This window comes from Opitutia bacterium, from assembly GCA_016217545.1.
In the GTDB taxonomy this organism is placed as follows: domain Bacteria; phylum Verrucomicrobiota; class Verrucomicrobiia; order Opitutales; family Opitutaceae; genus Didemnitutus.
The window spans coordinates 169,817-224,962 of sequence record JACRHT010000011.1 but is presented as its reverse complement, the minus strand read 5'-3'; the positions used below and the strand labels follow the sequence as shown (position 1 = coordinate 224,962).

Here is a 55,146-nt window from a genome sequence, read left to right as displayed (position 1 = left end):
CGCTTGACGGCGGTGTCGGAACGCAATGCAGCCGAGTAACCTATTGGGTTACCCGGCCGGGGACGCGAGGGGCGGGCCGATCAGGCCTCGACCTCGAACTTCAGCGGGATGCTGACCTTGGCGCGGACGGCTTTGCCGGCGACCTTGGCGGGGACGAACGTCCAGGTGCGCACGGCCTCGAGCGCGGGATCGTTGAAGGCCTCGTTCGAGGACTTGGCGATCTGGCAGGCGAGGACTTTGCCGCCTTCGTCGATGACCATGGTGACGACGACCATGCCGGCGACGCCTTCCGAGCGTAGCTTGTGCGGGTATTGCGGCGGCTTCGTCTTCACCGGTTGCGGCGGCGAGTCGAACTTGGTGACAACGTCTGCGACGCTATCGACGGATTGGGCAAACGCTGGGACCGCGATGGCGAAACATGCCAGGGCGATCGAACAGGACAGGGCTCGAATGGTTTTCATCATGAAAAATGCGCGCGGGAAGCGCGCTCCTGCTCTACCAGTCGGCCCAGACGGGCGGAACTTGATGCCGCGGTTCGCCCCAGCACGTCATCTTTCGGCGCCGGTAGATGCGCTAATCGCCGCCGCAGGGCCTTCAGGCGCCGAAAAAGCGCAGAAAATTCGCCTCCACCTGCGCGGACAGGGCATCGAGCGGCACGTCGCGCAATTCGGCCAGGCCGGCGTAGGCGGCGGCGAGATTGGCGGGGTGGTTCACCGTGGTGCCTTCGGGAGCGGGCGGCAGGCGAAAGGCGGCGCGGTCGGTCGGTGGCGGCATCGCGGGCGCATCGGTCTCGACCAGCAGGCGGTCGGCGGGGATGCGTTTGAAGACCTCGCGCTTCGCCGCGTGACGCGGTTCGAGGAAGGCGCCGTTGAACGAGAAATAGGCGCCGTATTCCGCGAACTTGCCGACTAGCTCGGCCGGACCGCCGTAGGCGTGCAGCAGGAAGCCGCGGGTGGGCGTGTTGACGTGGCGGAGCAGGCCCTCGAGCGCGCCGAAGGCTTGCAGACAGTGGATCGTGACGGGGCGGTTTTCGGCGGCGGCGAGGCTGAGCTGCTTGATGAAGACCTCGCCCTGTTCCTCGAGCGGAGCGCGGCGCAGGCCGGCGAGGCGCGGGTCGTCGGGCTTCGCGCTGTCGAGGATCCAACGGTCGAGGCCGATCTCGCCGATCGCGGCGTGGGGTTCGGCGGCGAGGCGCTCCTTGAGACGGTCGAACCAGCCTTCGGCGCGGTTGCCGGCATCCCACGGGTGCAGGCCGTAGCTCGGATAAACCCACGGAAAACGCGCGGCGAGGGCGGCGACGGCGGGCCAGTCGGCTTCGCAGGTGCCGTTCACGACGGCGCGACGCAGGCCGACGGCGCGCAGATCGGCGTCGATGCGCTCGTGGTGCGGCGCAAGCCAGTCGTCGTGAGCGTGGTTGTGGGCGTCGTAGAGCGGCACGGAAGGAAGATAGCGGAGGCGGGTCGGGAAAACAGCTGAATCACACGGGCGACGCTAAAGGCGGTGCGAATGGTGTCGTTTACGAGCGCAACCACGGAAGGAACCTCGTCCATGATGGACAACCTCATCATCGATTTGCCCGAACTCAAACTGCCGCGCGATCTCGCGTGGCGCGTGAAGTTCATCGATGCCGTCGAGGAGCACGCGCGCCGGCTGGGCATCCACGGGCGCTACGAGCCGACGCGGTTCATCGGTTACTATTTCGCCGGGGACTACCCGGTGGTTGTCTCGGGGCATTGGACGGTGACGCTCGACGACGTGCCCCTGCTGCGCCGTGTGCGCGACCTGATCGAGCGGATCACGGACGAGCAGTTCAGCATCCGGAGTGTCTCAGAACACACTTCGCCGGAATTCATGCTGCTGCACGACCGTCTGGACGGTGCGTGCTGGCTGTGGGAATACGCCCATGGCCGCCGCTTCCTCGAGGCCCGCACGCCGGTGACGTCGTTCGGCGGTCTCGAGGAACTCGACGAAGAGGGCAAAGGCCCGCGGCTGCTCGGGCCGTAGTCTCGCCCTCCGCCCGACGGCGGGTCAGGAGCCGCGAGGAGCGGACGAAGCCAATTGCGCCGCGGCGTAGTCGCGGATCCGCGCGCGAACGCTGCGCAGGCCGTTGAGCCGCGTGGGCGAGAGCGTGCGAGCGAGGCCGAGTTCCTCGACCAACGCGGGCTCGGTCGTGACGATTTCCGCCGGCGCGCCGCCGTCGTAGAGATCGCACAGCAACGCCACGACGCCGCGGACGAGCGGGGATTCCGCGTCGCTGCGGAACCAGCAACGGCCGTCGCGCGCTTCGCACACCAGCCAGACGGCGGAGACGCAGCCGCGCACGCGGTGGTCGTCGATGTGCTCGGCGCGCGAGGCGGCGAGGCGCGGGCGGGCGCGATCGACGATCGCGGCGAGACGTTCCTGCGCGTCCTCGATGAGGAGGAAGTCGGCGATCATTTGTTGCTGTCGTTCGGCGACGGTCACGGTGCGGTCAACGTGCGCGGCCGGGGCGCGCGTGGCAAGGCGCGGAGCAAATGGGGTAGGCGCGTGAGCAAGGACCGTGGGTGGCCGGATCGCTGGCGCTCGCCGCCACGGATTGCGCGCGGCTTGCCAGCGCTGGGGCGCGGCGCTTTGTTCGGCGCGGTGAACATCTTCGTGGCGAGTTGGTTTTGGCGCGGACTGCGCGGGCACAGCGTGACCTTTTCGCTGTTGTTCGCGTCGTTCGTGCTCGGGCTTTCGATCAGCGGCGGGGTGAAGCATCTGCTCGCCGCGCTGGGAGTGCACTGGCTCTACGTGCTGATCCTGCCGGTGGTGTTCTTCACGTGGATGAACGCCCGCGAACCGAAGTGGTGGCCGGACGAGGAGCGCCGGCGCACGGTGGCGCGCTCGCTGTTGTTCGGCTCGATCGTGCTCGCGATCGTGATCAACCAGATCCGGCACTGATGAGTGCGAGCGAATCCGGGCGCACGTGGCACGGCCGGCTGGAAAATGCGCTGGCGCACCGCGCGTCGCCGTGGCTGCTGCTGGCCGCGCTCGCGGCGCTCTTCACTTGGGCCTACGCGACGCACGAGCTCAACCCGGGCGACTCGCTGCCGGCGGCGCGGCGCGGGTGGTGGAGCTGGGCGGACCAGACGAAATACATCGAGGCGGCGCAGATGCTGGCGGGTGGTCGGGTGGACGCGCAGGGCTACTATTATCCGCTGGGCTACTCGGCGCTCGCGGCGCCCTTCGCGCGGGTGATGCCAACGCAGCCGTTTTTCTGGCCAAACCTTGCGTGCGTCCTGATTGCGGCGGCGTGCGCGTGGCGGCTGGCGCGACGTTGGCTGTCGCGCGTCGCGACGCTGGCGTGCGCGACGGCGTTCATCGCGCTGCATGCGTCTCTGTTGCGCCTGACGATGGTGGTGCCGTGGAACACACTGCCGACAACGGCCGCGCTGATCGGCGGCATTCTGCTGGTGCTCGCGCGTCGCGACGGCGCGGCGGTGGGCTGGCTGGCGTTGGTGGCGGCGCTGACCTATTGGGTGCGGCCGAGCGATGCGGCGTGCTTTGCGCCGTTGCTCGTATTCGCGGTGCTGCGGCTGCCGAGCTGGGCTGCGCGCGGCGGTTGGGGTGTGGCGGGTGTCGCGCTGATCGGGGCGAGCGCGGGCGCGATGGCGTGGTTGAACGTGCGGACGTTCGGTCATTGGCGGACGCCCTATGAACAAGGGTCGTTCGAGAACATCGGATTCCTTTCGTATCCGATCCTGCACAAGGCCTACGCGCTGCTCGTGGATGGAGAGACGTTCTTCGGCGAATACGGCTCGGCGCTGCTGTGGCGGTATCCGTGGCTGTTCCTCGCGGTGCCGGGCGCGGTTTTCTGGGTGAAGCGCGACGGGGCCGCGGCGGTCGCGTGTCTTGCGACGATCGGGCTGAACTGGTTCCTCTATTTCAACTACAACGACTTCGTCCCGTCGGCGGTGTTTCGCTTCAGCCTGATTCACTACATTTCGTGGGCGTTCGTCCCGTTGGCGATCGCCGCGACGGCGGCGGCAATCTGCGGGTGGCGCGATCGTGGAGTGCGCTGGGCGGGATTGGCGGCGGTCGTGCTGTTCGCGGGGGCGATCGGTTTGAAGCTGAAGGAACGGACACTGCACGTCGCAGTCGCTGCGGGTGAAGTGCGAGCGCTGCCGCCGGCGCGCCCGTTGTGGGTGAAATTTCCCGGCGCCAAGCCCGAGAGCGTCACGGGGTGGAAACTCGATGAGCGGAGTTTGCGCGAAGCCTTCGACTACCAAGTGCCCTACGCCCCCGTGCCGGAGCTGCGGGTGATGTTGAGCGAAAATGCCCGGGGTCTACGGCTCGCTCCCGATGGGGCGAAGGTCACCGCGGCGCCGCTCGTCGGCGACTTCGAATGGAGTTGGTGGCCGCGTTGGCGGCGACTGGCGCCGCCGCGGGACTGAGCCGTTCAGGCGGCGAGGACGGGGACGGGGCAATCGATCGCGGCCGCGATGGCGCGGAAGAGGTCGGCTTCGCGCGGCAGCACGACGCGGTCGGCGCCGATGACTTGAGCGGCGCCGGCGAGGACGCGTTGCTTGATGGGCAACGACGCGCCGGCGAGGCGGTCGAGCGCGGCGTCGAGGTGGGCGAGCGAACAGGCGTCGGCGCCGGTGAGCACGAGCCGGTCGGCGATGAGCGGGAGCTGGCCGACGCCGGCGGCAAAGGCGAGGGACACGCGCGCCGGCTCCGTCGCGCCGGCGCGGGCGAGGGCGGAGAGGACGATCGCGATGTCGCCTGCGAGCGGTTGGAAGGAGCTGAATTGCACGGGCGCGCGCGGCGTGCTGGCGCGGGCGAGCGAGAGCTGGCGCAGGAGCATCTTTTGCAGCGCGAACTCGAAGGCGCTGACTTCCGCGTCGGAATGGACGAGCTCGTCGAGCGTAGTGACGAAGCGGTCCAGCGTGGCGGCGTCGAGCGTGCGCAGCGCGGGCAGGCAGAGTTGGAAAAGCGGGAGTTTCGCGCGCTCGTCGAGGCTCGCGAGCGCGGGAGCGAAGGCCGCGGCCGCGTCGGCGTGGGCGGGCGAGGAATGTTGAGTGATGAGAGCGAGCTGGCGGTCGCGCGTGGCCGGACTGGCGTCGAGGATCAGCGCGTAGACGAGCGGGATGGCGGTCGCGGCGGTGCGCGTGGCGGTGCGGAGTTCGGGCGGGACGGCGTCGAGCAACACGCGGGCTTCGAGGAAGTGTTGCTCAGTCAGCGCACCGATGCTCGCGGTGACCGCAGCGGGTGCGAAGGGCGCGTGGGCGGGTGCGGGGGACTCGCCTTCGCGGACGACCTCGCGCACGAGCGGCGGCGGCGTGGCGCGCGGGGAGGCGGCGGTGTGGCGCGCCGTCGGCGCGGGACCGGCGAGGCCGGCGGAGGCGAAGGATTCGGCGGCGACGTCGACGACTTCGGGCGACTCGAAAAGCTGGCCGTCCCAGCGCGGGTCGATGGCGCGGAGGCGTTCGGCGAGCGGCGGGTGCGTGGCCCAGAGTCCGCCGAAGAACGAGGTGAAGCCTTGCGCGAAAAAGAAGTGGCCGATCTCGGAGGCGTGTTTGGCGGTGAGGTTGGAGCCGATGGCGTAGCCGCCGATTTTTTTCAGGGCGCCGGAGAGGCCGGCGGGGTTGCGCGTGAATTGCACGGCGGAGGCGTCGGCGAGGAATTCGCGTTGGCGTGACACGGCGGCTTGGATGAGCCGGCCGAAGAAGTAGCCGACGTAGCCGATGAGCAGAAGCGCTACGCCGACGGCGAGGATGGCGGCCATGCCGCCGCCTTTCTTGTCGCCGCTGCTGCGCACGCGGCCGCGGCCGAGGCCTTCGAGGATGCCGCGACCGAGCAGGCCAATGACGAGGATGCCGAAGACGATGGCGGCGAGCTTCACGTTGAGCCGCATGTCGCCGTTCAGAATGTGGCTGAACTCGTGGCCGACGACGCCCTGCAGCTCGTCGCGCGTGAGTTTTTCCAAGGTGCCGCGCGTGACGGCGACGACGGCGTCGGACGTGGTGAGGCCGGCGGCGAAGGCGTTGATCGCGGGCTCCTCGTCGAGCACGTAGACGGCGGGCACGGGCGTGCCGGAGGCGATGGCCATCTCCTCGACGACGTTGAGCAGGCGGCGTTCGTGGAGGTTGGTCGTGTGCGGATCGATGCGGCGGCCGCCGACGAGTTCGGCGACGGCGGAGCCGCCCGCGCGCATTTGCGACCATTTATAGAGCGAGGCGAGGCTGACGACGGCAAGTGTCGCGACGGCGACGCCGGTGAAGATGGTCGGGTCCCAGTAAACGAAAGGCGTGCGCTCGGAGTCGTAGCGCGAGGGGCGTTCGCGGCTGGCGTTCAGGCCGACGATCGCGACGGCGGCGACGTAGCTCGCGGCGATGGTGCCGAGCACGGCGAGCGCGAACAGGATGACGAGCCGGTTGGTGCGGCGTTTCGCGCGGGCTTGGGCTTCGAAGAAATCCATCGCTGACTAGCCGGGCGGAGTAATTTTGCCTGAGTAACCGCCGTCAGCGCGACCATCGGAACGGTCGATGGCGTCGACGATGTCGGCGAGTTCGCGCGGCGAGATCACTCCTTTTGCCAGCAGCAGGCGCGTAACGGCGGCGAGGTAGAGTTTCAGCTCGGTGTTTTCGCGGGCGAGTTCGTCGACGGAGCGCGCGGCGTGGTCGCAGGCGCGTGAGGCACGCTCCGTTTCGCTCGCCAGCTCGCGCATCGCGCGCTGCGTGTCCTGGATGTCCATCTGCTGCCCGACATTGCCGAGCAGAAACATGCGTCCCCAGCCCATGGTCGGCGTTAGTTGATCCAGCGGATGGTGAATGGATAGCGGTAAGCGATGCCGTCAGAGGCTTTCACTGCCGCGATAATGCCGAGAATCAAGGAACCGAAACCCATCGCGATGATCAGGGCGACGCCGAGTCCGAGGAGGAAAATTAGCGGAATGCAGCAGAGGCAGTAGAGCAGGAGGGAGAGGTGAAAGTTCAGCGCTTCCTTTGCGTTGCCGGCCGCGTAAGGAGATTCGTGGCGGTAGGCCAGATAGACGGCGAGAGGCAGCACCAGGCCGATGCCGACGGAAAACACGGAGATGTGGCAGAGGATGCTCCAGATTTTTTCGTTACCGCTGGGCATGCTTAAGGGAGGAACGGCGGAGACAGACTGCATGGAGGTAGTCGAGTTCGAGTTAGGAGAACTTCACTTGCGGCGCGGCGCGTTCGGCGGCGTTGTCGACCTGGAAGAGTTGGGCTTCGGCGAAGTTGAACATGCCGGCGAGGATGTTCGTCGGGAAGCTCTCGCGGCTCGTGTTGTAGCTCGTGACCGCGTCGTTGTAGGCCTGGCGGGCGAAGGAGATTTTGTTCTCGGTCGAGGTGAGCTCCTCGGTGAGCTGCATCATGTTCTGGTTGGCCTTGAGGTCGGGGTATTGCTCGGAGACGACCATCAGGCGGGACATCGCGCCGGCGAGGCCGGACTCGGCGCCGAGGAGGTTCTTCATTGCGCCGGCGTCGGCGGGATTGGCGGCGGCGGTTTGCGCGGCGGCGTAGGCGACGTTGCGGGCCTTGATGACGGCTTCGAGCGTCTCGCGCTCGTGTTTCAGGTAGCCCTTGGCCGTTTCGACGAGGTTCGGGATGAGGTCGTAGCGGCGCTTGAGCTGGACGTCGATTTGGGCGAACGCGTTTTTGAAGCGGTTGCGGAGTGTGACGAGCGAGTTGTAGGAACCCGCGACCCAGAAGGCCAACACGGCGGCGAGGCCGAGGAGAACGAGAAGAGCGATAATCATGGTAGTGGCGGTGGACTTAGACGCGCGCAGCCTTGCCAAAGGCGGAGGCGGGCGCGAGTGGATTCCCGCTACAGGAATCGAGCTTGTTTCGAGCGGCGCGGTGGCGCGCGATCAGGCGCGGCGCTCGGCCAGCGTGCGGGCGAGCGTGTGCGCGAGCACGTCGAGCGTGACGGGTTTCACGAGTTGCTCGTCGGCGCCGCAGGCGATGCTTGCCGCGCGGGCGCCGGCGCCGGCGTGTCCGGTCAACATGATGATCGCGGGGCGCGGGCGATGGCCTTCGCGACGGATGGCGGCGCAGACCTCGTGTCCGTCGAGGCCGGGCATCTCGACATCGAGCAGCACGAGGTCGTGGTCGCCGACGCGCCAGCGTGCGAGCGCGTCGGAGCCGTCGTCGGCAACGTCGGGCGAGTAGCCAAGGCGTCGGAGTTGTTGGAGCGCGACGCGTCGGTTCACCAAGTTGTCATCGGCGAAGAGCACGCGCGCCGGATGGCGCTGCGCAAACGACGTGTCGAGCGGTCCGGTGGCTGCCTCGGCGACCGGGCGCGCGAGCACGGTTGCGGTGAAGGTCGAGCCGCGGCCGGGTGCGCTCTCGACGTGGATTCGGCCGCCGAGGAGAGCGGCGAGGCGCTGGCTGATGGCGAGGCCGAGGCCGGTGCCGCCGTAGCGACGCGTGGTGGAGGCGTGGGCTTGCGAAAAATCCTGGAACAGGTGCGCGAGTTCCTCCGGCCGGAGGCCGATGCCGGTGTCGCTGACGGCGAACGAGAGTTGATAGTGTTCGTCATCCGTCCGCTGCGCCGAAGCCCGCACGGTGACGGTGCCACGCGCGGTGAATTTCACGGCGTTGGAAAGGAGGTTCACGAGGATCTGCGTGAGCCGCGTGACATCGCCGCTGACTTCGGCCGGGAGATCCGGCGCGACCGCGAGTTCGAGGCTGAGGCCTTTGGACTGGGCGGTGGAGCGCACGAGGCGCAGCGCGTGCTCCAGACATTCGCGGATGTTGAAGGGCGCTTCCTCGAGTTCGAGTTTGCCGGCTTCGATTTTGGCGAGGTCGAGGATGTCGCCGACGAGGCGCAGGAGGAGTTCGCCGCTTGCGCGGATGGTGAAGACGGCCTCGTGCTGCTCGGACGTGAGTGGCGTGCGTGCGAGCAGATCGGTCATCCCGACCACGGCGTTCATCGGCGTGCGGATCTCGTGACTCATGGTCGCGAGGAAACGGCTTTTCGCGTCGGTCGCGGCGAGGGCGGAAACGCGGGCAGTCTCGAGCGCGTGTTGCGTGGCGTGGAGTTCGGCGATGGTGGCGGATTGGGCGTGAACCAGACGGCGCAACTCGAGGGCGTTGACGACGTGGCGGCGCAGGACCCGGAGCGCGCGGGCCTGCGACTCGGTCAGGAGGCGTGGCTGGCGGTCGAGGACGCAAAGCGTGCCGAGGGCAAAGCCGTCCGGCGTGACCAGCGGCGCGCCGGCGTAGAAGCGGATCTGCGGCGGACCGGTGACGTTGTCGAAGTGGCGGAAAACAGGATCCGCGTCGGCGTGGTTGACCACGAAGAGGTCGTCGCCGTGCGGCGCGACGATGGCGTGGGCGCAGAACGAAATCTCGCGCGGAGTTGCGGCCTCGGGGAAACCGACGCGGGCCTTGAACCATTGCCGCGCCTCGTCGACGAAGGTGATGGAGGCCAGCGGAGCGCCGCAGATCTCGGCGGCGAGCGCGACGAGGTCCTCGTATTCGCGCTCGGGCGCGGTGTCGAGGATGGCGTAGGAGCGCAACGCGGCGAGCCGCTGCGCTTCGTTGGCGGGCAGAGGTGAAACCATGGGAGCGTGGAACCCAGGAACGGCGGTAGTGGAGCGGGAGAACGCGGGGCGCGCAAACGCGGGTTCACCCTAGCGCGGCCCGGGACGGTGTCTTGGGTGGCGGCCGGGCCGAATGGGGCCGCGGACGGAGGCTTGCCAGTGTCCGGCGCCAAACGCACGATGCCCCGCCCATGAGAAAAATTGTGCGTGTCGCTGCGATGCTGGTGCTGCTGACGCCCGTGATGCGTGCGCAGTTGGCGAGCCCGAGTCCGCTCGCGGCGGAGCGCACGAACGCCGCCACCGCGCCGGGCGAATGGATCGTGGCGGAAGGCCGCGCGAACCGGGCGTTGCAGGCGGGATTTCCCGCGACCGCGGCGCAGCTTTATCGGGACATCCTCGGCGATCCGGCGCTGGCGGCCGAGGCGCGTCCACGCGTCGCGCTGGCGCTCGTCACGGCGCTGCTCGACAGCGGCGATCTCGCGGCGGCGGAGACGGAGCTGAAGGCTTACAACGGCGCGAGCGACAGCGCTTATCGGTTGCGCGCGGGCCTGCTCGCGGCGCACGCGCGGCGGCGGGACGCGGCGCGCAATGAACTCAAGGAGGTCAATGCCGACCACCTGACGAGCGCGGAACGCGGGTGGTGGTTGTTTTTGCAGGCGCAGATTGCGGATTTGGACAACGACATCGCGCGCGCGAATTCGCTCTACGATCAGGCGATCCAAGCGGCGGTGTCGGACCAGCAGCGCGCGCGTTTCACGCTGGGTCAGGCGCAGGCGCAGTTGCGGGTGGCGCCGCCCGACGAGGCGCGACTCGCCACTATGCGCAACAACGTCGAGCAGTTGCAGGGCACGCGGCCGGGCTACGTTTATGTGCGGACCTATGCGACGGCGTTGCACGCTTTGAACCGCGATGCGGAGGCGAAGGCGGCGTTGCAGCGCGCGCTGTCGGTGCTGCCGGCGACGGAGCGGGAAACGGCGGACCAGTTCCGCCTGATGCTCGGCTTGATCGCGGGCGAAGGCACGGCCGAGGGCCGGCGCGCGCTGGTGCAGCTGGTGCGCGGCGCCGTGAAGCCCGAGACGCAGCGCACCGCCCTGTATTTGCTCGCGCGCGGCTCGCGCACGCCGGCGGATCGCGAGGAACTGCGCCGGATGTTGAGCGAGTTGATCGCGGCACCGACGCTGCATCCGATCATCGAGGATCTCCGGCTGGTGCGCGCGCAGATCGCCCTGCAGGACCGCCAATACAACGCGGCGGAAGAGGACGCGCGGTTGCTGCTCGAATTTTTCCCGGGCTCGCCGCTGAAACCCGCGGCGCTCGGCGTGCGTTTGTCGGTCGCGTGGGATTTGCGGCTCTATCGCGCGGCGGCGGATCTCGCCTCGCAATTGCGCGCGCTCGTGCCGGAGGGGCGCGAGAAGTCGGAACTCGGCGTGCTCGTGGCCGAGGCGTATTTCCGCGCGGGCGACTACAAGAACGCCGCCGATGCCTACGAAGCGATGTTGCGCGATGTGCACGCGGCGCCGCAGGTGGTGCCGGCGGGCGTGCTGATTTTTCAGCGCGTGTTGTCGGACATCCGCGCCGAGCGCATCGAGGCGGCGGCGACTTTGCTCGATGAGATGGCGGGCAACCCGAACTTCGACGTCGAGAATCGCTGGCAGGCCGAGTGGAACCTGATCCGCGAAATGCAGGCGCGCGGGCAAAACGCACCGGCGCAGGCGCGCGTGGAGAAATTGCTCGCGGGCGGCACGGCGAACGTGCCCGGCGAGCTGCGCGTGCGGCTGCTGTGGTTGCGAGCGAAGCTGTCCTATGACAACGGCGCGCAGCAGGCGGCCGCGACGCAGGTCGACGAATTGATCGCGGCGGCGGCGGGCGCGCAACTCGAGCCGGCGCTGAAGAACGAGGTCACGAGCACGGCGCTGTTGTTGAAAGCGCAGGCGTTGCTCGACCTCGGACGCGACGCGGATGGCGCGGCGCTGCTCGACAAGTTGCGGGCGGATTTCCGCGATTCGAAGGCTGCGCTCTATTCCTACATCGTGCAGGCGTCGCGGCAGGCGCGGCGTGGCGAACTCGCGCGGGCGCAGAAGACGCTCGTCGACATGGTGGACGCGAACAAGACGAGCGAGTTCGCGCCGTTCGCACTCTACGAGGCGGCGCTGTATGCGGAGCAGCAAGGGCTCGATCGCAATTTGCAGGACGCGCACAAGCTGATGGAGCGGTTGTCGAACGACTACAAGAACAGCGAACTGGTCTTCTACGCGCGCCTGAAACAGGGCGACCTGTTGCGGAAATTGAATGACTTCGGCTCGGCGCGCTTGGTCTATGAGGATTTGATCAACAACCGCGGCCAGCATCCGGACGTGTTGCTGGCGCAGCTGGCGCTGGCGGATAGCCTGTTCGCGCAAGGCGCCAACAACGTCACGAACTACGAGAGCGCGGCGGCGCTGTATGAGCGCTTGCGGGATTTGCCGACGGCGTCGGCGGACCTGCGCGTCGAGGCGGGTTACAAGTGGGGTTTCGCGCTGTCGCGCCGCGGTCGCGTGCCCGAGGCGCAAGTCGTGTTGTGGGGCGTCGTGGACGCGTTCCTGATGGATGCGGCGCAGGCGGCGAAGCTCGGCGCGAACGGTCGCTGGTGGATGGCGAAGACGCTGCTCGAGCTCGGGCAATTGCTCGAAGATACGGGCAAGCTCGACGAGGCGCAGCGCGCCTACCAGTTGATCCTGGACAACAAGCTCGGCGGCTCGGCGCAGGCCGCGGCGAAGCTCGCGCGGTTCCGCGCGCCGGCGGAGGCGGCGAAGCCATGAGCGAGGTTTCGCATGGACGGAGCGGAGGCGCGGCGCATGATGCGCGCGGAATTTCATGACGGCATTCAGCTACGGTATTTTTGCGCAAGGCGGCCCGGTGATGTGGCTGCTGCTCCTGCTCGGCCTCGCCGGGCTGGTGATTTTCATGGAGCGCGCGTTGTTCCTGCATCGCGGGCAGATTCGCTCCACGGAGTTTCTCAACGGCATCAAGAATCTGTTGCAGAAGGGCCGTTTGATGGAGGCGCTGACGCTGTGCGAGGAGACTCCGGGCCCGATCGCGGCGGTCGTGAAGGCGGGTTTGCGGCACGCGGGCGATGACGAGCAGGGGATGCGCTTCGCGGTGCAAGAGGCGGCGTTGACGGAGATCCCGATCCTTGAGCGGCGCATCGGCACGCTGGCGGCGATCGCGCAGGTGGCGCCGTTGCTCGGTTTGCTCGGCACGTTGCTCGGGATGATCAAGACGTTCTGGTTGTTCAGGAACGGCGGCAACTACGCGACGCCGTCGGTGCTGTCGGGCGGGATGATGGAGGCGCTGTTGACGGCGGCGGCGGGTCTGGCGATCGCGATCCCGGTGCATTTGGGGCGTCATTTTCTCAGCGGGCGCGTGCGTGCGCTCGTGCACGACATGGAGTGGGTCGGCAACGAACTGATGCGGTATTTGCTGCGCGAGCACCGTGCGACGAACGCGGGCGGAGATGCGGTGGCGGCGGAAAAGAAATGATCACGCAACCGCTCGACCTCGCTTCGAAGCTGCGGCCACCGCCGCGGGATTTCGACGTGTTCTTCTGGGCGAACGCGGCGTTGATCGTGTTGTTCTTCTCGCTGGCCGGTTCGCAGTTCGTGCTCGCGCCAGGCGTGCCGGTCGGAGTGGGGCAGGGCGCGGAGGAACAGGCTTTGGTGCTGCCGGAGATGAGTTCGACCACGGTGGGCGCGGCGTCGGTGGTGGTGAGCTATCGTCGCGACGAAATGATCTTGTTCGAGGGCGGCATCTACGAGTTCGGCAACTTCCGGGCGGTGCTCGAGGCCTACGCGAAGAAGCATCCGGGCGCCTCGTTGCTGGTGCGCGTGGACAAGCAGGTGTCGATGCAGGGATTCCTCGCGCTGTGCGACCTCGCGCGCGCGGCGGGTTTCGCGAACGTGTTGGTGGCGGCGGAGCCGGCGGCGGGCGATGCGCCGCGTTTCGTGCCGGCGGTCCGCTGAAATGAGTGCGACGTCGAATACGCGACGGGTGCTGAGTGCGGCGCTGGTGATCGTGCTCGCGGGCGCGGCTTGGGGGATCTGGTCGCAACGCACGATGGTGAAGCCGGACGAAGCGACGCCGAAGCCGGTGCCGCCGTTTGTGCGGCTGTCGGGCGCGGGCCGGGCGGCGGGCGATCGGGTTTTGCAGGAGCGCTCCGAGTTTTTCGACCCGACGCCCCTGTTCCTGCCCACGGCGCGCAACGCGGGGCAGGGTGGGCTGCCGACGAAGCTCGTCGCGCAGCCGGGGCAGGTGTTCTTGGATTTTCCGCCCAAGCCGGGAATCGGCCAGGCGACGCTGCCGCCCTACGGAACGGACGTGGTTTCCGCGCCGGAGGGTTTGGCCGATGTCATGGCCCGGGCAAACGAAGCGCCGTTTGCGGGGCTCGGCGAGATCGGCCAGGCCACCAAGCGCGTGGAGGCGAGGGCGGCGTTTATCGAGATTAAATCGATGCAGGGGAACGTCATACTGACATCGGCAGTGACCGCCGCTGCGGTCCCCCGAACGGATTTCGCGCCGATGGAGTTTTTGGCGAACCTGGGGTCGGCCGGGTTGGTGGGCGATCCGTTACTTGTGTCGGGTTCGGGCGTGGAGGAGGTCGATAATTTCTTCCGGGACTACTTGACCAAGACCTTTCGCTTGGGCGAGAAGTTGGCGCCGGGTGCGTATCGCGTCGTGATTGGGCCCTAGAATTTTCCGCGAAAGCGCAAGATTCTAGTTGACGGCTAATTTTGAGAATCATTCCCTAGCCGTTCTCTTTGTTTTTTGCCTTCGCTTTGGTGCGCCCAGATAGCTCAGTTGGTAGAGCACCCCCTTGGTAAGGGGGAGGTCGACGGTTCAAATCCGTTTCTGGGCTCCAGGGCGCACGTCGGGCGACTGCCGACGTTAATCAAGGTCAACAACTTCAACCACCCAAACATCCCTCCACATGGCTAAAGGAACATTCGAACGCAAGAAGCCGCACGTCAACGTTGGCACGATCGGCCACATCGACCACGGCAAGACGACCACGACGGCCGCCATTCTGGCCGTGCAGGCCCGCAAGGGCCTGGCCGAGGTCAAAGCTTACTCCGACATCGCGAAGGGCGGCACCGTCCGCGACGCGACCAAGACCGTCACGATCTCCGTGGCCCACGTGGAATACGAGACCGCCAAGCGCCACTACGCGCACGTCGACTGCCCGGGACACGCGGACTTCGTCAAGAACATGATCACCGGCGCCGCCCAGATGGACGGCGCGATCCTCGTCGTCAGCGCCGCTGACGGCCCGATGCCGCAGACCAAGGAGCACGTCCTCCTCGCCCGCCAAGTCGGCGTGCCGAAGATCGTCGTCTTCCTGAACAAGGTCGACCTCATCGAAGACCCTGACCTCCTCGAGCTCGTCGAAGAGGAAATCCGCGACCTCCTCACCAAGTATCAGTTCGACGGCAAGGGCACCAAGATCGTCCGTGGCTCCGCCACCGCCGGTCTCGCTGGCACGCCCGAGGGCGAGAAGGCCTTCGCCGAACTCATGGACGCGATCGACACCGAGATCGCCGAGCCGGTTCGCGAAATGGACAAGCCCTTCCTGATGTCCGTTGAAGACGTCTTCTCGATCACCGGCCGCGGCACTGTCGCGACGGGCCGTATCGAGCGCGGTATCGTCAAGCTCAACGAAAACGTCGAGATCGTCGGCCTCAAGGACACCGTCACCACGGTCGTCACCGGCATCGAAATGTTCCGCAAGCTCCTCGATCAGGGCCAGGCGGGCGACAACGTCGGCATCCTCCTCCGTGGTATCGACAAGGACGGCATCGAGCGCGGTCAGGTCATCGCGGCTCCGAAGTCCATCACCCCGCACAAGAAGGCGAAGGCCGAAATCTACGTCCTCTCGAAGGACGAGGGTGGCCGCCATACGCCGTTCTTCGACGGCTATCGTCCGCAGTTCTACTTCCGCACGACGGACGTGACCGGCGTCGCGCACCTCCCGAAGGGCGTCGAGATGGTCATGCCGGGCGACAACATCACGATCGACATCGAGCTCATCGCTCCGATCGCGATGGAGAAGTTCCAGCGCTTCGCGATCCGCGAAGGTGGCCGCACCATCGGTGCCGGTCGCGTGACCGAGATCGTCGAATAATAGCTCAAATCATTCCGACTTCACGCGCCGGGGCTCCTTTTCGGGGCTCCGGCTGCGTCGTCTAAAAGAAATAACCACAGGCGTGTAGCTCAATTGGTAGAGTAGCGGTCTCCAAAACCGTTGGTTGGGGGTTCGATTCCCTCCGCGCCTGCCACTTTCCGCACCGTTCAGCGACTCACATGGCCAACCCGTTCCGCAGCGCCCGCATTTTCTTCAGCGAACTCGTCGCTGAACTCCAGAAGGCCAGCTGGCCGACTCGCGAAGAGCTCAAGGACTCGACGATCGTCGTGATCGTCGCCTGCCTGCTCCTCGGCTTGTTCACCAGCATCAGCGACTTCGCCCTTTACCAAGTGGTCGACCTGTTCACCCGCTGGGTGAGCTGATCGCCGCGCCGCCCCGCCATGTCCCAGACCTCAACGCCCACCGCCCAGTGGTTCGCGGTTCACACTCTCTCCGGTCAGGAGCAGAAGGTGAAAACCTACATCGAGAAATTCAAGAAGGCCGAAGAGCTCGAAGACTTCGTCCATGAGGTCCTCCTGCCCACGGAAGTCGTCTCCGAGGTGAAGGGCGGCAAGAAGTCCACCAAGACCCGCAAGCTCTATCCGGGCTACGTCTTCGTGAACATGAAGCTCTACGAAGAGGGCAAGGTCATCATCAAGCCCTTCTATTTCGTGAAGGACGCGGCCGGCGTCATCGGCTTCGTTGGCGGCGAGCATCCCGCTCCGCTCCGCCAATCTGAAATCGACGAGATCAAGGCCCGCGTCGAGGCCGCCTCCGGCAAGGAAATCCCGAAGGTCTCCTTCGAAGTCGGCGAGGAAGTGAAGATCACCGACGGTGCCTTCGCCAACCTCAACGGCCGCGTCGACGAGATCGACCCCGCTCGCGGCAAGCTCAAGATTTCCGTTTCCATTTTCGGACGGTTTACGCCCGTCGAACTCGAATACTGGCAGGTCCAGCGCGCCTCTGAAAGCTGATCCGCCGCCCACCATAAACCCGCCACTACTCAGCATCCCTTAACATGGCCAAAAAGATTCAAGGCTACGTTCGTCTCCAGCTCCCCGCTGGCGCTGCCAACCCGGCTCCGCCGGTCGGTCCCGCGCTCGGCGCCCAGGGCGTCAACATCATGGCGTTCTGCAAGGAGTTCAACGCGAAGACCAAGGACCAGAATGGCATGATCATCCCCGTGGTGATCACCGTCTTCTCGGACAAATCCTTCACGTTCATCTGCAAGTCGCCGCCGGCTTCCGTCCTCCTCAAGAAGGCCGCGGGCGTCGCTTCCGGCTCGGCCAAGCCCAACCAGGACAAGGTTGGAAAGGTCACCAAGAAGCAGATCCTCGAGATCATCAAAATCAAGAAGGCCGACCTCAACGCCAACTCCGAGGAAGCCGCGATCCGCATGATCGCCGGCACCGCGAAGAACATGGGCATCGAGGTCACCGACTAAGTTTCACCCACCAACCGCTCACCGCGGGAGCCCCGATTCGTCGGGGCGTTCGCACCGCAAGGAGTCGCAAATGGAAAAGCACAGCAAAAGATACAACAGCGCCATCAAGGTCGCTGACCTCACGAAGGAATATCCGCTCAACGAAGCCGTTGAGATTCTTTCGAAGTTCCCGAAGGCCAAGTTCGATGAGACCATCGAGCTGTCCTTCCGCCTCGGCGTCGATCCGGCGCAGGGCGACCAGATGGTGCGCGGCACCACGCCGCTCCCGAACGGTTCCGGCAAGAAGATCCGCGTGATCGTCTTCACCGACGACGCCGAGAAGGCGCTCGCCGCCGGTGCCGATCATGCCGGCCTCGCCGAGCTGATGGCCAAGATCAATTCCGGCTGGCTCGACTTCGACGTCGCCATCGCGACCACCGAAGCCATGAAGCAGGTCCGCACGCTCGCCCGCGTGCTCGGCCCCAAGGGCCTCATGCCGAACCCGAAGTCCGGCACCGTCACCGACGACATCGCCGCCGGCATCAAGGCCGTGAAGGCCGGTCGCGTCGAGTTCAAGGTCGACAAGACCGCCAACATCGGCGTCGGCGTCGGCAAGCGCTCGTTCACGACGCAGCAGATCTCCGAGAACGTCGCCGCGGTCCTCGAGGCCGTCGGCAAGGCCAAGCCGGCCGCGTTCAAGGGCCACTACATCAAGTCCGTCACCCTCTCGTCCTCGATGTCGCCCGGCGTGAAGATCGCCTCGACCGAGTTCAGCAAATTCTAAGGAGCATCGTAACCCATGAGAGCCGAAAAGAAATTCCTCATCGACGAGGTCACGACGCACCTGAAGAAGTCTGACTACGTCATCCTCACCAACTTCACGAAACTGACCGTCGCCGACACCGCCGAGCTGCGCAAGCGCCTCGCCCCGGAGAAGGCCGAGTTCCACGTCGTGAAGAACAGCTCGTTCCGCGTCGCGGCCAAGGCCTTCGGCCTGCCCGAGGTGGACAAGTCCCTCAGCGGCCAGACGGCCGTCGTCGTCGGCGGCAAGAATCCCGCCGGCGTCGCAAAGGTCCTCAAGAAGTTCGTCGAGGAGAAGCAGAAGCTCGAAGTGAAGGTCGGCATCCTCGATAAGAAGATGATGACCGCCGCCGAGCTGTCGAAGCTGGCCGAGCTGCCCTCGTTCGAGGCGCTCCGTTCCATGCTCCTCGGCCTGTTCACGCAACAGGGAGCCGCGTTCGTTCGCGTGCTCAACGAGAAGGTCAAGAAGGAGACTCCCGCAGCCTAACCCATTTTCGCGTCGCGCCGCCACTCCTTCGGCGGTGCGCGCGGAATCCAAAAACTCCCAACGGAGTTCAGCTAGGGGATACGTCTCTTAAACGCGCGGCATTCCCGCCGCCGCTAGCACTCCCAGGAAGATTACCATGAGCAACATCACCAAAGACCAAGTCATCGATTGGCTGTCCGCGCAGCCGATCCTCGAGCTCGCCGCGCTCGTCAAAGACCTCGAGGCCAAGTGGGGCGTTTCCGCCGCCGCTGCCGTCGCTGCCGCTCCCGCCGCTGGCGGTGGCGCCGCTGCCCCGGCCGCAGAAGAGAAGACCGAGTTCAACGTCGTCCTCACTGAGGCCGGCGCCAACAAGATCGGCGTCATTAAGGAAGTCCGTGCGATCACGGGCCTCGGCCTCAAGGAGGCCAAGGACCTCGTCGAGGGCGCTCCGAAGCCGGTCAAGGAAGGCGTCAACAAGGCCGAAGCCGAAGAGATCAAGAAGAAGCTCGAGGCCGCTGGCGCGAAGGTCGAACTCAAGTAACCACTTGGTTCGCACCCACGCATTCAGTTCCAATTCCCGAGCACAGGTCGCGCAAGTCGCGGCCTGTGCTTCGGCATTTTCCCTGTTCTTTCCTGACGTGACGAGGTCCTCGCATCCGCATGTCCCAACTGCCGGTTCCGCAGCCTTCAGTGGCGCGAACTGAGTTTGCCCTTTTCTTCAATCCACCCACCGGGAGCACCCATGGCCGACCGCACTCAACACGAACGCGTCAACTTCGGAAAACTTCGCGAAGTCATCCAGCCGCCGAACCTCATCGAGCTGCAAATCAGCTCTTACCTCGAGTATCTCCAAAAGGACGTGCCCGAGAAGCAGCGCAAGCCCGTCGGCCTCGAAGCCGTTTTCAAGGAGGTCTTCCCGATCACCTCGTATGACGAGCGCCTCACGCTCGAATATGTCTCCTACACGATCGGCGAGCCCAAGAGCTCCGAGATCGAGTGCCTCCGCGAAGGCACCACCTACGCCGTCCCGCTCTACGTGAAGCTCCGCCTCCGCGAAGAGGACTTCATCAAGGACGAGGAAATCTTCATGGGCGACATCCCGATGGTGACCGAGCGCGGCTCGTTCATCATCAACGGCGCCGAGCGCGTCGTCGTCTCCCAGCTCCACCGTTCGCCTGGCATCTGCTTCGAAGTCGCCACGCACCCGAACGGCAAGCTGCTCCACTCGTTCCGCATCATCCCGGACCGCGGCACTTGGCTCGAAGTGCAGTTCGACAACAACGACCTGCTCTACGTCTACCTCGACCGCCGCCGCCGCCGCCGGAAATTCCTCATCACGACGCTGCTCCGCGCCATCGGCTACAGCAACGACCTCGACATCCTGAACCTCTTCTACGAAGTCCAGGACCTGAAGGTGAACAAGGCCCTCGACATGGAAAACGTGTCGACCCTCGTGCTCGTCGAAGACGTCATCGATGCCCAGAAGGGCGTCGTTCTCGCTCGCGCGTTCGAGCCGCTCACGAAGCAGATCGTCCGCACCTTCGAGAAGCACGACATCAAGTCGATGCGCGTCATCGACACGACCGCCGACGAGGGCGCGATCATCCGCGCGCTCAAGAAGGACCCGACCCGCAACGAAGAGGAAGCGCTCAAGGAAATCTACAAGAAGCTGCGCCCGGGCGAGCCGCCGACCACGGCGAACGCCAAGGCCCTGCTCAAGCGCCTGTTCTTCGACCCGAAGCGCTACGACCTCGGCCGCGTCGGCCGCTACAAGATCAACCAGAAGCTCGACCTGAAGGTCGACCTCGAGGTCCGCATTCTCGAAAGCGCCGACGTCGTCGCCGCCACGAAGTATCTCGTCCGCCTCAAGAAGAACGACGGCGTCGTTGACGACATCGACCACCTCGGTTCGCGCCGCGTGCGCACCGTCGGTGAGCTCCTCGCCAACCAATGCCGCGTCGGCCTTTCCCGCACCGAGCGTTTGGTGCGCGAGCGCATGACGCTCTACGATCAATCCGTCGACTCGATCACGCCGCAGAAGCTGATCAACCCGAAGGCGCTGACGACCGTGATCCGCGATTTCTTCGCGCGCAGCCAGCTGTCGCAGTTCATGGACCAGATCAACCCGCTCGCCGAGCTGACGCACAAGCGCCGCTTGTCCGCGCTCGGACCTGGCGGTCTGAATCGTGAACGTGCCGGCTTCGAAGTCCGCGACGTTCACCCGTCGCACTACGGCCGCATCTGCCCGATCGAAACGCCCGAAGGTCCGAACATCGGTCTGATCAATTCGCTCTCGACCTACGCGCGTGTGAACGAATTCGGCTTCATCGAGGCCCCGTATCGCGTCGCCGACAAGGAAAAGGGCCGCGTCACCGACAAGGTTGTCTACCTCACCGCCGACCAGGAAGAGGGCAAGGTCATCGCCCAAGCCAACGCCGAGGTCGACGAGAAGGGTAACTTCATCGGCAAGGTCACCGCGCGCCGTGACGGCGAGTTCCTCGAAGTCACCGCGGACGAAGTCGACCTGATGGACGTCTCGCCCAAGCAAGTCGTCTCCGTCGCCGCCGGTCTGATCCCCTTCCTCGAGCACGACGACGCCAACCGCGCGTTGATGGGCTCGAACATGCAACGCCAAGGCGTGCCGCTGCTGCAGACCGAAGCGCCGTTCGTCGGCACCGGTCTCGAAGGCCGCCTCGCCTCGGACTCCAAGACCGTCGTGGTCGCGGAAGCCAACGGCGTCGTCGCGTCCGTCGACGCGAAGCAGATCATCGTCACCGAGTCCGGCGAACTGCCGCGCAACCCGAAGACCGATCCGAAGAACGGCACCTACGTTTACGAGCTGCGCAAATTCATGCGCTCGAACGCGGGCACCTGCTTCACCCAGAAGCCCATCGTCAAGAAGGGCCAGAAAGTGAAGAAGGGCCAGTGCATCGCCGACGGTCCCTCGACCGACCACGGCGAGCTCGCCCTCGGCCGCAACGTGCTCGTCGCGTTCATGCCTTGGAACGGTTACAACTTCGAAGACGCCATCCTCATCTCCGAAAAGGTGCTGAAGGAAGACATCTTCACCTCGATCCACGTCCAGGAATTCGAAGTCACCGCGCGTGACACGAAGCTCGGGCCCGAGGAAATCACCCGCGACATCCCGAACGTCGGCGAAGAGGCCCTCAAGAACCTCGATCACAACGGCGTCATCCGCGTCGGTGCCGAGGTCAAGCCGGGCGACATCCTCGTCGGCAAGATCACGCCGAAGTCCGAAACCGAACTCGCGCCGGAAGAGAAACTCCTCCGCGCCATCTTCGGTGAGAAGGCCGCGGACGTGAAGGACACCTCGCTCATCGTCCCGTCGGGCGTGAACGGCATCATCATGGACGTGAAGATCAACACTTCGCGCCTCGATGCCGAGGGTTCCAAACTCTCGCCTTCTGATCGCCGCCGTCAGGTGAAGCAGATCCAGGAAGACTACAAGACGCAGATGGACAAGCTGCGCGAGCAGCTCACCGAGGCGCTGTCCAACATCCTCCTCGGCGAAAAGATCCCGCTCGACGTCATCAACGGCCAGACCGGCGAAATCATCATCCCGGCCAACCGCAAGATCACGAAGACCCTCCTCCGCAAGCTCGCCGCCGTCGCGAAGCACATCGAGATCGATCCGTCCCCGGTTCGCATCAAGATCATGGAGATCATCGGCTCGTTCCAGTCGAAGTTCGACGAGCTCGAGGGCGACCGTGAGCGCAAGATCGCGTCGATCGAACAAGGCGACGCGGAAGGCGCCGGCGTTATCAAGCAGGTCAAGGTCTACATCGCCACGAAGCAAAAGCTCGAGGTCGGTGACAAAATGGCCGGCCGCCACGGTAACAAGGGCGTCGTCGCCAAGATCGTCCCCGAAGAAGACATGCCGTTCCTCCCGGACGGCACTCCGGTGCAAATCTGCTTGAACCCCCTCGGCGTGCCTTCGCGCATGAACGTCGGTCAGGTTCTCGAGACGCACCTCGGTTGGGCCTGTTCGAAGCTCGGCCTCAAGGTCGCCACGCCCGTGTTCGACGGTATCTCGGAAAAGAAAGTCCGCGAATACCTCAAGCAGGCGAACGACGTTGAGAAGGAGCAGAGCGGCGTCATCACCGTCACCACCGCCGGCAAGGCCACGCTGTTCGACGGCCGCACCGGTGAGAAGATCGATCAGCAAGTCGTCGTGGGCTTCATCTACATGATGAAGCTGAACCACCTTGTCTCGCACAAGATTCACGCGCGCGCGGTCGGTCCTTACTCGCTCGTCACGCAGCAGCCGTTGGGCGGCAAAGCCCAATACGGCGGCCAGCGCTTCGGCGAAATGGAAGTGTGGGCGCTCGAAGCCTACGGCGCGGCGCACACGCTCCAGGAAATCCTCACCGTCAAGTCCGACGACGTGAACGGCCGCACCAAGATCTACGAATCGCTCGTCAAGGGCGACAACACCCTGCAGGCCGGCACGCCGGAATCCTTCAACGTCCTCGTGAAGGAAATGCAGGCTCTCGGCCTCGACATCAAACTCGGCAAGCGCACCACGCTTTCCGAAGCCCTCGGTGGCAACCGCTAAACTTAACTACTGGGAGCATCACGCAAAATGAGCACCGAACAAGCCCGCGAAGAAGTCCGTCAGGTCCTCGGATCCGACGAGAATCCCTTCGACTCCGTTTCCATCACCGTCGCCGCGCCGGAGACCATCCGCGCGTGGTCGAAAGGTGAGGTCAAGAATCCCGAGACGATCAACTACCGCACGTTCAAGCCCGAGCCGGGTGGTCTTTTCTGCCAAAAGATCTTCGGCCCGGTGCGCGACTACGAGTGCGCCTGCGGAAAATACAAGCGCATCAAATACAAGGACGTCATCTGCGATCGTTGCGGCGTCGAAGTCACCATCGCCCGCGTCCGCCGCGAGCGCATGGGCCACATCGAGCTCGCCGTTCCGGTGGCGCACATCTGGTTCCTCAAGAGCATGCCGAGCCGCCTCGGCCTCCTGCTCGACATGACCGCCCGCTCGCTCGAGCGCGTCATCTACTACGAGAACTACATGGTTACCAATCCGGGCAAGACGCCGCTTGAACTCAAGCAGCTCCTGACCGAGACGGAATACCAGCAGGCCGTCGACGAATACGGCGCCGATGCGTTCGTCGCCAAGATGGGCGCCGAGGCCGTCCGCGACGTCCTCACGCAGATCGACATGGAGGCCGTCGTCGCCGAACTGCACGAGACGATGCGTGCCACGCGCTCGAAGCAGATCAAGAAGAAGCTCTCCAAGCGCCTCAAGGTCATCGGCGGCTTCATCTCCTCGAAGTCCCGTCCCGAGTGGATGGTTCTCGAAGTCCTCCCCGTCATTCCGCCGGACCTGCGCCCGCTCGTTCCGCTCGAAGGCGGCCGCTTCGCGACGTCCGACCTCAACGACCTCTATCGCCGCGTCATCAACCGCAATAATCGCCTGCGGAACCTGATGCAGCTGAAGACGCCCGACGTCATCATTCACAACGAAAAGCGCATGCTCCAGGAAGCTGTAGACGCGCTCTTCGACAACGGCCGCCACGGCCGCCCGGTGACGGGCGCCGGCAACCGTGCGTTGAAGTCGCTCTCCGACATGCTCAAGGGCAAGCAGGGCCGCTTCCGTCAGAACTTGCTCGGCAAGCGCGTCGACTACTCCGGCCGCTCCGTCATCGTCATCGGTCCCGAGCTCAAGCTCAACCAATGCGGTCTGCCGAAGAAGATGGCGCTCGTCCTCTTCGAGCCGTTCATCATCCGCCGCCTCAAGGAACTCGGCTTCGTGCACACCGTTCGCGGTGCGCGCAAGATGATCGAGAAAAAGTCCCCTGAAGTCTGGGACATCCTCGAGGAAGTCACGAAGGGCCATCCGGTGCTGCTCAATCGCGCACCGACGCTCCACCGCCTCTCCATCCAGGCGTTCGAGCCCGTCCTCATCGAAGGCTCCGCCATCCGCGTCCACCCGCTCGTCTGCACCGCCTACAACGCGGACTTCGACGGTGACCAGATGGCCGTGCACGTCCCGCTTTCCCTCGAGGCCATCCTCGAGTGCAAGCTGCTCATGATGTCCTCGGGCAACATCTTCTCGCCCTCGAGCGGCAAGCCGATCCTCACGCCGTCGCAGGACATCGTCCTCGGCGCGTATTACCTGACGATCGAGCCGCGCACCAAGCCCGCCAAGGGCGTCCGCGTGCCGCTCATGTCCGGCCTGCAGGAAGTTCTCTACGCCAAGGCCGACGGCGCCTACAAGATGCACGACTGGGTCGAAGTTCCGAATCCGGACTTCGGCAAGGACACCGTCTTCGGCAACAAGGAACGCAAGGTCCTCCGCACGACGGTCGGCCGCGTGATCTTCAACCAGATCTGGCCCGCCGGTCTCGGCTTCATCAACTTCCCCGTGCCGAAGGGCAAGCTGGGCGACCTCATTCTGAACACCTACAAGGTCGCGGGTCCCACCGTCACCGTCGAAACGCTCGACAAGCTGAAGGAGCTCGGTTTCACGACCGCGTTCAACGCCGGCATCTCGATCGGCATCGACGACATGATCATTCCTGAGAACAAAAAGGAAATCGTGTCCGACGCCCGCAAGAAAGTCGACGAGGTCGAGTCCCAATACAAGAAGGGCATCATCACCTCCGGCGAGCGCTACAACAAGATCATCGACATCTGGACCGGCGCCACCGACCGCATCGCGAAGTCCGTCTTCGCGAAGCTCGAAGGCAACGACGGCCGCCCCGAGGTCAACCCGGTCTACATCATGATGGACTCGGGCGCCCGCGGTAACAAACAGCAGGTGCGCCAGCTCTGCGGTCTCCGCGGCCTCATGGCCAAGCCCTCCGGCGAAATCATCGAGCGCCCGATTCTGTCTTCGTTCCGCGAAGGCCTCACCGTTCTCGAATACTTCATCTCGACGCACGGCGCCCGCAAGGGTCTCGCCGACACCGCGCTCAAGACGGCCGACGCCGGTTACATGACCCGCAAACTCTGCGACGTCGCCATGGACTGCGTCATCACCGAGGAAGATTGCGGTTCGCGCGACGGCATCTGGAAGAAGGCGATCTTCGAAGGCGACACGATGCTCGTGTCCCTCGCCGAGCGCATCACCGGCCGCTGCTCCGCCGACGACATCTACAATCCGCTCGACCCGACGAAAATTCTCGTCGGTTCCGGCGAGCTCATCACGGAAGAACTCGGCCGCCAGATCGAGGACTCCGGTATCGAGCGCGTGAAGGTCATGTCGCCGCTCACCTCGACGAGCGAGCACGGCATCGATGCGAAGTCTTACGGCATCAATCCCGCCGCCAACAAGGTGGCGAAGATCGGCGACTCCGTCGGCATCATCGCCGCCCAGTCGATCGGCGAGCCCGGCACGCAGCTCACCATGCGCACGTTCCACATCGGTGGCGTCGCCTCGGCCGGTTCCAAGAACCCCGAGATCAAGGTGCGCAACACCGGTATCCTCAAGTATCGCGGCCTCCGCCTCGTGCAGATGGAAGGTGCAGCCATCGTCCTCAACAAGACCGGCTCCATCCAGATCATCGACGACAACGATCGCGAACTCGAAGCCTACCCGATCGTGGTCGGCACCGTCCTTTCCGTCGGCGACGGCGAGAAGGTGACGAAGGGCCAGACCATCGCGCAGTGGGACCCGTATAACATTCCGGTTCTCTCCGAGCGCACCGGCACGCTGCACTTCAAGGACATGATCCCGGGCGTCACGGTCAAACGTGAGCTCGACGAGTCCACCGGCCGCATTGCGACCGTCGTCATCGAGCACAAGGAAGACCTCAACCCGCAGATCGAAATCCGTGACGAGAGCGGCAAGCCGCTCGCCGCCTACGCGATTCCGACCGGCGCCCAGGTCGTCGTGAACGAAGGTGACATCATCCAGGCCGGCGCGCTCCTCGCGAAGACGCCGCGTCAGGCGTCGACCACGAAGGACATCACCGGCGGTCTCCCGCGCGTCGCCGAGCTCTTCGAAGCTCGTCGTCCGAAGGAAGCGGCCGAGATGGCCCGCATCGACGGTGTCGTCTCGTTCGAAGGCTCGATCCGCGGCAAGCGCAAGCTCGTTGTCCGCAACGAGGAAGCCGGCGCCGAGGAAGAGCACCTGATCCCGCACGGCAAGCACATCATCGTGCAGCCGGGCGACGTCGTCCACAAGGGCCAGCACCTCACCGAAGGCTCCGCCGATCCGCACGAGATCCTCGACATCCTCGGGCCGACCGCGCTCTACGAGTTCCTCATCGGCCAAGTGCAGGAAGTCTACCGTCTCCAAGGCGTGTCGATTAACGACAAGCACATCGAGGTCATCATCCGCCAGATGCTCCGCAAGGTCCGCATCACGGATCCGGGTGACAGCGAGTTCTTCTGGGGCGAGCAGATCGATCGCACGACGTTCCTCCGCGAGAACAAGCGCCTTGATGTCGCCGGCGGCAAGCCCGCCGAGGCCGAGCCGATCCTCCTTGGCATCACCAAGGCCTCGCTCGAGACCGAGTCGTTTATCTCCGCCGCCTCGTTCCAAGAGACGACCCGCGTCCTCACCGACGCCTCGACTCTCGGCAAGGTCGACGGCCTGAAGGGCTTCAAGGAAAACGTCATCATGGGTCACCTCATCCCCGCGGGCACCGGCCTCCCGGCTTACAAGAAGCTGAAGGTCACGCTCCCGCTCGGCGGCGAGATCCCGATGGACGAAGCTCCGCGCGCGGCCGCCACGGTCGAAGCGAGCTAAGCTCGACGACGAAGTTCACTCTCGAAGCCGCGGAGCGATCCGCGGCTTTTTCTTTTCGCCCGCCGAAAGAGGCGTGCGGCTTACAAACAAGAGGGCAGGGGAGTGCCGAATTTCGCCTTGTTTTTCACTCTGAAAGTGGGACCCTGCGAATCCCTCCCGCCAAAACTCGGAAGTAGAGCCTAGCTCCTTCCGAGTTACACCCGGCCCTCACGGGCCGGGTGTTTTTTTTGTTCACCGGCTTTGCTCGATGCGCATCCGCGAAGCTCGGGGAGCGAAGGCGGATCTTTAGCGGCTCGCTCCGACTTCGGGGCGCTTTCTTGATGCCGGCCGCGAAAGCCAGACTGATTCTGTGAATAACTTGGGGAGAAAAGTGAAACTTCGCGCTTGAAGTGCGTCATGCGAACGTGGTTCGCTCACCCTCCATTTTCGTCACAAAACAGCATTCGCAGCAAAACTGTGGGTGCACCTGACGCCCGCGGTTTCAGGGTTCCCCTCTGAAATTCGCGTTTTTCAGCACAGCGCGAAAAAGTGCTTGCCGGGATTTTTCGTCCCGGTAGGTTCCGCGCTCTTTTTCCTCTTTTACCTACCTAACTTCCTCCAATGCCCACCATCAACCAACTCGTGAGAAAAGGACGCCGCAAGGTCCGCGCGAAGTCCAAGGCCCCGGCTCTCCAGGGTAATCCCTTCCGCCGTGGCGTCTGCGTGCAGGTCATGACCCGCACGCCGAAGAAGCCGAACTCGGCCATCCGTAAGGTCGCCAAGGTTCGCCTCACGAACGGCACGGAAGTCATCTCCTACATACCGGACGAAGGTCACTCGCTCCAAGAGCACTCCATCGTCCTCGTGCGCGGCGGCCGTGTGAAGGACCTCCCCGGCGTTCGCTACCACATCGTCCGCGGCACCCTCGACGCCACCGGTGTCGAGAAGCGCCGTCGTTCCCGTTCCAAATACGGCGTCAAGCGCCCGAAGGCCGCCAAGTAATCACGTTCTTTCTTTTTCAACATGTCTCGTCGTCGCAGAGCTACTCACCGCCCCACCGTTCCGGACGTCCGCTACAACAGCGCGCTCGTCACTCACCTGATCAACGTGATCATGAAGAGCGGCAAGAAGACCGTCGCGGAACGCATCGTTTACGGCGCCTTTGAGCGCGTGAGCGAGAAGCTGCAAAAGGGCGACCCGGTCGACCTCCTCATGGGCGCGATGGAAAACGCCCGCCCGAAGCTCGAGGTCAAGAGCCGCCGCGTCGGTGGCGCCACCTACCAAGTGCCGGTCGAGATTTCGTTCGAGCGCCAGGAGTCGCTCGCGCTCCGCTGGATCGTCGACGCCGCCACTTCCCGCAAGGGCATCGCCATGCGCGAGGCTCTCGCCGCCGAAATCATCGATGCCTACAACAATACGGGCACCGTCGTGAAGAAGAAGGAAGACACCCACAAGATGGCCCAGGCCAACCGCGCCTTCGCTCACCTCCGCTGGTAAGGTTTCCACGCAATGTCTTCTCCGATCAACATCACCGTCGTCACCGACAAGGCCAAGGTTTCTGCGGCCAACGCCAAAGACCGTCCGTTCCCGCTCGAGTGGACGCGCAACATCGGCATCGCTGCCCACATCGATGCCGGCAAGACCACGACGACCGAGCGCATTCTTTTCTACTCCGGCGCCGTCCACAAGATGGGCGAAGTCCACGAAGGCACCACGGTGACCGACTGGATGGAGCAGGAGCGCGAGCGCGGCATCACGATCACCGCCGCCGCCATTTCCTGCGCTTGGAACGCCTCCTTCGGTCCATGGAAGGGCATCAAGCAGCGCATTAACATCATCGACACGCCCGGACACGTCGACTTCACCGCCGAAGTCGAGCGCTCCATGCGCGTGCTCGACGGCGCCGTCGCGGTGTTCTGCGCGGTCGCCGGCGTGCAGCCGCAATCCGAGACCGTCTGGCGCCAAGCCAACAAATACGGCGTTCCGCGCGTCGCGTTCGTCAACAAGATGGACCGCACCGGTGCCAACTTCTTCCGCGCCGTCGACGAGATGCGCGAGAAGCTCAAGGCCAACGCGCACCCGCTCTACATCCCGATCGGCCAGGAAGAGAACTTCAACGGCCTGATCGACCTCGTCCAGAACGTCGCCTACATTTTCGACGAGACGAAGGATCCGCTCGGCATGAACCCGGTCACCGCGCCGATTCCCGCCGAATACGCCGCGCAGGCGAAGGAATACCGCGAGAAGCTCATCGAAGCCGTCTCCGACTTCGACGACGTCATCGCGAACAAGTATCTCGAAGGCCAGGAAATCACCACCGACGAATTCATTCTCGCCGTCCGCAAGGCCACGGTTTCGATGAAGTTCACCGGCGTGATTCCCGGTTCCGCCTTCAAGAAAAAGGGCGTGCAGCGCCTGCTCGACTGCGTCGTCAACTATCTCCCGAACCCGATCGACGTTCCGGCCATGAAGGGCCAGGACAGCTCGGGCAACCCGGTCGAGGCGATCGTCGACGACAAGGCGAAGCTCGCCGGCCTCGCGTTCAAGCTCTGGACCGACCCGTTCGTCGGCAAGCTCGTGTTCTACCGCGTCTACACCGGCGTGGTGAAGCGCGGCATGCCGCTCTACAATCCCCGCACGCGCCGCTCCGAACGCGTCTCCCGTCTCGTGCTCATGCGCGCGATGGACCGCGAGGAAATCGATCTGGCCTACGCGGGCGACATTTGCGCCCTCGTCGGCGTCAAGGACGTCATCACCGGCGACACGCTGTGCGATGAGGACTTTGACATCCGCCTCGAGCCGCCGTCCTTCCCCGAGCCCGTCATCGCGATGTCGATCGAGCCGAACTCGAAGGGCGACCAGGAAAAGCTCGGCGTCGCGCTCCAGCGCCTCGTCGCCGAGGACCCGACTCTCCGCGTCAAGACCGACCAGGACACCGGCCAGACGATTCTCGCCGGCATGGGCGAGCTCCACCTCGAAATCATCGTCGACCGCATGAAGCGCGAGTTCAAGGTCGAGGCGACCGTGGGCAAGCCGCAGATCGCTTACCGCGAGACCGTCACCGGCTCGGCGGAAGGCGTCGGCAAGTTCATCCGTCAGTCCGGCGGCAAGGGCCAATACGGCCACGTCGTCGTCAAGATCGAGCCGAACGAAAAGGGCAAGGGCATCGAAGTCGTCAACGAGATCGTCGGCGGCGTCATCCCGAAGGAATTCATCAAGCCCGCCACCGACGGCATCATGGAAGGTGCGAACAACGGCGTCGTCGCCGGCTACCCGGTCGTCGATGCGATCATCCGCATCATCGACGGTTCGTTCCACGAAGTCGACTCGTCGGAACTCGCGTTCAAGATGGCCGGCATCTTCGCCTTCAAGGAAGCGATGAAGGTCGCCAAGCCGATCCTTCTCGAGCCGATCATGGGCGTCGAAGTCACCACGCCGGAAGACTACCAAGGCGACCTGATGGGCGACATCAATCGCCGCCGCGGTCAGATCCAAGGCATGGAGAACAAGAACGGCGCCTGCATCATCGCGGCCCACGTTCCGCTCGAAATGCTCTTCGGTTACGTGACGGACATTCGCTCCCTCTCGAAGGGCCGCGCTTCCGCCTCGATCACGCCGTCGCACTTCGCTCAGGTTCCGAACAACCTCTTGGCCAAGATCGTCGAGACCTCCTCGAAGGCCCCGGCCCGCACCTAAACCCACGTTCTTTATCCGCCATGAAAGGCCAACGCATTCGCATCAAACTCCAAGGCTTCGATTACCGTGTGATCGACCAGTCCGCCCTGGAAATCGTCGAAACCGCCAAGCGCTCCGGCGCGCGCGTCTCGGGCCCGATCCCGCTGCCCACCCGCATCGAGAAACTGTCCGTCAACCGCTCGCCGCACGTCGACAAGAAGTCGATGGAACAGTTCGAGAGCCGCACCCACAAGCGCCTCATCGACATCCTCGAGCCCACCGCGCAGACGGTCGACGAACTCAAGAAACTCAACCTGCCGTCCGGCGTCGACATCACGATCAACGTCTAACGCTCAACTTTCAGACAGTCACTTTAGCAGCCACCGGTGGCTCCAATCGCCGGATTGCTAATGTAGGTCTAAACCAAACGGAAACCCTCCACCTACCACTTAGCCTATGATCACTACTCTATTAGGCAAAAAACTCGGGATGACCCAGGTCTACGACGCACAGAACGTGCTCGTGCCGGTCACCGTCGTGGAAGCCGGCCCCTGCCCGGTTGTCCAAGTCAAGACCGTCGAGACCGACGGTTATAACGCCGTCCAGCTCGGCTTCGGCGCCCTCAAGGCGAAGAACGCGAGCAAGGCCGAAGCCGCCCACGCCAAGAAGGCCGGCCTCGAAACCACCCCGCGCCTGATCAACGAGGTTCGCCTCGCTGCCGCCCCGACCGTGAAGGCCGGTGACGTTGTCACCGTCACCGCGTTCACCGAAGGCCAGACGATCGATGTCATCGGCATCTCCAAGGGCAAAGGCTTCCAAGGCGTCGTGAAGAAGCATGGTGCCGCCGGCGGTCCCGCCGCGCACGGCTCCATGTTCCACCGCCGCATCGGTTCGATCGGTATGCGTCAAACGCCCGGTCGCTCGTGGAAGAACCAGTCGATGCCCGGTCACATGGGCTCGCAGCGCCGCACGGTGCAGAACCTCAGCGTCGTCAAGATCATCGCCGACAAGAATCTTATCCTTGTCCGCGGTGCGATCCCGGGCGCCAACGGTGACGACGTCATCATCCGCGCCGGCAAGAAGGCCAAGAAAGCCTAAGGAGACTGAACCAACATGAAGCTCAAAGTTTACAGCTCCGACGCCAGCAAGACCTCCGAACAGGAGTTCAACGTCCCGACCTTCGAAGGCGACAAGGGCGTGCAGGCCGTCAAGGAAGTCGTCGTCGCTCACCGCGCCAACGCCCGTCAGGGCACCCGCTCCACCAAGACCCGCGGCGAAGTCCGCGGCGGTGGCAAGAAGCCGTGGAACCAGAAGGGTTCCGGTCGCGCCCGCGCCGGCTCGTCCCGCTCGCCGCTCTGGAGCGGTGGTGGTGTCGTGTTCGGCCCGAAGCCCCGCGACTTCTCGAAGAAGATCAATAACAAGGTCAAGGCCCTCGCCTTCGCCCGCGCTCTCTTCGACCGCGCCGTTGCCGGCGAAGTCGACGTCATCGAGGCCTTCACGCCCGCGCAGCCGAAGACCAAGCTCATGGGCAAGGTCGTCCGCACGATCGCGCCGAAGGGCTCCGTGCTCCTTGTCGACGCCCCGTTCACCGCCGAGGCCTCGCGCGCCGCGCGCAACCTCGACCGCGTCTCCACCACGGAAGCCGCGAAGCTCAACACTCTCGATCTCGTGCAATACTCGAAGATCGTCGTCTCCACCAAAGCGCTCGAGGCCATCATCGCCCGCGCCAACGGAGGTCAGTCATGATCAGCGCCGATAAAGTTCTCAAAAACATGCGCCTGACGGAGAAGGCTTCCAAGCTCTCCTCCAACTACGGCCAATACACGTTCGAGGTCTATCCCTCCGCCACGAAACACACCGTGCGCGAAGCCGTCGAGGCGACCTTCAAGGTCACCGTCACGCGCGTGAACATCCAAAACATCAAGGGCAAGCCGAAGCGCTCGCGCACGGGCCGCCCGACGAAGAAGTCCGACAGCAAGCGCGCCATCGTCACCCTCAAGCAGGGCGACAAGATCGAGCTCGTCTGAGGAACCACCCGCCATGGCTATCAAAACTTTCCGTCCTCTCACCGCCGCGCTCCGCTTCACCGAGCTGAACCGCCCGGAGGGAATCTCCAAGAAGCGCCCCGAGCGCTCGCTCATCGAGTCGAAGAACAAGACCGGCGGCCGCAACACCTACGGCCGCATCACGTCGCGTCGTCGCGGCGGCGGTCACAAGAAGCTCTACCGCATCATCGACTTCAAGCGCGCCAAGCTCGACATGCCCGCGAAGGTCCAGGCGATCGAATACGATCCCAACCGCTCCGCGCTGCTCGCGCTCCTCGCTTACACCGACGGCACGAAGGCCTACATCATCGCTCCCAAGGGCCTCAAGGTCGGCGACTCGATCTACAGCGCGCTGAAGACCGAGACCAACGACTACCGCCCGGGCAACAGCTTCCCGCTGTCCGTCATCCCCGCCGCCACGAAGGTGCACGCCGTTGAGCTGCTCCCCGGACACGGCGCCCAGCTCGCCCGCTCGGCCGGCACGTCCGTCGAACTCGTCGCCGTCGAGAACGGCATGGCGCAGCTCAAGATGGCTTCCGGCGAGACCCGCCTCGTGAACGCCAACTGCCGCGCCACGATCGGCGAGGTCGGCAACGAAGACCACAGCAAGCGCAAGCTCGGCAAGGCCGGCCGCAATCGCTGGCTCGGTCGCCGTCCGCGCGTCCGCGGTATGGCGATGAACCCGATCGATCACCCCAACGGTGGCGGTCAAGGCAAGTCCAAGGGTGGTGGCGGTCGCCAGCACCTCGTGTCGCCGTGGGGCCAGCTCGCGAAGGGTTTCCCGACGCGCCGCCGCTCCAAGCCGTCCAACTCCCTCATCCTTACCCGCAAGAACGGCCGTCCGCCGCGCGGCAAGAAGTAAACCACCTTAACGACTACCCAACATGGCTCGTTCCATCAAAAAAGGTTTCTTCGTCGACTACCACCTGCTCGAGAAAATCGAGAAGGCGGCCAAGTCCAGCGGTGCGCGCAAGCCCATCCAGACCTGGAGCCGGCGCTCGACCATCACGCCCGACTTCGTCGGCCACACCTTCAACGTTCATAACGGCAAGGCCTTCATCGCGGTGTATGTCACCGAGAACATGGTCGGCCACAAGCTCGGCGAGTTCGCCCCCACGCGCATCTTCAAGGCGCACGGCGGCATGACCCGCAAGGAAATCTAACCTGCGCGCGTAGCCGAAACCCGAACCCGATCCGAAAATGGAAATTCAAGCTCTCACCAAAAACGCGCGCATGTCGCCGAAAAAGGTGCGCGAGGTCGCCAACGAAATCCAGGGCCGCTCCGTGCCCGAGGCCACCGACCTCCTCGCCCTCATCCCGCGCAAGTCCGCCCGCCTCCTCGCCAAGACGCTCAAGAGCGCCGTCGCGAACGCGGAGAACAACCACAACCTCTCCGCCGACAAGCTCGTCGTCCACCGCGCCCTCGTCGAGTGCGGCCCGGTCCTGAAGCGCTTCAAGGCCGGCGCCCGCGGCTCCGCCAAGCCGCGCGTCAAGCGCATGTCGCACCTCCGCATCGTCCTCTCGGACAGCAAAGCCTAACCCACCATCGTTATGGGACAAAAAACCAATCCTACCGGTTTCCGCCTCGCCGTCCGCCGCAACTGGCAATCCCGCTGGTTCGCCCGCAAGAAGGACTTCGCCAAGCTCCTCCACGAAGACCAAGTCATCCGTGAGACGCTCATGGAGAAACTGAAGCAGGCCTCCGTGCCCCGCATCTTCATCGAGCGCGCCGGCAACCGCGTCCGCGTCAAGATCTTCACCGCCCGCCCTGGCATCGTCATCGGCAAGAAGGGCCAGGAAGTCGAAAACATGAAGGTCCAGCTCGGTAAGATTACCGGCAAGGAAGTCCTGCTCGACATCCAGGAAGTCAAGAAGCCCGAGATCGAGGCCCAGCTCGTCGCCGAGAACGTCGCCCTCCAGCTCGAGCGCCGCGTCGCTTTCCGCCGCGCGATCAAGAAGTCCGTGCAGATGGCCATGAGCCTCGGCGCCGACGGCATCAAGATCCAGTGCTCGGGCCGCCTCGGTGGCGCCGACATCGCGCGCCGCGAATGGCAGCGCCAGGGCCGCATCCCGCTCCACACCCTCCGCGAGAACATCGACTACGGATTCGCCGAAGCCCGCACCGTCTGGGGCAAGATCGGCGTGAAGTGCTGGATCTGCAAAAAGGACGAATCCAATTAACGAAACAGCGATAAGCCCTAAGCTTAAAGCTTAACGCCTACCGCTTAAAGCTACTCAAAGCCATGTCCGCTCTCCAACCTTCCCGCACCAAATATCGCAAATCGATGAAGGGCTCCCGCGCTGGCAATGCCAAGCGCGGCAACACGCTCGCCTTCGGTGAATTTGGCCTACAGTCCCTCTCCCGCGGTCCCATGACCGGTCGCCAGATCGAGGCCGCTCGCGTCACCATCGCTCGCCACTTGAAGCGCAAGGGCAAGCTCTGGATCCGCGTGTTCCCCCACAAGCCCGTCACCAAGAAGCCCGCCGAAGTGCGCATGGGTCAAGGTAAGGGCCCGGTGGAATACTACACCGCCACCATCAAGCCCGGCGCCGTCCTCTTCGAACTCGCCGGCGTTCCCGCCACCATCGCGAAGGAGGCCTTCCGCCTCGCCGACGCCAAGCTGCCCTTCCGCTGCCGCTTCATCGTGCGCGAAGGCGTGGCCGTCTAACCACAGGAAAACGTCACCATGACTTCCAAGGAAATCCGCGAACTCTCGCCCGCCGAGATCACCACCAAGCTCCGCGCCACCCGCGACGAGCTCCTCCAGCTCCGCCTGCGCAAGCACACCGGCCAGGTCGAGAAGCCGCACACGATCCGCGTCCTCCGCAAGGACATCGCGCGCCTCGAGACCATCCTCACCGAGAAGAAATCCAAGAAGACCGCCGCTGCCTAAGGCGCGCGTAACCGCACAAGACCATGTCTACTCACGCACGTCACGCCGCCCGCAAGACCGAGATCGGTTTTGTCACCTCCAAGATGGGCGACAAATCCGTCAAGGTCACCGTCCCTTACAAGACGCCGCACCCGCTTTACGGCAAAGTCATCAACCGCAAGACCGTCCTTCACGTCCACGACGAGAAGAACGAGTCCAAGGTCGGTGACAAGGTCGAGGTCATGGAGACCCGCCCGATGAGCCGCCTCAAGCGCTGGCGCATCGTCCGCGTCGTCGAAGCCGTCGTCCAGCCGATCGGCGCCGCCGTCACCGAGACCGACGTCGCTGCCGTCGTCCCGACCAAGACCAAAAAAGCCAACGAGTCCGCCGCCGCGGCCCCGAAAGCCTAACCGCACGAGGAGAACACCACCATGATCCAGATGCGTTCCATTCTCGACATCGCCGACAACACCGGCGCGCGCCGCGCGTCCATGATCGGCCGTATCGGTCAAAACACCCGCTACGCGCACGTCGGCGACATCATCACCGTCAACATCAAGGAGAGCAGCACCGACGCCACGGTTAAGAAGGGTGAAGTCCACAAGGCCGTCATCGTTCGCACCAAGGCGGCGCTCCGTCGCGCCGACGGCAGCTATCTCCGCTTCGACAGCAACGCGATCGTCATCATCGGCGAAGACGGCAACCCGAAGGGCACCCGCATCTTCGGCCCCGTCGCCCGCGAGCTCCGCGCGAAGAACTACATGAAGATCATCTCCCTCGCCCCGGAGGTCCTCTGACCATGCAAAAATTCCATATCAAGAAGAACGACCAGGTCGTCGTCATCTCCGGCTCCCACAAGGGCAAGACCGGCAAAGTCCTCGAAGTCCTCGCGGCCAAGAACCGCGCGGTCGTCGAAGGCGTCGCGATGATCAAGAAGCACCTGAAGAAGTCTCAGGAAAACCCGCAGGGCAAAATCGCCGAGCGCGAAGGTTCGATCCACGTCTCGAACCTCATGCTCCAGTCCCGCTTCGACGCCTCGAAGAAGCGCGCCAAGAAAACCGAAGCCAAGAAGGCCTAACGCCTCTCACCTAATTCGCCCGCTTGGAAACCGGGCACCCGAAAATGAGCAAAGATAACGTCCCGCCTCTCAAGAAAACCTACTTCGAGCAAGTCGTGCCCGCCCTCATGGCGTCGCGCAGCTACAAGAACAAGCACCAGGTTCCCAAGCTCGAGAAGATCGTCCTCAACACCGGCATCGGCGCCGACGCCGATAAGAACCAGATCGCCGACACCGCGCGCGACATGGGCCTCATCGCCGGTCAGAAGCCGATCCTCAACAAATCACGCAAGGCCATCGCCAACTTCAAGCTGAAGCAGGGCCAGGTCGTCGGCTGCAGCGTCACCCTCCGCGGCGACAGCATGTGGCACTTCCTCATGCGCCTCCTCGCGGTCGCGCTGCCCACCATCCGCGACTTCCGCGGCGTGCCCAACAAGCTCGACGGCCAGGGCAACTACAACATCGGCATCACCGATTTCACCATCTTCCCCGAGATCACCGTCGAAAGCGCCAAGCGCCACATGGGTCTCGACATCACCCTCGTGACCTCGGCCCACACCGACGAGGAAGCTCGCGAGCTCCTCAAGCTTCTCGGCATGCCGTTCCGCCGCACCGAGCAGGCTGCCGCCGCCAAACCCGCCTAACCTTCCCGCACCATGCCGAAGACCTCCTCCATCGAGCGCAACAAGAAGCGCATCAAGCTCGCCGACAAGTTCGCCGCCAAGCGCGCCGAGCTGAAGGCGATCCTCTCGAATCCCGCCACCACCGACGAGGAATTCTACGCCGCCCAGAAGAAGCTCCAGAAGCTTCCCCGCAACTCCGCCAAGGAGCGCATCCGCAACCGCTGCTCCATGAGCGGCCGTCCGCGCGGCTTCAACCGCAAGTTCGGCGTGTCCCGCCTGACCTTCCGCGAGCTCGCCCTCGCCGGCAAGATCCCCGGCGTCACCAAGTCCTCCTGGTAAACCCTTTGGCCCACGGGGGTCGGATATGACCCGCGCGGCCCAGTCCAACAACATCCAACCATGACCGATCCGATCAGTGATTTCCTGACCCGCCTCCGCAATGCGTCGAAGGCCGGCCAGTCCCAGTGCGTCGCCCCGCACTCCAAGATGAAGGAGAGTCTCGCGACGATCCTCAAAGCCGAAGGCTTCGTCCGCGAAGTCACCACCGGCACCGACGACCGTGGCCACAAGACCCTCGTCGTCGCCCTCAAATACGTCGACAACACCCCGGTCATCACCGGCATCAAGCGTGAGTCGACCCCGGGCCGTCGCGTCTACTTCAGCTACACCGACCTCCCGCGCGTCCTCAACGGCCTCGGCATGGCCATCGTCTCGACGTCCAAGGGCCTCATGAAGGACCAGGACGCCCGCCGCAACAAGCTCGGTGGCGAGCTCGTCTGCACCGTCTGGTAAGGAGCACCCGCACCATGAGCAGAATTGGCAAACAACCCGTTCAGATCCTCGACAAGGTCAAGGTCGACATCAAAGGCACCACGGTGTCCGTCGACGGCCCCAAGGGCAAAGTCTCGAAAACCTTCGCGCCCGTCGTGAAGATCGAGAAGAAGGACAACACCATCGTTGTCTCGCCCACCGAGGAAACCCGTTTCTCCCGCGCCATGTATGGCACCGCCCGCTCGGTCATCGCCGGTATGGTGAAGGGCGCCGCCGTCGGCTACGCGAAGGAACTCGAGATCCAAGGCGTCGGCTTCAAGGCCGCGCTCAAGGGCAAGCAGCTCGACCTCTCGCTCGGCTACTCGCACCAGATCCTCCACGACATCCCCGAGGGCATCAAGGTCACCGTCACCGACGGCACGAAGCTCAAGGTCGAAGGCGCTGACAAACAGCTCGTCGGCCAAGTCACTTCCGAGATCCGCGCCTACTACCCGCCCGAGCCTTACAAGGGCAAGGGTGTCCGCCTCGTCGGCGAGTTCGCCGAGCGCGTCCGCCGCAAGGAAGGCAAGACCGTCGCCTAACGCCACCACCCGAAAGGCAGCATAACCATGTCCAATACGATTCAGAAAGCCGCGCTCCTTCAGAAGCGCAAGTGGCGCATCCGCAAGACGGTCACCGGCACCGCCGCCCGTCCGCGCCTCTCCGTCAAATTCTCCGGCAAGCACATCTACGCGCAGGCCATCGACGACGCCGCCGGCAAGACCCTCGTGTTCCTCTCCACGCTCGACGCCGACGTGAAGAAGCAGAACGCCAAGGGCAACGTCTCCGGCGCCAAGCTCGTCGGCACCGCCTTCGCCGCCAAGGCCAAGGCCGCCGGCATCAACGCCGTGGTGTTCGACCGCAACGGTCGCCGCTACCACGGCCGCGTCAAAACCTTCGCCGACGCCGCGCGCGAAGGTGGCCTCCAATTCTAAACACCGCCCATGGCTAACAACAACAGGTCCTATTCCGCCAATCAGAATGCCGAGAACGACTCCGGCATGATTGAGAAGGTCGTCTACATCAACCGCTGCGCCAAGGTGGTGAAGGGTGGTCGTCGCTTCAGCTTCTCCGCTCTCGCCGTCGTCGGCGACGGCAAGGGCAACGTCGGCATCGGCTACGGCAAGGCGAACGAAGTTCCCGACGCCATCAAGAAGTCGACCGAAGCCGCCAAGAAGCGCCTCTACCCGGTCAAGCTCCGCGGTGATACCATCCCGCACGAAGTCCTCGGCCAATATGACGGCGGCAAGGTGTTCCTCCGCCCCGCGACCCCCGGCACCGGCCTCATCGCCGGCGGCGGCGTCCGCGCCGTCCTCGAAGCCGCGGGCGTCAAGAACGTCCTCACGAAGTCGATGGGTTCCAAGAACCACATCGCCGTCGTGCACGCCACGTTCAACGGCCTCCGCAAGCTCCGCATGGCGGAAGACTTCAAGGCCGCGCGCGCCTGATTGAAAAATTAATCCGAGTCGCCCTTCGCCGGAGTAGGCGAGGGGCGGCGACCCAAACTTAGGAATCCAAGAAAATGCGTCTCCACACTCTCAAGAACGTCAAAGGTGCCACCCACCGTCGCAAGCGCGTCGGTTGCGGCGAAGGCGGCGGCCACGGCAAAACGTCCGGCAAGGGCGGCAAGGGCCAGACCGCGCGCTCCGGCGGCTCGATCCGTCCCGGCTTCGAAGGCGGCCAGATGCCCCTTTACCGCAAGCTCCCGCACCGCGGCTTCAACAACTACAACTTCCGCACGAGCTACGCCGTCGTGAACGTCGGCGATCTCGCGAAGCTCGACGCCTCGGTCACCGAGGTGAACGTTGAAGCGCTCGTGAAGGCCGGCTTGATCCGCGCCGACGGCGCGCTGCTCAAGGTCCTCGGCGACGGTGAAATCACCCGCGCGCTGAAGGTCACCGCGACGAAGTTCACCGGCTCCGCCAAGGAAAAGATCGAGAAAGCCGGCGGCCAGGCGATCGTCGCCTGAGCGCTGCATCGCATCTCAAGATGGCGGACCGTGGAACTCCCCGAGTTACCCGGTCCGCTTTCTGCGTCTAGTTTGTAGCCCCAGTTTTTCCCAACAGACATGTTTTCCGCCTTCACGAACTCGATGAAGATTCCCGAGCTCCGCTCGCGAATCCTCTACACGCTGTCGCTGCTCTTCGTGGCGCGCGTCGGCGCCCACATCCCGCTGCCGGGTCTCGACCCGCAGCCGCTCCTGAAGTTCTTCGAGGAGCAGACCGCCAACGGTGGCGGCGCCCTCGTGGGGCTCTACAACATGTTCACGGGCGGCGCGCTCCTCAAGGGCGCCGTCTGCGCGCTCGGCATCATGCCCTACATCAGCGCGTCCATCATCTTCCAGCTGATGACCGCGGTGGTCCCGCAGCTCAGCCGCCTCCAACAGGAAGGCGACGTCGGCCGCCAGAAGCTCACGCAATACACCCGCTACCTCACCGTGGCGATCTGCGTGATCCAAGGTGTGCTGCTCATCCTCGCGCTCGAGAATCCAGCCCGCCTGTTCCAAGGCTACGACATCAACCACTACGGTTCGATCGTCCTCGTGAACAAGGGCTGGTTCCTCGTCACGTCGACGGTCTTCATGACCGCCGGCACGCTCCTCATGATGTGGCTCGGTGAGCAGATCACCCAGCGCGGCATCGGCAACGGCGTCTCGCTCCTGATCACGGTCGGCATTCTCGCCGACATCCCGGGCGCGGCGATGTCCACCTACCAGCTGTTCTTCGCCCCGGTTGGCACCGCCAGCCTCGGTCTGCCGCAGGCGGTCATGATGATCGCTTTGTTCCTCATCGTCACGATGGGCATCATCGCCGTCACGCAGGGCCAGCGTAAGATTCCGGTCCAATACGCGAAGCGCGTCGTCGGCCAGAAGGTCTACGGCGGCCAGAGCTCGTTCCTCCCGCTCAAGGTGAACTACTCGGGCGTCATGCCCGTCATCTTCGCGAGCGCCATCCTGCTGTTCCCGACGCAGATTTTCTCCCAGCTCGGCGCCGCGTTCGACATCAAGATCCTCATCGAGATGGCCAACGCGCTCACCCGCGGCCACTGGAGCTACTACGTCTTCGACGCGCTCCTGATCCTCTTCTTCAGCTATTTCTGGGTGTCCGTGATGTTCAAGCCGATCCAGGTCGCCGATGATCTGAAGAAATACGGCGGCTACATCCCCGGCGTCCGCCCCGGCGAACCGACCGCGAGCTTCCTCGATTTCGTGATGACCCGCCTCACGCTCGCGGGCGCGATCTTCCTCACGATCATCGCGATCATCCCGGACGGCCTGCTGAACTTCTTCAAGGTTCCGCCCCGCGTCGCCTACTTCTTCGGCGGCACCGGCATGCTCATCACCGTCGGCGTCATCCTCGACACGATGCGCCAGATCGAGACGTTCCTCCTGCAACGCCACTACGACGGCTTCCTCAAGAAGGGTCGCATCCGTGGTCGCAGCACCTCGGCGCAAATGGCGCTGGGCGAGGCCGCCTCGGACAAGACGGTCATGCAGCTCGTCGCGGTCATGGTGGTCATCCTGCTCGTCGGTCTCGGCGCGTGGGCGATCCGCCGCTTCGCTCTTTAATCTCTTTACTTCGGTGAAAAGGGCTGAACACTCCAGCGCCTTTTCCGCCCTCGCGTCCGCGAAGGCGAAGGTAGTTCTCCTCGGTCCAATCGATTCGCTTCCCGCGGATTTCCTGAACCAGGCCCGTTCTTTCTCAATTGAGCACGTCTCTCCTGCTTCTCTCGTGCAACAGGAGATTTCGCGACGCACGGCGCTCGGCCAAAAAGCCGCAGCCTCGCTCGCCCGCTCCGGCTCCGGCCTGAGCGACGACCTCACCCTCGCGGTCCTCCGCAAGTGGTTTTGGGCGCGCAAACCCGATGCGGGATTCCTCCTCGAAGGCTTCCCGGCTACGCTGCTCCAAGCAAAAGTGTTCGACGAGTGGGTCGAAGCCCGCGGTGAAACGCTCACCGCCGTCCTCGACTCCGACTCCGCGTCTGCGGAGGTCGCAACACACTACCGCACGCAAGGGCTCCTCACGGGAGCCGCTCGCATCGCCGCCTGATGTCCATTCCCATTAAAAACGCGGAGGGCATCCGTCGGATGCGCGAAGCCTGCAGCATCGCCGCCACCGTTTTGGCGAAGATGAAAGAGCAGGTCCGGCCCGGTATCACCACATACGACTTGGATCAGATCGGTCGCGAAATCATCGCGTCGTTCGGCGCTCGCAGCGCCTGTTACGGCTACCAGCTGCACGCGAGCCGCTATCCCGCCTACACCTGCCTTTCGGTCAACGAAGAGGTCGTCCACGGCATCGGCTCGCTCAAGCGCATCCTGCGCCAAGGCGACATCATCTCGCTCGACGTCGTGGTCGAATACAACGGCTACATCGGCGACAACGCCACCACCGTTCCCGTCGGCCCGATCGCCCCGCGTGTCGCGGAGCTCCTCAAAATCACCGAGGAAGCCCTCGCCATCGGCATCGCGCAGGCCCAGGTCGGCAATCGCATCGGCGACATCTCGCACGCCGTGCAGACCTACGTCGAAGCCGCCGGCTTCAGCGTCGTCCGCGAAATGGTCGGTCATGGGGTGGGGCAGTCGATGCACGAAGAGCCGCAGATCCCGAACTTCGGCCGGAAAAACTCCGGCGAGAAGATCAAGCCCGGCATGACCCTCGCGATCGAACCCATGGTGAACATGGGCCGTTACGCGGTCCGCACGCTGAGCGATCACTGGACGGTCGTCACCGCCGACGGCCAACCCTCCGCACACTTCGAACACACCGTGCTCACGACCGATTCCGGCCCCGAGATCCTCACGATCCCGAAGGCCACCTAAACAAGCCACTTTTCTCAAACCGCAACTCCCTGCCTCGCCGTAGCTCGCCAGAGCGAAGGCGGGTCAACAACCAACTCTCAACTAAACCAAACATGCCTCGTCTCCTCGGCGTTGAACTCCCCGCCAAAAAGAAGATCGGATTCTCCCTCCGATACATCTACGGCATTGGCCCTGCCCGTGCCGACCTGATCATCGAGACCGCCGGTCTCGACGCCAACATGCGCGCCTCGGATCTCACCGAGGAGCAGCTGAACAAGATCCTCCACATCATCACCGACAACAAGTGGGTGGTGGAGGGCGATCTCCGCCGCGAAATCGCGGGTAATCTCAAGCGCCTCCAGGCGATCAATTGCTACCGTGGCATCCGCCACCGTCGCGGCCTCCCGGTCCGCGGCCAGCGCACCAGCACCAACGCCCGCACCCGCAAGGGCCCGCGCAAGACCGTTGGCGTCACGAAGGCCAAGGAAGCTTAATCTTAAAAACCCATCTCCATGTCCGAAGAGAAATCCGCTCCGAAGAAGGAAAAGGCGCCCAAGAAGGACGCCGCTGCTGGCGCCGCTGCGCCCGCCGCTGAAAAGCCCGCGAAGGCCCCCAAGGCCCCGAAGGCCGACGCTGCCGCCGAAGGCGCTGCGCCCGCCGCTCCGGTCGAGCCCGCGAAGCCCGTCGAACTCGTCGGCGGCGTTCCGAAGGCCCCGTCCGCCGAAGACCTCCTCAAGGAAGAGCTTGGCGCCGTCAAGGTCCGCAAGGCCAAGGGCTCCAAGAACGTCACCTCCGGCATCGCCAACGTCACCGCGACGTTCAACAACACGATCGTCTCGATCACCGACGCCAAGGGCAACGTGATCTCCTGGTCGTCCGCCGGTAAGTGCAATTTCCGCGGCTCCCGCAAGTCCACCGCCTACGCCGCGCAGGTCGTCGCCCAAGACGCCGCCCGCAACGCCATGGCGCACGGCCTCAAGGAAGTTCAGATCCGCGTCAGCGGTCCCGGCCTCGGTCGCGACTCCGCCATCCGCGGTCTCCAAGCCATCGGCCTGGAAATCTCCTCCATCATCGACGTCACCCCGGTGCCGCACAATGGCTGCCGCCCGCGCAAGCGCCGTCGCGTCTAACCTCAACTTCTAAGGAACTCCTACCATGGCCCGTTATACCGGACCCACCACCCGCGTCAGCCGCCGCTTCGGCACCTACGTCCTCGGTTCCGCCAAGGTTCTCGAGCGCCGCAACTTCCCGCCCGGCCAGCACGGCCCGAAGTCCCGCCGCAAGCTCTCCGAATACGCCGTCGGCCTCGCCGAGAAGCAGAAGCTCCGCTTCATCTACGGTCTCCTCGAGCGCCAATTCCGCCGCGTCTTCGCGGTCGCGAAGAAAGAGCGCGGCGTCACCGGCGAGCGCTTCCTGCAGCTCCTCGAGACCCGCCTCGACAGCGTCGTCTACCTCCTCGGCTTCGCCAAGAGCCGCGCCCAGGCGCGCCAGCTCGTCAACCACGGCCACGTGAAGGTCAACGGCCGCAAGGTCGACATCGCCAGCTACACGCTCAACGCCGGCGACACCATCGAGATCAAGGCCTCGAACAACTCCCGCCAGATCGTCACCCGCTCCGTCGAAGAGAGCCGCGCGCGCGTGGTTCCCGGCTGGCTGACGCGCAACGACGAGGCGCTTTCCGCGGTTGTCAATCGCCTCCCGACGCGCGATGAGATGGATCCGTCCATCAACGAGCAGCTCATCGTCGAGTTCTACTCGCGCTTCTGAGCCCGCAGGGCTCATCTCGCCTTAGCCCATCCGGGCGAAGGCGGATCGAGCCCAGCCTCCACTTCCGAAAGCACTCCAACTTCTCCATCTCCAACCAGAGATAAATCACATGCCCAAGCGTCTCGGAAAATTCGAACTCCCCTCCAAGCTCACGAAAGTCGAGGAGGGCGCCACCAACACTTACGCCAAGTTCATCGCCGAGCCCTTCGAAGCCGGCTACGGCCACACCGTCGGCAACTCGCTGCGCCGCGTGCTCCTCTCGTCCATCGAGGGCAGCGCCATCAGCTCGATCAAGATCGACGGCGTGAATCATGAGTTCCAGTCCATCGACGGCGTCGTCGAGGACGTCACCGACATCGTCCTTAACCTGAAGAAAATCCTCATCGTCTCCGAAAAGCGCGAGGCGATGAAGCTGCTCCTCAAGGTCAACAAGGAAGGCCCCGTCGCCGCCGCCGACATCCAGCTCGACGCCGGCGTCAAGATCATCAACCCCGACCAGGTCATCTGCACCCTCGACACGAAGCGCGCCTTCGAAGCCGAGATCGAGATCAAGACCGGTCGTGGCTACTGCCCCGGCGAAGAGAACAAGAAGGAAGACCAAGCCATCGGCGTCATCCCGATCGACTCGCTCTTCTCGCCTGTTCGCCTCGTCCGTTACGCGGTCGAAAACACCCGCGTCGGCCAGATCACCGATTACGACAAGCTCGTCCTCGAAGTCTGGACGGACGGCCGCATCACGCCGGACGACTCCCTCAAGCAGTCCGCCTCGATCCTCAAGCACCACCTCGACGTGTTTGATCGCGTCTCGCAGGAGAGCTACGAGTTCGAGTCGCAGGCCGCCGAGGTCTCCGAAGAGCAGAACAAGCTCCGCAAGCTGCTCAACATGTCCGTCAACGAGATCGAGCTCTCGGTCCGTGCGGCGAACTGCTTGAACAACGCGAACATCACCACGGTCGGCGAACTCGCCATGAAGACCGAGCAGGAGATGCTCAAGTATCGCAACTTCGGCAAGAAGTCGCTCAACGAAATCAAGGAGAAGCTCGAAGCCCTCGGCCTTTCGCTCGGCATGAAGTTCGACGAGCGCCTCCTCGAGACCAAGAAGGAACTCTAAGCCGATCCGCTTTCCGCCGAAGACTCGCGGCCCACCGCCGCGAGTCTTTGTGTCGAAGGCGCCTAAAACTTAATCCCGGCTCTCGCGCCGTCCGCTGCCGCCCAACGCTGCGACCGGATTGCCGATCGGGAGCCGATAACCAAACCAGACAATGCGTCACAATAAACACCACGCCTCCCTCGGCGTCACCCGCGAGCACCGCGCCGCCATGCTTTCCAACATGGGCGCCTCGCTCATCAAGCATGGTCGCATCGAGACCACCCTCACGAAGGCCAAGGCCCTGCGCCCCTTCATCGAGAAGGTGATCACGAAGGCCAAGAAGGCCGCCGCGCTCCCGAAGGAAAACGGCAAGCTCTCCGCTTCCGCCATCCACCTGCGCCGCCTCGCGCTGAAGGACATTCGCGATGAAGGCGCCATCACGGTGCTCTTCAACGAGAAGGTCGCCCAGTTCGAGAAGCGCACCGGCGGTTACACCCGCATCTACAAGCTCGCTCCCCGCCGCATCAGCGACGCCGCCGAAATGGCGCTGATCGAGTTCGTCGGTGCCGACGACCAAGGCTACAAGAAGTCCAAGGGCGCCAAGAAGGCGAAGAAGACCAAGGCCGCCGCTCCGGCTGCCGAGACCGCTCCCGCCGCCGAAGCCGCCAAGGCCTAAGCTCGCGAAAAGCTAAAATACTCTCAACGCGCCGCGCTCTCCCGAGCCGGCGCGTTTTTCTTTGGCGAGGCATTTCCGGTGGCGGCCATCGACGGCCGCGCTGAAGCCCCGTCATCGCGCTTGCCGCGGCCGTCGTTTCCGAAGTGCGCTTGCGGCGCAGTGTGGCGATTGCTGTTCCGCCGCGTGTCCGCGCTGGCGCGCGCAACAATCTCTCTCGTCACGTGGCAAGCGGTCGCGTAATAGCGACGGGTCCATCTTCGTTGTCATGAGCCGACGTCCTCTTCTCCTTCTTGCCTCGTTGATCGTCGCTGCCGTGGTTTTCGGCGGCGAACTTTCCGCCCAGTCGCTCCGGGATTTTTCCACGCTCGACGCCTGGATCGCGAAAGCGCCGGGCATGGACCTGAAGTTGTCCCGCGTCGACACGCCTCACGGCGCGGCGATGCGCTTCGATTACGACTTCCAGATCTCCGGCAATTTTGCCCTCGTGCACCAGGATTGCGACGTGCCGGTGCCGGGCAATTTCGAGCTCAGCTTCTGGCTCAAGGCGGATTCGCCGGACAACAACATCGAGATCAAGTTGGAGGACGTCACCGGCAACACCTATTGGTATCGCCGGGATTCGTATCGTTGGCCGAAGGAGTGGACGCACGTCGTCCTGCGCAAACGGCTCATCGCTTTCGCATGGGGGCCGAAATCCTCGGCCGAACTCACCCAGCTCAAGTCGATCGAGTTCGTCGTCTCCGCGAGTGGCGCCGGCAAGAAAGGCGTCATTCAGCTCGCGGGCCTCGCGATCACTCCGCTGGGCGACTACGGCAAATTCAGCGATCCGATCACCGAGGTAACGAGCAACGTTCCCTCGACCGGTCGCGATGACTGGCGGACGGCCGGCCCCGTCTCCGAGGCCGACGTGGATCTCCACTTCGCCAAGCCCGTCGAGTTTGGCGGCCTCGAGATCGAGTGGCAGCCGTCCTCGGCGCCGGCCTCCTACGACGTCCTCACCTCGCTCGACGGCGCTGATTGGAAGCTCGCGCGGACCGTCGAGCAGCCGAGCCGCAAAATCGATCTCGTGTTCACTCCCGACGCGGAAGCACGCGTGATTCGTCTCCGCGCGAGGGCCCACGCGGCGGCGATCGGACTCAAGCGAGCGAAGCTACTTCCTCCCGAATTGGCCAACACCGGGGCAGGTTTGCTGAAGGCTTCCGCGCAATCCTCACCTCCGGGATACTACCACCGCCATCTGCTGAAGCAGCAGGCGTATTGGACGTTGGTCGGCTACAGCGGCGGCAAAGAAAAGGCGCTGATCTGCGAGGACGGCCAAATCGAATTGGCCAAGGGCAAGCCGAGCATCGATCCGTTCGTCGTGGTGGATGGCAAAGTCTACCACTGGGCGAACACCGAGGAGACGCAGGGCCTGTTGGACGACTACCTGCCGCTGCCGTGGGTCGAGCGCTCCGGCCCGGTCGGCCTGCGTGTCTCCAGTTTCGCCACCAAGGACGCCGGAGGCACGGTGTATGCCTGCTACACGCTCACGAATCGCGAGCCGACCGCGAAGCAGGCCAAGCTGGTCCTCGCCCTCCGGCCCATTCAGGTCAACCCGGAGTGGCAGCACAGCGGCATCCAGTCCGAAATCAGAAACCTGACCGTGACGCCGAACGCTCTGTCCTTCGGCGCGGATCAGAAGATTTCTCTGCTCACTCCCGCCGATCAAGTCGGCGCGACGACCTTTGCGGACGGCGAAATGGGACGGCGGCTGCAATTCGGCGATTTGCCGACCAGCGCCGCCGCGGAGGACTCCGCAGGCCTCGCGTCCGGTTTTGCCGCATACGACGTCACCCTCGCGCCCGGTGAATCCAAGAGCTTTTGGTGGCGCTACAGTGTGAGCGGCCCGTCCGACGCGGGCGCGAAGACCGTCGCCGAAGCCGTCGCCCTCGAGCGCAAAGTCGCCGACGAGTGGCGCAGCGCTTTGGCGTCGGTGAAAATCCAACTCCCCGAGAGCGAGCAGCGGCTGGTGAATCTCATCCGCTCGAACATCGCCTACATCATGATCAACCGGGACGGCGTGCGTCTTCAGCCCGGCAGCCGGAACTACAACCGCTCCTGGATCCGCGACGGCGCGTTGATGAGTGCGGCGATGATGCACTTCGGCGTGATGGAGCCCGCGCGCGAATTCATCGAGTGGTATACGCCGTTTGTCCGCGCGGACGGCTACGTGCCGGCGATCATCGAAAACGACCAACCGTTGCCCATTTTGGAGTGCGACTCGTTCGGCCAATACATCTATCTCGTCGCGGAATACTGGAAATTCAGCCGCGACGAGGCGTTCGCCGCGCGCTACTTCCCGGTCGTCAAGCGCGTCGCCGACTACATCGAGAAATTGCACCGCGAAGGGCAGGAGGCGTATCGCGGCGCGACCGGCAAGGAAGCGCTGTATTACGGCCTGTTGCCACCGTCGATCAGCCACGAAGGCTACGGCTCGCCCGTCCATTCCTATTGGGACAATTACTTCGCGATTCTCGGCCTGAAGGAAGCCGCCGAGCTGGCCGTGGCGGTCGGGCAACCCGACGAGGCGGCGCGTTATCGGGCGGTCGCGACCGATCTCCGCCGCGACGTCGTGAACTCGATCGTGGCCACCGCCAAGTTCTACCAGATCGACGAAATCGCCAGTTGCCCCGACTACGGCGAGGGCGACCCGAGCGGCGTGTCGATCCTCGTGAATCCGTGCAACGAGATGTCCTTCATGCCGCGCGAACTCTTGAAGAACACGTTCGATGCCTACTACGCCCGTTGCCAGGCGCGCGCGGACGGCACGACGAAGTGGAGCGGCTACACGCCCTACGAATTCCGCAATATCGGCGTGTTCGCCCGCTACGGCGACAAGGAGCGCGCGATGTGGCTGATGCGTTGGTTCGCCAAGGACACGCGTCCACCGGGTTGGAATCACTGGGCCGAAGTCGTCTTCAACGACCTTCGCGCGCCCGTCTACATCGGCGACATGCCGCACACCTGGTGCGCCGCCGAGTTCGTGCGCGAGATTCGCGACTACTTCACCTACGAGGAGGACTTGGACAAATCGCTGGTGTTCTGCTCCGGCGTGCCGGCGGAATGGCTGCACGGCCGCGGCATCGAAGTGCAGGACCTGCCCACCGCCTACGGCCGCATCAGCTTGAAAGCCTCGACCGTCGGCGCGGCCGATGTCTACCAAGTCACCGGCAACGTGCACGCCCCGGGCGGCATCTGGCTGGTGGCGGCTCGGAGCGCGCAGCCCAAATCCGTCACCGTCAACGGCGCGTCCGTCGCGCCCGCGACGCGGATCAAGCTGCCGACGCTGCCGGCAAAGGTGGAGTTCGGCTATTGATCGCCGGCCGTCGTCGCTGCGATGCGCGGTGCTTTGCGCTCGCGGAAACACTGCGTCAGCTGCGGAGCGCGGGTGACTCGACGCGCTCGATCGGCCGGCTTTGACCTTGGCGAGAGACGCGTTCCGTTTCATTGGTGTTCGCGATGACGCCTCCCAGCTTCACCCTCGACATCCTGCTCTACGGACTGTGCGTCATCGGACTCTTCCTCGCGCTCTGGTTCTACTACGATCGGCGTGACCGCGCGCTCTACGACGCCGGCCGGCGCAAGATCTCGTTCCACTGCGTCCGCTGCAATCACCTCTACACGCAGCCCGCGGGAACGGACACCGCGCCGTGCCCGAAATGCGGACACGAGAACGTCCGCCTGAAATTTTGACGCGGTTGTTCGAGAAGTGCCCGCAATCGCCTTCCTGCCTGCGACGGGGCGAGGAATGATCCAAGCGCTCCCGCGCGACCGGCACAGCGCCCCGTCGTGACACGCGCGCCCTGATTTTTTCGTTTCTTTCGCGGGGAAACTTTCCCAGCTTCCCGCATGGCGCAGACAATTGCCGTTCTCGATTTCGGCTCCCAACTCACGCAGGTCATCGCCCGTCGCATCCGCGAGTGCGAGGTCTACTCGAAGATCTACCACTTCTCCACGCCCGCCGCCAAACTCCGCGAAGACGGCGTCGTCGGCATCATCCTCTCGGGTGGCCCGCAAAGCGTCTACGCGAAGACCGCGCCGCATCCGGATCCTGAAATCTTCAAGCTCGGCGTGCCCGTCCTCGGCATTTGCTACGGGGTGCAACTCATGGGCCACTTCCTCGGCGGCAAGGTCGAGCTCTCCAAAGCCCGCGAATACGGCCACGGCCACCTGACGATCCAGAAACCCGGCAAACTCTTCAAAGGCCTGCCGCGCAAGCTGCGCATCTGGAATTCCCACGGCGACAAACTCATCAAGCTCCCGCCGGGCTTCGCCGCCATCGGCACCTCCGAAAACTCGCCGTTCTCCGCCATCGAGGACGCGAAGCGGAAGTTCTACGGCATCCAGTTTCACCCGGAGGTTTTCCACACCGAGCGCGGCGTGGACATGATCCGCAACTTCCTCGTCGGCGTCTGCGGCGCGAAGCAGGACTGGACCACCAAGGACTTCATCGCCCATGCCGTCGCGGACATCCGCGCCAAAGTGGGGAAGGGCCGCGTCCTCCTCGGTCTCTCCGGCGGCGTCGACTCGTCCGTCGCGGCCGCGCTGCTGCACAAGGCCATCGGCAAACAGCTCACGTGCGTCTTCGTCGACAACGGCCTCCTCCGCAAGGGCGAGCGCGACTACGTCCGCGAACTCTACGGCAAGCACTTCAACATCGACCTGCGCGTTGTGGACGCCTCCGCGCTGTTCCTCAAGCGCCTCAAGGGCGTCACCGAGCCCGAGACGAAGCGCAAGATCATCGGCCGCACCTTCGTCGAAGTCTTCGAGAAAACCCTCAAGGACATCGGCCGCACCGCCGAATTCCTCGGCCAGGGCACGCTCTATCCGGACGTCATCGAGTCCGTCTCGATCCAGGGCAACCCGGCCTCGCTGATCAAAACGCACCACAACGTCGGCGGCCTGCCCGAGCGCATGAAGCTCAAGCTCATCGAGCCGCTCCGCGAACTCTTCAAAGACGAGGTCCGCAAGGTCGGCGCCGCGCTCGGCCTCCCGCGCGAGGTTGTCTGGCGCCAACCGTTCCCCGGCCCGGGCCTCGGCGTCCGCGTGATGGGCGACATCACCGCCGACAAACTCGAAATCCTCCGCAACGCTGACGCCGTGCTCCAAGAGGAGATGATGGCCTCCGGCTATTACTGGAAGGTCTGGCAGTCCTTCGCGGTCTTCCTCCCGGTCAAGACCGTCGGCGTCTTCGGCGACGAGCGCACCTACGACTACGTCATTGCGCTCCGCATCGTCGAGAGCACCGACGCCATGACCGCCGACTGGGCCAAACTCCCGCACGAGCTGATCCAGAAAATCTCCAGCCGCATCACCAACGAGGTGCGTGGCGTCAGCCGCGTGGTGCTCGATATCAGCTCCAAGCCGCCCGCCACCATCGAGTGGGAGTGAGGGACGGCCAGGTGAACTCCGGCTGCGCAGAGGGAAATCCCCTTGCGCAGCATGGCACCGTTGCCCACCTTTCCGGTCAATTAGCCCCATGAAATTCCGCTGCCTCGTCGCCCTGAGCGCCCTCCTGTTCGCGGCCCAATCCACCTTCGCCGACGCGCGCATCGACCAATGGATCGCCAAGGCCCGTTCCGCCATCGGTCCGGAGTCCGCGATCGAAGCGGTCCAGAGCGTCCACTTCACCGGCACTTTCACGACGACCGAGAAGGTCGCCGACCCGAAGGACGCGACGAAGACCAAGGACGAGACCCTCGTCCTCGCGATCGATATCGTCTTCCAGAAGCCCTACCAGCAGCGCATCATCCGTCGCTCGAACACCATCGTGGAAACCACCGCGCTCGATGGTTACGACGCTTGGGTCCGCCGCGCCGACGCCACCGACAGCAAGAAGTGGCAGATCTCCCTCCTCGACTCCCAGCAGGTCAAACGCCTGCGCGCCAACACGTGGGAAAACCTCTTTTTCTACCGCGGCATCGACAAGCGCGGCGGCAAGGTTGATTTCCTCGGCGAAGCGACCGTCGACGGCAAGGACTGCGTGAAACTCGTCTTCGCCCACGCCGAGAACATCGTTTTCACCCGCTACTTCGACAAAGCCACCGGCCGACTCGTGAAGACCGAGACCGAGAACGGCGGCGAAATCCGCGAAGACGGCGAACTCCGCGCCGGCGGCCTCCGCTTCCCGCGCACCTTGATCAACAAGAGCCCCAACGGCCAGACCGCCACCATCACCTTCGACAGCGTGAAGGTGAACGAGCCGTTCCCGACCGACGCCTTCGCGGTGCCCGCGCTGCTGCCGCAGTAACCCGCGCGCCCACCGCTCGCGCCCTCGCCACGCCGGCCCTCGCGCCGGCGTTTCACTTTTTCTAACGCGAGGTGCGATGCGCCTTATTCATTCGGCGATGCGTGTCACCGCCGAGGCTTTGCTTTGCGTCCCTTCGCGATTTCGCCACGGTGCTGATTGCCCTATGCAAGCACCCACCGCCCAGATCAAGGTCGACGGCAAAGAACTCACGCTTCCGGTGATGATCGGCTCCGAAGGTGAGAAGGCCATCGACGCCCGCAACCTCCGCAAGGACTCCGGCTACATTTTCTACGACCAAGGCTACGGCAACACCGGCTCCTGCGAGAGCGCGATCACGTATCTCGACGGCGACAACGGCATCCTTCGCCACCGCGGCTATCCGATCGAGCAGCTCGCGACCTACTCCGACTACGTCGAGACCGCCTACCTCATCATCTACGGCCAACTCCCGAACGCCAAGCAACGTCAGCAATTCAGCCGCCGCCTGCGCGACAACGCCGCCATCGGCACGCAGATGCAGCGCATCTTCGAAGGCTTCCCCGAATCCGCGCCCCCGATGGGCATGCTCACGTCGATCGTGAGCTCGCTCGCCGCCTACTATCCCGAACTCGCGACGAACAATTTCGAGAAGGACCTGCAGAACTTCGACCTGGCCGCCGCGATGGCCATCTCGAAGATCCGCTCGATCGTGGCGATGATCTACCGCTACCGCCACGGCCTGCCGTTCATCCATCCGCGCGACCTGCCGTTCGCCGACAATTTCCTGCACATGATGTTCTCGGATCCGTATGTGGCCTACCAGCCCATCCCCGAGGTCACCCGTGCGCTGAACCTCCTCCTTCTCCTCCACGCCGACCACGAGCAAAACTGCTCCACTTCGACTGTGCGCATGGTCGCCTCGAGCGGCGCCAACCTCTTCACCTCGATCGCCGCCGGCGTTTGCGCGCTCTCCGGTCCGTTGCACGGTGGCGCCAACGTCGCCGTCATGCAGATGCTGCAGGCGATCCACGACGAGGGCGACGACGGCACTCGCTTCATCGAGGCCGCCAAGGGCGGCTCGAAGAGCAACCGCCTCATGGGCTTCGGCCACGCCGTCTACCGCAACTTCGACCCGCGCGCCCGCATCATCGGCAAGGCTTGCGATGAAGTCCTCACGCGCCTCGGCAAGTCCGACCCGCTCCTCGACATTGCCAAAAACCTCGAGCAGGCCGCGCTCAAGGACGACTACTTCGTCTCGCGCAAACTCTACCCGAACGTCGACTTCTACTCCGGCATCATCATGCGCGCTCTCGGCATCCCGACGGACATGTTCACCGTCATGTTCGCCATCGGTCGCGCGCCGGGCTGGATCGCCAACTGGAAGGAAGTCGCTTCCAACACCAAGGGCCGCATCTATCGCCCGCGCCAAGTTTACATCGGCACGCCCAAGCGCGACTACATGTCGATGGACCAGCGCGCCTGAGGCGCCGCGTTCCCCTCGCCAACGAGCCCGCCCCACCGGCGGGCTTTTCTTTTGGGCCCGTCAGCCTTCGCGCGGCGACTCGACGGCGACGGTCTCGTCCGATTTCGCCGCCGGAGCCGGCGTCGCGTCCGCCGCCTTCTTCTCCTCCGGTGAATGCAGAATCTGTTCGAGCGTCAGCCCGGTCATGCGCTCGACGCCCTTCACGAGCCGCCACAGCGCGAACATCATCATCGCCATGCTCGGCACCACGATCACCGGCCAGCTCCAGCCGAGCATGCGGCCGTATTGCGCATTGAACTCCGGCGTGCTCGGCGCGGCCGTAATGAGGTAGCGCGCGAGCGCGAAGTTCAAAAACGCGCTCAGAAAAAATGATCCCGCCAGCAACACGCTCGATGCCCGCAACAACGCCTCGAACGCCGGCTGCATGCCGTGCTCGTCGAGCGCCGCGTTCACACGCGGCAGGTTGATCACCTGGTCGTTCAGGAGAAACTGGCGCACCAGCGGACGCTTGCTCCATTGCGACGCGAACACTGCCACGCCGATGATCGCGGGCACCGCCGCCTCCTTCACCGCGAACCAGAACGGTTGCAGGTGCAGCAATCCGAGTCCGCCCGTCGCCAGCGTGCTGAAAAACCCGAGCCCCGAGATGAAATTCACGCTCCGGCGCTGCCAGAAATCGTAGGCGCCGTAGGCCAGCGGGAACGCCAGCGCCAGCAGCAGCGCATTCATCGATCCGAGCCGCTCGCTCAGCTTCGAGAGGATCAGCATCGGCACGGCGATGTTGAACACCAGGTTCAGCAGCAGGTTTTCGCGCTTCGGGGCAGGAGCAGTGGACATCGGATGGAGAACCGAGGAACTCAGGCCCGGCCCTAACCGGCAAGCA

62 protein-coding genes and 2 tRNA genes (1 of these 64 running past the window's edge) are annotated in these 55,146 nt (G+C 64.4%); 55 read left to right on the top strand and 9 right to left on the bottom strand.

The features are described from left to right. Positions 1–7, top strand: the 3' portion of a protein-coding gene (locus tag HZA32_06780; GenBank protein MBI5423775.1) for a tRNA threonylcarbamoyladenosine dehydratase. It extends 776 nt beyond the left edge of the window; the window shows 7 of its 783 coding nt (coding positions 777–783); its start codon lies off the left edge, out of view; the stop codon is at positions 5–7. A 73-nt stretch (positions 8–80) separates the two neighbouring features. Here the strand turns inward: HZA32_06780 and HZA32_06775 are convergent, their stop codons facing one another. Together HZA32_06775 and HZA32_06770 are read right to left on the bottom strand one after the other, a co-directional pair. Continuing rightward, complete coding sequence (locus HZA32_06775; protein MBI5423774.1) at positions 81–461, bottom strand: energy transducer TonB; 381 nt, start codon at positions 459–461, stop codon at positions 81–83. Between the two features lie 133 nt (positions 462–594). After that, positions 595–1,437 (bottom strand): TatD family hydrolase, encoded by an 843-nt coding sequence (locus tag HZA32_06770; protein MBI5423773.1) that lies wholly within the window; start codon positions 1,435–1,437, stop codon positions 595–597. A gap of 111 nt (positions 1,438–1,548) precedes the next feature. Here HZA32_06770 and HZA32_06765 point away from each other — a divergent pair, with 111 nt between their 5' ends. Beyond that, on the top strand, positions 1,549–2,004 hold the full coding sequence (locus HZA32_06765) for a hypothetical protein (GenBank protein ID MBI5423772.1): 456 nt from the start codon (positions 1,549–1,551) through the stop codon (positions 2,002–2,004). Positions 2,005–2,028: 24 nt separating this feature from the next. On the opposite strand, the gene HZA32_06760 is transcribed toward HZA32_06765, so the two are convergent. Next, complete coding sequence (locus tag HZA32_06760; protein ID MBI5423771.1) at positions 2,029–2,463, bottom strand: SufE family protein; 435 nt, start codon at positions 2,461–2,463, stop codon at positions 2,029–2,031. 159 nt (positions 2,464–2,622) lie between these two features. Between HZA32_06760 and HZA32_06755 the strand changes: the two genes are divergently transcribed. Then, the gene (locus HZA32_06755) at positions 2,623–2,922 is read left to right on the top strand and encodes a hypothetical protein (GenBank protein MBI5423770.1); all 300 of its coding nucleotides are present in this window, start codon (positions 2,623–2,625) and stop codon (positions 2,920–2,922) included. Further along, a complete protein-coding gene (locus tag HZA32_06750; protein MBI5423769.1) occupies positions 2,922–4,415 on the top strand; it encodes a hypothetical protein in 1,494 nt (497 codons plus the stop codon). Before HZA32_06755 ends, HZA32_06750 begins: the two co-directional genes overlap by 1 nt. 5 nt (positions 4,416–4,420) lie before the next feature. On the opposite strand, the gene HZA32_06745 is transcribed toward HZA32_06750, so the two are convergent. The 5 genes from HZA32_06745 to HZA32_06725 form a co-directional block, all read right to left on the bottom strand. Further along, positions 4,421–6,442 carry a M48 family metallopeptidase gene (locus HZA32_06745; protein ID MBI5423768.1) on the bottom strand — a complete coding sequence of 674 codons (2,022 nt, stop codon included), beginning with the start codon at positions 6,440–6,442 and terminating at the stop codon, positions 4,421–4,423. A 6-nt stretch (positions 6,443–6,448) separates the two neighbouring features. Further along, complete coding sequence (locus HZA32_06740; protein MBI5423767.1) at positions 6,449–6,763, bottom strand: hypothetical protein; 315 nt, start codon at positions 6,761–6,763, stop codon at positions 6,449–6,451. Between the two features lie 8 nt (positions 6,764–6,771). Next, on the bottom strand, positions 6,772–7,104 hold the full coding sequence (locus HZA32_06735; protein MBI5423766.1) for a DUF4870 domain-containing protein: 333 nt from the start codon (positions 7,102–7,104) through the stop codon (positions 6,772–6,774). A gap of 52 nt (positions 7,105–7,156) precedes the next feature. After that, positions 7,157–7,750, bottom strand: coding sequence for a LemA family protein (locus HZA32_06730; protein ID MBI5423765.1), 594 nt, complete (start codon positions 7,748–7,750; stop codon positions 7,157–7,159). 111 nt (positions 7,751–7,861) lie between these two features. Next, positions 7,862–9,559 carry a response regulator gene (locus tag HZA32_06725; protein ID MBI5423764.1) on the bottom strand — a complete coding sequence of 566 codons (1,698 nt, stop codon included), beginning with the start codon at positions 9,557–9,559 and terminating at the stop codon, positions 7,862–7,864. Between the two features lie 170 nt (positions 9,560–9,729). Here HZA32_06725 and HZA32_06720 point away from each other — a divergent pair, with 170 nt between their 5' ends. From HZA32_06720 to HZA32_06470, 51 genes are all read left to right on the top strand, one after another. Continuing rightward, positions 9,730–12,336 (top strand): hypothetical protein, encoded by a 2,607-nt coding sequence (locus HZA32_06720; protein ID MBI5423763.1) that lies wholly within the window; start codon positions 9,730–9,732, stop codon positions 12,334–12,336. A 55-nt stretch (positions 12,337–12,391) separates the two neighbouring features. Beyond that, a complete protein-coding gene (locus tag HZA32_06715; protein ID MBI5423762.1) occupies positions 12,392–13,057 on the top strand; it encodes a MotA/TolQ/ExbB proton channel family protein in 666 nt (221 codons plus the stop codon). Then, a complete protein-coding gene (locus HZA32_06710; protein MBI5423761.1) occupies positions 13,054–13,536 on the top strand; it encodes a hypothetical protein in 483 nt (160 codons plus the stop codon). Before HZA32_06715 ends, HZA32_06710 begins: the two co-directional genes overlap by 4 nt. A 1-nt stretch (position 13,537) precedes the next feature. Then, positions 13,538–14,263: a hypothetical protein gene (locus tag HZA32_06705; GenBank protein MBI5423760.1), complete on the top strand. Its 726-nt coding sequence runs from the start codon at positions 13,538–13,540 to the stop codon at positions 14,261–14,263. A gap of 93 nt (positions 14,264–14,356) precedes the next feature. After that, positions 14,357–14,432: transfer RNA gene (locus tag HZA32_06700), tRNA-Thr, on the top strand. A gap of 69 nt (positions 14,433–14,501) precedes the next feature. Further along, a complete protein-coding gene (gene tuf / locus HZA32_06695) occupies positions 14,502–15,692 on the top strand; it encodes an elongation factor Tu (GenBank protein ID MBI5423759.1) in 1,191 nt (396 codons plus the stop codon). 78 nt (positions 15,693–15,770) lie between these two features. Then, positions 15,771–15,846, top strand: a tRNA-Trp gene (locus HZA32_06690). Between the two features lie 25 nt (positions 15,847–15,871). Further along, complete coding sequence (secE, locus tag HZA32_06685; GenBank protein ID MBI5423758.1) at positions 15,872–16,075, top strand: preprotein translocase subunit SecE; 204 nt, start codon at positions 15,872–15,874, stop codon at positions 16,073–16,075. A gap of 18 nt (positions 16,076–16,093) precedes the next feature. Beyond that, on the top strand, positions 16,094–16,666 hold the full coding sequence (nusG, locus tag HZA32_06680; GenBank protein ID MBI5423757.1) for a transcription termination/antitermination factor NusG: 573 nt from the start codon (positions 16,094–16,096) through the stop codon (positions 16,664–16,666). 44 nt (positions 16,667–16,710) lie between these two features. Next, entirely contained in the window at positions 16,711–17,136 is a 426-nt protein-coding gene (rplK, locus tag HZA32_06675) for a 50S ribosomal protein L11 (GenBank protein ID MBI5423756.1), read from the top strand. A gap of 70 nt (positions 17,137–17,206) precedes the next feature. Next, entirely contained in the window at positions 17,207–17,899 is a 693-nt protein-coding gene (locus HZA32_06670; GenBank protein MBI5423755.1) for a 50S ribosomal protein L1, read from the top strand. A gap of 15 nt (positions 17,900–17,914) precedes the next feature. Continuing rightward, entirely contained in the window at positions 17,915–18,403 is a 489-nt protein-coding gene (locus tag HZA32_06665) for a 50S ribosomal protein L10 (protein ID MBI5423754.1), read from the top strand. Between the two features lie 136 nt (positions 18,404–18,539). Continuing rightward, positions 18,540–18,923 (top strand): 50S ribosomal protein L7/L12, encoded by a 384-nt coding sequence (gene rplL, locus HZA32_06660; protein ID MBI5423753.1) that lies wholly within the window; start codon positions 18,540–18,542, stop codon positions 18,921–18,923. Between the two features lie 201 nt (positions 18,924–19,124). Next, positions 19,125–22,958, top strand: coding sequence for a DNA-directed RNA polymerase subunit beta (gene rpoB / locus HZA32_06655; protein MBI5423752.1), 3,834 nt, complete (start codon positions 19,125–19,127; stop codon positions 22,956–22,958). A 27-nt stretch (positions 22,959–22,985) separates the two neighbouring features. Continuing rightward, positions 22,986–27,116, top strand: coding sequence for a DNA-directed RNA polymerase subunit beta' (gene rpoC, locus HZA32_06650; protein MBI5423751.1), 4,131 nt, complete (start codon positions 22,986–22,988; stop codon positions 27,114–27,116). Between the two features lie 600 nt (positions 27,117–27,716). Continuing rightward, the gene (locus HZA32_06645) at positions 27,717–28,097 is read left to right on the top strand and encodes a 30S ribosomal protein S12 (GenBank protein MBI5423750.1); all 381 of its coding nucleotides are present in this window, start codon (positions 27,717–27,719) and stop codon (positions 28,095–28,097) included. 21 nt (positions 28,098–28,118) lie between these two features. Next, entirely contained in the window at positions 28,119–28,592 is a 474-nt protein-coding gene (rpsG, locus tag HZA32_06640; GenBank protein MBI5423749.1) for a 30S ribosomal protein S7, read from the top strand. A 12-nt stretch (positions 28,593–28,604) separates the two neighbouring features. Then, positions 28,605–30,791, top strand: coding sequence for an elongation factor G (gene fusA / locus HZA32_06635; protein MBI5423748.1), 2,187 nt, complete (start codon positions 28,605–28,607; stop codon positions 30,789–30,791). Positions 30,792–30,811: 20 nt separating this feature from the next. After that, entirely contained in the window at positions 30,812–31,120 is a 309-nt protein-coding gene (gene rpsJ, locus HZA32_06630) for a 30S ribosomal protein S10 (GenBank protein MBI5423747.1), read from the top strand. A 106-nt stretch (positions 31,121–31,226) separates the two neighbouring features. After that, positions 31,227–31,868, top strand: coding sequence for a 50S ribosomal protein L3 (rplC, locus tag HZA32_06625; protein ID MBI5423746.1), 642 nt, complete (start codon positions 31,227–31,229; stop codon positions 31,866–31,868). Between the two features lie 15 nt (positions 31,869–31,883). Then, entirely contained in the window at positions 31,884–32,516 is a 633-nt protein-coding gene (gene rplD, locus HZA32_06620) for a 50S ribosomal protein L4 (GenBank protein ID MBI5423745.1), read from the top strand. Further along, positions 32,516–32,797, top strand: coding sequence for a 50S ribosomal protein L23 (rplW, locus tag HZA32_06615; GenBank protein MBI5423744.1), 282 nt, complete (start codon positions 32,516–32,518; stop codon positions 32,795–32,797). Before rplD ends, rplW begins: the two co-directional genes overlap by 1 nt. A 13-nt stretch (positions 32,798–32,810) precedes the next feature. Continuing rightward, a complete protein-coding gene (rplB, locus tag HZA32_06610; protein ID MBI5423743.1) occupies positions 32,811–33,677 on the top strand; it encodes a 50S ribosomal protein L2 in 867 nt (288 codons plus the stop codon). Positions 33,678–33,699: 22 nt separating this feature from the next. Then, the gene (gene rpsS / locus HZA32_06605) at positions 33,700–33,978 is read left to right on the top strand and encodes a 30S ribosomal protein S19 (protein MBI5423742.1); all 279 of its coding nucleotides are present in this window, start codon (positions 33,700–33,702) and stop codon (positions 33,976–33,978) included. 37 nt (positions 33,979–34,015) lie between these two features. After that, the gene (rplV, locus tag HZA32_06600; GenBank protein ID MBI5423741.1) at positions 34,016–34,354 is read left to right on the top strand and encodes a 50S ribosomal protein L22; all 339 of its coding nucleotides are present in this window, start codon (positions 34,016–34,018) and stop codon (positions 34,352–34,354) included. A gap of 12 nt (positions 34,355–34,366) precedes the next feature. Next, the gene (gene rpsC / locus HZA32_06595) at positions 34,367–34,996 is read left to right on the top strand and encodes a 30S ribosomal protein S3 (GenBank protein MBI5423740.1); all 630 of its coding nucleotides are present in this window, start codon (positions 34,367–34,369) and stop codon (positions 34,994–34,996) included. 62 nt (positions 34,997–35,058) lie between these two features. Next, on the top strand, positions 35,059–35,484 hold the full coding sequence (gene rplP / locus HZA32_06590; GenBank protein ID MBI5423739.1) for a 50S ribosomal protein L16: 426 nt from the start codon (positions 35,059–35,061) through the stop codon (positions 35,482–35,484). An 18-nt stretch (positions 35,485–35,502) separates the two neighbouring features. Further along, positions 35,503–35,709, top strand: coding sequence for a 50S ribosomal protein L29 (gene rpmC / locus HZA32_06585; protein MBI5423738.1), 207 nt, complete (start codon positions 35,503–35,505; stop codon positions 35,707–35,709). Positions 35,710–35,732: 23 nt separating this feature from the next. Next, positions 35,733–36,098 carry a 30S ribosomal protein S17 gene (gene rpsQ / locus HZA32_06580; GenBank protein ID MBI5423737.1) on the top strand — a complete coding sequence of 122 codons (366 nt, stop codon included), beginning with the start codon at positions 35,733–35,735 and terminating at the stop codon, positions 36,096–36,098. A 21-nt stretch (positions 36,099–36,119) separates the two neighbouring features. Next, entirely contained in the window at positions 36,120–36,485 is a 366-nt protein-coding gene (gene rplN, locus HZA32_06575) for a 50S ribosomal protein L14 (GenBank protein ID MBI5423736.1), read from the top strand. 2 nt (positions 36,486–36,487) lie between these two features. Further along, positions 36,488–36,766, top strand: a complete 279-nt coding sequence (locus HZA32_06570; protein ID MBI5423735.1) for a 50S ribosomal protein L24 — start codon at positions 36,488–36,490, stop codon at positions 36,764–36,766. Positions 36,767–36,810: 44 nt separating this feature from the next. Next, on the top strand, positions 36,811–37,389 hold the full coding sequence (gene rplE / locus HZA32_06565) for a 50S ribosomal protein L5 (protein MBI5423734.1): 579 nt from the start codon (positions 36,811–36,813) through the stop codon (positions 37,387–37,389). 12 nt (positions 37,390–37,401) lie between these two features. Continuing rightward, positions 37,402–37,707, top strand: a complete 306-nt coding sequence (rpsN, locus tag HZA32_06560) for a 30S ribosomal protein S14 (protein MBI5423733.1) — start codon at positions 37,402–37,404, stop codon at positions 37,705–37,707. Between the two features lie 60 nt (positions 37,708–37,767). Then, a complete protein-coding gene (rpsH, locus tag HZA32_06555; protein ID MBI5423732.1) occupies positions 37,768–38,160 on the top strand; it encodes a 30S ribosomal protein S8 in 393 nt (130 codons plus the stop codon). 14 nt (positions 38,161–38,174) lie between these two features. Continuing rightward, on the top strand, positions 38,175–38,720 hold the full coding sequence (gene rplF, locus HZA32_06550) for a 50S ribosomal protein L6 (GenBank protein MBI5423731.1): 546 nt from the start codon (positions 38,175–38,177) through the stop codon (positions 38,718–38,720). Positions 38,721–38,747: 27 nt separating this feature from the next. Further along, a complete protein-coding gene (locus HZA32_06545) occupies positions 38,748–39,113 on the top strand; it encodes a 50S ribosomal protein L18 (GenBank protein ID MBI5423730.1) in 366 nt (121 codons plus the stop codon). Between the two features lie 66 nt (positions 39,114–39,179). After that, entirely contained in the window at positions 39,180–39,626 is a 447-nt protein-coding gene (gene rpsE / locus HZA32_06540; GenBank protein MBI5423729.1) for a 30S ribosomal protein S5, read from the top strand. Positions 39,627–39,700: 74 nt separating this feature from the next. Further along, on the top strand, positions 39,701–40,147 hold the full coding sequence (rplO, locus tag HZA32_06535; protein MBI5423728.1) for a 50S ribosomal protein L15: 447 nt from the start codon (positions 39,701–39,703) through the stop codon (positions 40,145–40,147). A 99-nt stretch (positions 40,148–40,246) separates the two neighbouring features. Continuing rightward, positions 40,247–41,746 carry a preprotein translocase subunit SecY gene (gene secY, locus HZA32_06530; GenBank protein ID MBI5423727.1) on the top strand — a complete coding sequence of 500 codons (1,500 nt, stop codon included), beginning with the start codon at positions 40,247–40,249 and terminating at the stop codon, positions 41,744–41,746. Positions 41,747–41,759: 13 nt separating this feature from the next. Further along, a complete protein-coding gene (locus tag HZA32_06525; GenBank protein MBI5423726.1) occupies positions 41,760–42,227 on the top strand; it encodes a nucleoside monophosphate kinase in 468 nt (155 codons plus the stop codon). After that, positions 42,227–43,000, top strand: coding sequence for a type I methionyl aminopeptidase (gene map, locus HZA32_06520; protein MBI5423725.1), 774 nt, complete (start codon positions 42,227–42,229; stop codon positions 42,998–43,000). The genes HZA32_06525 and map overlap by 1 nt, the downstream gene beginning before the upstream one ends. Before the next feature lie 92 nt (positions 43,001–43,092). Then, positions 43,093–43,473, top strand: coding sequence for a 30S ribosomal protein S13 (gene rpsM / locus HZA32_06515; protein MBI5423724.1), 381 nt, complete (start codon positions 43,093–43,095; stop codon positions 43,471–43,473). Positions 43,474–43,491: 18 nt separating this feature from the next. Further along, the gene (gene rpsK / locus HZA32_06510; GenBank protein ID MBI5423723.1) at positions 43,492–44,109 is read left to right on the top strand and encodes a 30S ribosomal protein S11; all 618 of its coding nucleotides are present in this window, start codon (positions 43,492–43,494) and stop codon (positions 44,107–44,109) included. Positions 44,110–44,134: 25 nt separating this feature from the next. Then, positions 44,135–44,746, top strand: a complete 612-nt coding sequence (rpsD, locus tag HZA32_06505; GenBank protein ID MBI5423722.1) for a 30S ribosomal protein S4 — start codon at positions 44,135–44,137, stop codon at positions 44,744–44,746. 109 nt (positions 44,747–44,855) lie between these two features. Next, positions 44,856–45,857, top strand: a complete 1,002-nt coding sequence (locus HZA32_06500; GenBank protein MBI5423721.1) for a DNA-directed RNA polymerase subunit alpha — start codon at positions 44,856–44,858, stop codon at positions 45,855–45,857. Between the two features lie 151 nt (positions 45,858–46,008). Beyond that, positions 46,009–46,512, top strand: coding sequence for a 50S ribosomal protein L17 (gene rplQ, locus HZA32_06495; protein ID MBI5423720.1), 504 nt, complete (start codon positions 46,009–46,011; stop codon positions 46,510–46,512). Positions 46,513–46,777: 265 nt separating this feature from the next. After that, complete coding sequence (locus tag HZA32_06490; GenBank protein ID MBI5423719.1) at positions 46,778–49,867, top strand: hypothetical protein; 3,090 nt, start codon at positions 46,778–46,780, stop codon at positions 49,865–49,867. Positions 49,868–50,010: 143 nt separating this feature from the next. Then, complete coding sequence (locus HZA32_06485; GenBank protein MBI5423718.1) at positions 50,011–50,244, top strand: hydrogenase nickel incorporation protein HypA; 234 nt, start codon at positions 50,011–50,013, stop codon at positions 50,242–50,244. 156 nt (positions 50,245–50,400) lie between these two features. After that, positions 50,401–51,942, top strand: coding sequence for a glutamine-hydrolyzing GMP synthase (gene guaA, locus HZA32_06480; GenBank protein MBI5423717.1), 1,542 nt, complete (start codon positions 50,401–50,403; stop codon positions 51,940–51,942). Between the two features lie 88 nt (positions 51,943–52,030). Next, a complete protein-coding gene (locus tag HZA32_06475; GenBank protein MBI5423716.1) occupies positions 52,031–52,801 on the top strand; it encodes a hypothetical protein in 771 nt (256 codons plus the stop codon). 163 nt (positions 52,802–52,964) lie between these two features. Next, on the top strand, positions 52,965–54,263 hold the full coding sequence (locus HZA32_06470) for a citrate synthase (GenBank protein ID MBI5423715.1): 1,299 nt from the start codon (positions 52,965–52,967) through the stop codon (positions 54,261–54,263). Between the two features lie 60 nt (positions 54,264–54,323). Here the strand turns inward: HZA32_06470 and HZA32_06465 are convergent, their stop codons facing one another. Continuing rightward, a complete protein-coding gene (locus HZA32_06465; GenBank protein ID MBI5423714.1) occupies positions 54,324–55,100 on the bottom strand; it encodes an MFS transporter in 777 nt (258 codons plus the stop codon). Positions 55,101–55,146: the final 46 nt, after the last annotated feature.

Excerpts from the sequence above, each read along its gene's own strand:
- HZA32_06775 (MBI5423774.1), bottom strand. The coding sequence starts at position 461 with ATGAAAACCATTCGAGCCCTGTCCTGTTCGATCGCCCTGGCATGTTTC.
- HZA32_06765 (MBI5423772.1), top strand. The coding sequence starts at position 1,549 with ATGATGGACAACCTCATCATCGATTTGCCCGAACTCAAACTGCCGCGC.
- HZA32_06750 (MBI5423769.1), top strand. The coding sequence starts at position 2,922 with ATGAGTGCGAGCGAATCCGGGCGCACGTGGCACGGCCGGCTGGAAAAT.
- HZA32_06745 (MBI5423768.1), bottom strand. The coding sequence starts at position 6,442 with ATGGATTTCTTCGAAGCCCAAGCCCGCGCGAAACGCCGCACCAACCGG.
- HZA32_06740 (MBI5423767.1), bottom strand. The coding sequence starts at position 6,763 with ATGGGCTGGGGACGCATGTTTCTGCTCGGCAATGTCGGGCAGCAGATG.
- HZA32_06735 (MBI5423766.1), bottom strand. The coding sequence starts at position 7,104 with ATGCCCAGCGGTAACGAAAAAATCTGGAGCATCCTCTGCCACATCTCC.
- HZA32_06730 (MBI5423765.1), bottom strand. The coding sequence starts at position 7,750 with ATGATTATCGCTCTTCTCGTTCTCCTCGGCCTCGCCGCCGTGTTGGCC.
- HZA32_06725 (MBI5423764.1), bottom strand. The coding sequence starts at position 9,559 with ATGGTTTCACCTCTGCCCGCCAACGAAGCGCAGCGGCTCGCCGCGTTG.
- HZA32_06720 (MBI5423763.1), top strand. The coding sequence starts at position 9,730 with ATGAGAAAAATTGTGCGTGTCGCTGCGATGCTGGTGCTGCTGACGCCC.
- HZA32_06715 (MBI5423762.1), top strand. The coding sequence starts at position 12,392 with ATGACGGCATTCAGCTACGGTATTTTTGCGCAAGGCGGCCCGGTGATG.
- HZA32_06710 (MBI5423761.1), top strand. The coding sequence starts at position 13,054 with ATGATCACGCAACCGCTCGACCTCGCTTCGAAGCTGCGGCCACCGCCG.
- HZA32_06705 (MBI5423760.1), top strand. The coding sequence starts at position 13,538 with ATGAGTGCGACGTCGAATACGCGACGGGTGCTGAGTGCGGCGCTGGTG.
- tuf (MBI5423759.1), top strand. The coding sequence starts at position 14,502 with ATGGCTAAAGGAACATTCGAACGCAAGAAGCCGCACGTCAACGTTGGC.
- secE (MBI5423758.1), top strand. The coding sequence starts at position 15,872 with ATGGCCAACCCGTTCCGCAGCGCCCGCATTTTCTTCAGCGAACTCGTC.
- nusG (MBI5423757.1), top strand. The coding sequence starts at position 16,094 with ATGTCCCAGACCTCAACGCCCACCGCCCAGTGGTTCGCGGTTCACACT.
- rplK (MBI5423756.1), top strand. The coding sequence starts at position 16,711 with ATGGCCAAAAAGATTCAAGGCTACGTTCGTCTCCAGCTCCCCGCTGGC.
- HZA32_06670 (MBI5423755.1), top strand. The coding sequence starts at position 17,207 with ATGGAAAAGCACAGCAAAAGATACAACAGCGCCATCAAGGTCGCTGAC.
- HZA32_06665 (MBI5423754.1), top strand. The coding sequence starts at position 17,915 with ATGAGAGCCGAAAAGAAATTCCTCATCGACGAGGTCACGACGCACCTG.
- rplL (MBI5423753.1), top strand. The coding sequence starts at position 18,540 with ATGAGCAACATCACCAAAGACCAAGTCATCGATTGGCTGTCCGCGCAG.
- rpoB (MBI5423752.1), top strand. The coding sequence starts at position 19,125 with ATGGCCGACCGCACTCAACACGAACGCGTCAACTTCGGAAAACTTCGC.
- rpoC (MBI5423751.1), top strand. The coding sequence starts at position 22,986 with ATGAGCACCGAACAAGCCCGCGAAGAAGTCCGTCAGGTCCTCGGATCC.
- HZA32_06645 (MBI5423750.1), top strand. The coding sequence starts at position 27,717 with ATGCCCACCATCAACCAACTCGTGAGAAAAGGACGCCGCAAGGTCCGC.
- rpsG (MBI5423749.1), top strand. The coding sequence starts at position 28,119 with ATGTCTCGTCGTCGCAGAGCTACTCACCGCCCCACCGTTCCGGACGTC.
- fusA (MBI5423748.1), top strand. The coding sequence starts at position 28,605 with ATGTCTTCTCCGATCAACATCACCGTCGTCACCGACAAGGCCAAGGTT.
- rpsJ (MBI5423747.1), top strand. The coding sequence starts at position 30,812 with ATGAAAGGCCAACGCATTCGCATCAAACTCCAAGGCTTCGATTACCGT.
- rplC (MBI5423746.1), top strand. The coding sequence starts at position 31,227 with ATGATCACTACTCTATTAGGCAAAAAACTCGGGATGACCCAGGTCTAC.
- rplD (MBI5423745.1), top strand. The coding sequence starts at position 31,884 with ATGAAGCTCAAAGTTTACAGCTCCGACGCCAGCAAGACCTCCGAACAG.
- rplB (MBI5423743.1), top strand. The coding sequence starts at position 32,811 with ATGGCTATCAAAACTTTCCGTCCTCTCACCGCCGCGCTCCGCTTCACC.
- rpsS (MBI5423742.1), top strand. The coding sequence starts at position 33,700 with ATGGCTCGTTCCATCAAAAAAGGTTTCTTCGTCGACTACCACCTGCTC.
- rplV (MBI5423741.1), top strand. The coding sequence starts at position 34,016 with ATGGAAATTCAAGCTCTCACCAAAAACGCGCGCATGTCGCCGAAAAAG.
- rpsC (MBI5423740.1), top strand. The coding sequence starts at position 34,367 with ATGGGACAAAAAACCAATCCTACCGGTTTCCGCCTCGCCGTCCGCCGC.
- rplP (MBI5423739.1), top strand. The coding sequence starts at position 35,059 with ATGTCCGCTCTCCAACCTTCCCGCACCAAATATCGCAAATCGATGAAG.
- rpmC (MBI5423738.1), top strand. The coding sequence starts at position 35,503 with ATGACTTCCAAGGAAATCCGCGAACTCTCGCCCGCCGAGATCACCACC.
- rpsQ (MBI5423737.1), top strand. The coding sequence starts at position 35,733 with ATGTCTACTCACGCACGTCACGCCGCCCGCAAGACCGAGATCGGTTTT.
- rplN (MBI5423736.1), top strand. The coding sequence starts at position 36,120 with ATGATCCAGATGCGTTCCATTCTCGACATCGCCGACAACACCGGCGCG.
- HZA32_06570 (MBI5423735.1), top strand. The coding sequence starts at position 36,488 with ATGCAAAAATTCCATATCAAGAAGAACGACCAGGTCGTCGTCATCTCC.
- rplE (MBI5423734.1), top strand. The coding sequence starts at position 36,811 with ATGAGCAAAGATAACGTCCCGCCTCTCAAGAAAACCTACTTCGAGCAA.
- rpsN (MBI5423733.1), top strand. The coding sequence starts at position 37,402 with ATGCCGAAGACCTCCTCCATCGAGCGCAACAAGAAGCGCATCAAGCTC.
- rpsH (MBI5423732.1), top strand. The coding sequence starts at position 37,768 with ATGACCGATCCGATCAGTGATTTCCTGACCCGCCTCCGCAATGCGTCG.
- rplF (MBI5423731.1), top strand. The coding sequence starts at position 38,175 with ATGAGCAGAATTGGCAAACAACCCGTTCAGATCCTCGACAAGGTCAAG.
- HZA32_06545 (MBI5423730.1), top strand. The coding sequence starts at position 38,748 with ATGTCCAATACGATTCAGAAAGCCGCGCTCCTTCAGAAGCGCAAGTGG.
- rpsE (MBI5423729.1), top strand. The coding sequence starts at position 39,180 with ATGATTGAGAAGGTCGTCTACATCAACCGCTGCGCCAAGGTGGTGAAG.
- rplO (MBI5423728.1), top strand. The coding sequence starts at position 39,701 with ATGCGTCTCCACACTCTCAAGAACGTCAAAGGTGCCACCCACCGTCGC.
- secY (MBI5423727.1), top strand. The coding sequence starts at position 40,247 with ATGTTTTCCGCCTTCACGAACTCGATGAAGATTCCCGAGCTCCGCTCG.
- map (MBI5423725.1), top strand. The coding sequence starts at position 42,227 with ATGTCCATTCCCATTAAAAACGCGGAGGGCATCCGTCGGATGCGCGAA.
- rpsM (MBI5423724.1), top strand. The coding sequence starts at position 43,093 with ATGCCTCGTCTCCTCGGCGTTGAACTCCCCGCCAAAAAGAAGATCGGA.
- rpsK (MBI5423723.1), top strand. The coding sequence starts at position 43,492 with ATGTCCGAAGAGAAATCCGCTCCGAAGAAGGAAAAGGCGCCCAAGAAG.
- rpsD (MBI5423722.1), top strand. The coding sequence starts at position 44,135 with ATGGCCCGTTATACCGGACCCACCACCCGCGTCAGCCGCCGCTTCGGC.
- HZA32_06500 (MBI5423721.1), top strand. The coding sequence starts at position 44,856 with ATGCCCAAGCGTCTCGGAAAATTCGAACTCCCCTCCAAGCTCACGAAA.
- rplQ (MBI5423720.1), top strand. The coding sequence starts at position 46,009 with ATGCGTCACAATAAACACCACGCCTCCCTCGGCGTCACCCGCGAGCAC.
- HZA32_06490 (MBI5423719.1), top strand. The coding sequence starts at position 46,778 with ATGAGCCGACGTCCTCTTCTCCTTCTTGCCTCGTTGATCGTCGCTGCC.
- HZA32_06485 (MBI5423718.1), top strand. The coding sequence starts at position 50,011 with ATGACGCCTCCCAGCTTCACCCTCGACATCCTGCTCTACGGACTGTGC.
- guaA (MBI5423717.1), top strand. The coding sequence starts at position 50,401 with ATGGCGCAGACAATTGCCGTTCTCGATTTCGGCTCCCAACTCACGCAG.
- HZA32_06475 (MBI5423716.1), top strand. The coding sequence starts at position 52,031 with ATGAAATTCCGCTGCCTCGTCGCCCTGAGCGCCCTCCTGTTCGCGGCC.
- HZA32_06470 (MBI5423715.1), top strand. The coding sequence starts at position 52,965 with ATGCAAGCACCCACCGCCCAGATCAAGGTCGACGGCAAAGAACTCACG.
- HZA32_06465 (MBI5423714.1), bottom strand. The coding sequence starts at position 55,100 with ATGTCCACTGCTCCTGCCCCGAAGCGCGAAAACCTGCTGCTGAACCTG.